Source organism: Dactylosporangium sp. NPDC006015, from assembly GCF_040614215.1.
Lineage (GTDB): Bacteria > Actinomycetota > Actinomycetes > Mycobacteriales > Micromonosporaceae > Dactylosporangium > Dactylosporangium maewongense.
Genome location: NZ_JBEXUD010000043.1, coordinates 54488 through 104719, shown reverse-complemented (window position 1 = coordinate 104719; position 50232 = coordinate 54488). Strand labels below are relative to the sequence as shown.

42 protein-coding genes and 3 pseudogenes (1 of these 45 running past the window's edge) are annotated in these 50232 nt (G+C 71.8%); 22 read left to right on the top strand and 23 right to left on the bottom strand.

The window, feature by feature from the left end:
* From ABZ321_RS45735 to ABZ321_RS45725, 3 genes are all read right to left on the bottom strand, one after another.
* Positions 1-752, bottom strand: a 752-nt coding sequence (locus ABZ321_RS45735) for an extracellular solute-binding protein (protein WP_354902387.1), incomplete at its 3' end; no start/stop codon positions are given.
* A gap of 153 nt (positions 753-905) precedes the next feature.
* Positions 906-1235, bottom strand: coding sequence for an L-rhamnose mutarotase (locus ABZ321_RS45730; protein WP_354902384.1), 330 nt, complete (start codon positions 1233-1235; stop codon positions 906-908).
* A gap of 520 nt (positions 1236-1755) precedes the next feature.
* The gene (locus ABZ321_RS45725) at positions 1756-2610 is read right to left on the bottom strand and encodes a fumarylacetoacetate hydrolase family protein (RefSeq protein ID WP_354902381.1); all 855 of its coding nucleotides are present in this window, start codon (positions 2608-2610) and stop codon (positions 1756-1758) included.
* Between the two features lie 417 nt (positions 2611-3027).
* Here ABZ321_RS45725 and ABZ321_RS45720 point away from each other — a divergent pair, with 417 nt between their 5' ends.
* From ABZ321_RS45720 to ABZ321_RS45710, 3 genes are all read left to right on the top strand, one after another.
* Complete coding sequence (locus ABZ321_RS45720) at positions 3028-8085, top strand: glycoside hydrolase N-terminal domain-containing protein (RefSeq protein WP_354902378.1); 5058 nt, start codon at positions 3028-3030, stop codon at positions 8083-8085.
* A 132-nt stretch (positions 8086-8217) separates the two neighbouring features.
* Positions 8218-10383 (top strand): family 20 glycosylhydrolase, encoded by a 2166-nt coding sequence (locus ABZ321_RS45715; RefSeq protein ID WP_354902375.1) that lies wholly within the window; start codon positions 8218-8220, stop codon positions 10381-10383.
* A gap of 74 nt (positions 10384-10457) precedes the next feature.
* The gene (locus ABZ321_RS45710) at positions 10458-13118 is read left to right on the top strand and encodes a discoidin domain-containing protein (protein WP_354902372.1); all 2661 of its coding nucleotides are present in this window, start codon (positions 10458-10460) and stop codon (positions 13116-13118) included.
* A gap of 51 nt (positions 13119-13169) precedes the next feature.
* Here ABZ321_RS45710 and ABZ321_RS45705 read toward each other — a convergent pair whose 3' ends face one another.
* From ABZ321_RS45705 to ABZ321_RS45685, 5 genes are all read right to left on the bottom strand, one after another.
* A complete protein-coding gene (locus ABZ321_RS45705) occupies positions 13170-13976 on the bottom strand; it encodes a polysaccharide deacetylase family protein (RefSeq protein ID WP_344505953.1) in 807 nt (268 codons plus the stop codon).
* Between the two features lie 99 nt (positions 13977-14075).
* Positions 14076-14864: an MBL fold metallo-hydrolase gene (locus ABZ321_RS45700; RefSeq protein ID WP_354902370.1), complete on the bottom strand. Its 789-nt coding sequence runs from the start codon at positions 14862-14864 to the stop codon at positions 14076-14078.
* 633 nt (positions 14865-15497) lie between these two features.
* Positions 15498-16103, bottom strand: coding sequence for a superoxide dismutase (locus tag ABZ321_RS45695; RefSeq protein ID WP_344505955.1), 606 nt, complete (start codon positions 16101-16103; stop codon positions 15498-15500).
* 332 nt (positions 16104-16435) lie between these two features.
* Positions 16436-17653: a Dyp-type peroxidase gene (locus tag ABZ321_RS45690; RefSeq protein WP_354902367.1), complete on the bottom strand. Its 1218-nt coding sequence runs from the start codon at positions 17651-17653 to the stop codon at positions 16436-16438.
* Between the two features lies 1 nt (position 17654).
* Positions 17655-18218 (bottom strand): copper chaperone PCu(A)C, encoded by a 564-nt coding sequence (locus ABZ321_RS45685; protein ID WP_354902365.1) that lies wholly within the window; start codon positions 18216-18218, stop codon positions 17655-17657.
* A gap of 131 nt (positions 18219-18349) precedes the next feature.
* Here ABZ321_RS45685 and ABZ321_RS45680 point away from each other — a divergent pair, with 131 nt between their 5' ends.
* Together ABZ321_RS45680 and ABZ321_RS45675 are read left to right on the top strand one after the other, a co-directional pair.
* Positions 18350-18928, top strand: a complete 579-nt coding sequence (locus tag ABZ321_RS45680; protein WP_344505958.1) for a copper resistance CopC family protein — start codon at positions 18350-18352, stop codon at positions 18926-18928.
* Between the two features lie 149 nt (positions 18929-19077).
* Positions 19078-19473 (top strand): cupredoxin domain-containing protein, encoded by a 396-nt coding sequence (locus ABZ321_RS45675; RefSeq protein WP_344505959.1) that lies wholly within the window; start codon positions 19078-19080, stop codon positions 19471-19473.
* Here the strand turns inward: ABZ321_RS45675 and ABZ321_RS45670 are convergent.
* Positions 19474-19605, bottom strand: a pseudogene (locus tag ABZ321_RS45670) (sigma factor-like helix-turn-helix DNA-binding protein); the annotation flags it as partial.
* 95 nt (positions 19606-19700) lie between these two features.
* Between ABZ321_RS45670 and ABZ321_RS45665 the strand changes: the two are divergent.
* Positions 19701-20459 (top strand): zf-HC2 domain-containing protein, encoded by a 759-nt coding sequence (locus ABZ321_RS45665; RefSeq protein ID WP_354902363.1) that lies wholly within the window; start codon positions 19701-19703, stop codon positions 20457-20459.
* A gap of 185 nt (positions 20460-20644) precedes the next feature.
* Here ABZ321_RS45665 and ABZ321_RS45660 read toward each other — a convergent pair whose 3' ends face one another.
* Together ABZ321_RS45660 and ABZ321_RS45655 are read right to left on the bottom strand one after the other, a co-directional pair.
* A complete protein-coding gene (locus ABZ321_RS45660) occupies positions 20645-20851 on the bottom strand; it encodes a hypothetical protein (RefSeq protein WP_354902393.1) in 207 nt (68 codons plus the stop codon).
* Between the two features lie 48 nt (positions 20852-20899).
* Positions 20900-21360 (bottom strand): annotated as a pseudogene (locus tag ABZ321_RS45655) (YcnI family protein); the annotation flags it as partial.
* Between the two features lie 136 nt (positions 21361-21496).
* Here ABZ321_RS45655 and ABZ321_RS45650 point away from each other — a divergent pair.
* The 5 genes and pseudogenes from ABZ321_RS45650 to ABZ321_RS45630 form a co-directional block, all read left to right on the top strand.
* A complete protein-coding gene (locus tag ABZ321_RS45650; RefSeq protein ID WP_354902361.1) occupies positions 21497-23506 on the top strand; it encodes a cytochrome c oxidase assembly protein in 2010 nt (669 codons plus the stop codon).
* Between the two features lie 136 nt (positions 23507-23642).
* Positions 23643-25121 carry a PepSY domain-containing protein gene (locus ABZ321_RS45645; protein ID WP_354902359.1) on the top strand — a complete coding sequence of 493 codons (1479 nt, stop codon included), beginning with the start codon at positions 23643-23645 and terminating at the stop codon, positions 25119-25121.
* Between the two features lie 105 nt (positions 25122-25226).
* The gene (locus tag ABZ321_RS45640; protein WP_354902357.1) at positions 25227-25352 is read left to right on the top strand and encodes a hypothetical protein; all 126 of its coding nucleotides are present in this window, start codon (positions 25227-25229) and stop codon (positions 25350-25352) included.
* Positions 25353-25715: 363 nt separating this feature from the next.
* Complete coding sequence (locus ABZ321_RS45635; protein ID WP_354902354.1) at positions 25716-26273, top strand: ankyrin repeat domain-containing protein; 558 nt, start codon at positions 25716-25718, stop codon at positions 26271-26273.
* Between the two features lie 48 nt (positions 26274-26321).
* A pseudogene (locus tag ABZ321_RS45630) lies at positions 26322-26788 on the top strand (transposase); the annotation flags it as partial.
* 3 nt (positions 26789-26791) lie between these two features.
* Here ABZ321_RS45630 and ABZ321_RS45625 read toward each other — a convergent pair.
* The gene (locus tag ABZ321_RS45625) at positions 26792-27310 is read right to left on the bottom strand and encodes a DinB family protein (RefSeq protein ID WP_354902352.1); all 519 of its coding nucleotides are present in this window, start codon (positions 27308-27310) and stop codon (positions 26792-26794) included.
* 611 nt (positions 27311-27921) lie between these two features.
* Here ABZ321_RS45625 and ABZ321_RS45620 point away from each other — a divergent pair.
* Both ABZ321_RS45620 and ABZ321_RS45615 read left to right on the top strand, forming a co-directional pair.
* Positions 27922-28173 carry a hypothetical protein gene (locus ABZ321_RS45620; protein WP_354902349.1) on the top strand — a complete coding sequence of 84 codons (252 nt, stop codon included), beginning with the start codon at positions 27922-27924 and terminating at the stop codon, positions 28171-28173.
* A gap of 163 nt (positions 28174-28336) precedes the next feature.
* Entirely contained in the window at positions 28337-28858 is a 522-nt protein-coding gene (locus ABZ321_RS45615; RefSeq protein WP_354902347.1) for a DUF5994 family protein, read from the top strand.
* A gap of 64 nt (positions 28859-28922) precedes the next feature.
* On the opposite strand, the gene ABZ321_RS45610 is transcribed toward ABZ321_RS45615, so the two are convergent.
* The 3 genes from ABZ321_RS45610 to ABZ321_RS45600 all read right to left on the bottom strand — a co-directional run bounded on the left by ABZ321_RS45610 (position 28923) and on the right by ABZ321_RS45600 (position 31266).
* A complete protein-coding gene (locus ABZ321_RS45610) occupies positions 28923-29864 on the bottom strand; it encodes a nitroreductase (protein ID WP_354902345.1) in 942 nt (313 codons plus the stop codon).
* A gap of 187 nt (positions 29865-30051) precedes the next feature.
* On the bottom strand, positions 30052-30180 hold the full coding sequence (locus ABZ321_RS45605; protein WP_354902343.1) for a hypothetical protein: 129 nt from the start codon (positions 30178-30180) through the stop codon (positions 30052-30054).
* Positions 30181-30192: 12 nt separating this feature from the next.
* Entirely contained in the window at positions 30193-31266 is a 1074-nt protein-coding gene (locus ABZ321_RS45600; protein WP_354902341.1) for a glycosyltransferase, read from the bottom strand.
* Positions 31267-32044: 778 nt separating this feature from the next.
* On the opposite strand from ABZ321_RS45600, the gene ABZ321_RS45595 reads away from it, so the two are divergent.
* Positions 32045-33154, top strand: a complete 1110-nt coding sequence (locus ABZ321_RS45595; RefSeq protein WP_354902338.1) for a glycosyltransferase — start codon at positions 32045-32047, stop codon at positions 33152-33154.
* Between the two features lie 367 nt (positions 33155-33521).
* On the opposite strand, the gene ABZ321_RS45590 is transcribed toward ABZ321_RS45595, so the two are convergent.
* From ABZ321_RS45590 to ABZ321_RS45570, 5 genes are all read right to left on the bottom strand, one after another.
* The gene (locus ABZ321_RS45590) at positions 33522-35132 is read right to left on the bottom strand and encodes a CotH kinase family protein (RefSeq protein ID WP_354902336.1); all 1611 of its coding nucleotides are present in this window, start codon (positions 35130-35132) and stop codon (positions 33522-33524) included.
* A complete protein-coding gene (locus ABZ321_RS45585; protein WP_354902335.1) occupies positions 35132-35809 on the bottom strand; it encodes a DUF4956 domain-containing protein in 678 nt (225 codons plus the stop codon). The genes ABZ321_RS45590 and ABZ321_RS45585 overlap by 1 nt, the downstream gene beginning before the upstream one ends.
* 5 nt (positions 35810-35814) lie before the next feature.
* Positions 35815-36675, bottom strand: coding sequence for a polyphosphate polymerase domain-containing protein (locus ABZ321_RS45580; protein WP_354902332.1), 861 nt, complete (start codon positions 36673-36675; stop codon positions 35815-35817).
* A gap of 257 nt (positions 36676-36932) precedes the next feature.
* Entirely contained in the window at positions 36933-39095 is a 2163-nt protein-coding gene (locus ABZ321_RS45575; protein ID WP_354902330.1) for a glycosyltransferase family 39 protein, read from the bottom strand.
* Between the two features lie 379 nt (positions 39096-39474).
* Positions 39475-40776, bottom strand: a complete 1302-nt coding sequence (locus tag ABZ321_RS45570) for a hypothetical protein (protein ID WP_354902328.1) — start codon at positions 40774-40776, stop codon at positions 39475-39477.
* Positions 40777-41372: 596 nt separating this feature from the next.
* On the opposite strand from ABZ321_RS45570, the gene ABZ321_RS45565 reads away from it, so the two are divergent.
* The 4 genes from ABZ321_RS45565 (at position 41373) to ABZ321_RS45550 (ending at position 43290) form a co-directional block, all read left to right on the top strand.
* On the top strand, positions 41373-41876 hold the full coding sequence (locus tag ABZ321_RS45565; protein ID WP_354902326.1) for a hypothetical protein: 504 nt from the start codon (positions 41373-41375) through the stop codon (positions 41874-41876).
* Positions 41877-42113: 237 nt separating this feature from the next.
* Positions 42114-42452, top strand: a complete 339-nt coding sequence (locus ABZ321_RS45560; protein WP_354902323.1) for a pilin — start codon at positions 42114-42116, stop codon at positions 42450-42452.
* Complete coding sequence (locus ABZ321_RS45555; RefSeq protein WP_354902320.1) at positions 42452-42730, top strand: hypothetical protein; 279 nt, start codon at positions 42452-42454, stop codon at positions 42728-42730. Before ABZ321_RS45560 ends, ABZ321_RS45555 begins: the two co-directional genes overlap by 1 nt.
* Entirely contained in the window at positions 42727-43290 is a 564-nt protein-coding gene (locus tag ABZ321_RS45550; protein ID WP_354902317.1) for a replication-relaxation family protein, read from the top strand. Before ABZ321_RS45555 ends, ABZ321_RS45550 begins: the two co-directional genes overlap by 4 nt.
* Positions 43291-43338: 48 nt before the next feature.
* Here the strand turns inward: ABZ321_RS45550 and ABZ321_RS45545 are convergent, their stop codons facing one another.
* A complete protein-coding gene (locus ABZ321_RS45545; RefSeq protein WP_344505979.1) occupies positions 43339-43857 on the bottom strand; it encodes a VOC family protein in 519 nt (172 codons plus the stop codon).
* 92 nt (positions 43858-43949) lie between these two features.
* On the opposite strand from ABZ321_RS45545, the gene ABZ321_RS45540 reads away from it, so the two are divergent.
* The 4 genes from ABZ321_RS45540 to ABZ321_RS45525 all read left to right on the top strand — a co-directional run bounded on the left by ABZ321_RS45540 (position 43950) and on the right by ABZ321_RS45525 (position 48555).
* Positions 43950-45158 carry a WYL domain-containing protein gene (locus ABZ321_RS45540; RefSeq protein WP_354902314.1) on the top strand — a complete coding sequence of 403 codons (1209 nt, stop codon included), beginning with the start codon at positions 43950-43952 and terminating at the stop codon, positions 45156-45158.
* 1064 nt (positions 45159-46222) lie between these two features.
* The gene (locus ABZ321_RS45535) at positions 46223-47272 is read left to right on the top strand and encodes an ABC transporter permease (RefSeq protein WP_354902312.1); all 1050 of its coding nucleotides are present in this window, start codon (positions 46223-46225) and stop codon (positions 47270-47272) included.
* Entirely contained in the window at positions 47269-47955 is a 687-nt protein-coding gene (locus tag ABZ321_RS45530; RefSeq protein ID WP_344505982.1) for an ABC transporter ATP-binding protein, read from the top strand. Before ABZ321_RS45535 ends, ABZ321_RS45530 begins: the two co-directional genes overlap by 4 nt.
* 18 nt (positions 47956-47973) lie before the next feature.
* Positions 47974-48555: a helix-turn-helix domain-containing protein gene (locus tag ABZ321_RS45525; protein WP_354902309.1), complete on the top strand. Its 582-nt coding sequence runs from the start codon at positions 47974-47976 to the stop codon at positions 48553-48555.
* A 167-nt stretch (positions 48556-48722) separates the two neighbouring features.
* Here the strand turns inward: ABZ321_RS45525 and ABZ321_RS45520 are convergent, their stop codons facing one another.
* Both ABZ321_RS45520 and ABZ321_RS45515 read right to left on the bottom strand, forming a co-directional pair.
* A complete protein-coding gene (locus tag ABZ321_RS45520) occupies positions 48723-49961 on the bottom strand; it encodes a sigma-70 family RNA polymerase sigma factor (protein ID WP_344505984.1) in 1239 nt (412 codons plus the stop codon).
* Between the two features lie 64 nt (positions 49962-50025).
* Positions 50026-50232, bottom strand: the 3' portion of a protein-coding gene (locus tag ABZ321_RS45515) for a YciI family protein (protein ID WP_354902306.1). It continues 165 nt past the right edge of the window; the window shows 207 of its 372 coding nt (coding positions 166-372); its start codon lies beyond the right edge, outside the window — the gene reads right to left on this strand; it ends in the stop codon at positions 50026-50028.

Here is a 50232-nt window from a genome sequence, read left to right as displayed (position 1 = left end):
ATGTTCTTGAGGACGTCCGCGCCACCGATCTTCGCGGCGCTGGTGAGGATGATGTTCCACTGGTAGTACGCGGCGTTGGCACCGGCGTAGGCGTACGGCGCGATGCCCGCCTTCTTGATCGTCTCGCACAGGGCCAGGAACTCCGGCCAGGTCCTGGCCGGCTGCCAGCCCTTCTCGGCGAACAGCTTGCCGGAGTACCAGATGCCGTACACCGTGGACACGTAGTACAGCACGTACGGCTTGCCGTTGAGGGTTCCGGTGTCCACCGTGCCGGGGATCAGCGTGTCGCGGACCTTCTTGGACGGGTCGTCGACCGACGGCGCGTCGAGCAGCTCGGTGAGGTCCTGCAGCTGGCCGTCGGCGACGAGCGCGCCCACGTCCATGGCCTGGGAGCCGGAGTTGTTGACGAACTCCGGCGCGTTGCCACCGGCGATGAGGGGCTGCACCAGGGTCGAGATGGCCTGGCTGGACTGGTGCTTGACCTCCGCCTTCGGGAATGCCTTCTTGTACAGCGGCTCGTGCACGTCGGTGGCGTACTTGTCGCCGTAGCCACCGTTGAAGATGACGACGTTGACCGGCGCGTCCTCCTTCACGCCGAGCGGGTTGGCGGCGCTCGTGGTGCCCTTGGTGTCGCCGCCCTCCTCGGATCCGCTGTCGGCGCAGGCGGCCAGCAGGCCGGCGGCCGGACCGGCCGCCAGGCCGGCGACGGCCGCCCGCCGCAGGACCGTGCGCCGGGACAGTGCACTGGACATGGTTCCTCCTGATTGCGTGGTGCCGGGGGTTGAACGAAGGTGCTGCAAGGCGCGCCGGCGCCGTTCCTCGACGCCGGCGACGTGCACGGTGGCCCGGGTGCGGTCCGGGCCGGGTCGTCCTGCTGCGCTCGCGCCGGCGAGCGCCGGCCTTGCTCACGGCAGCTTCCAGACCAGTCCCAGCCCGGTCGCGCCGTCGTCGTAGGTGTCCGGGACGTCCAGCAGCGCCGCCATCCGCTGCTGCCACACCTGGTTGGCCGGGTGGTCGCGCAGGTGCCGGCGCATCCGCACCGGGTCCACGACGCGGACCAGGTGAAACAGGTCGAGGCCGTCGCGCCAGATGCGCCAGCTCAGCACGCCGGCCTCCCGCAGCGCGGCGTCGAGGTCGGCCGGGATGACGGCATGGATGCGCTCGTACGCCTCCTCGGCGCCGGGCCTGAGCCGGGTGTGCAACGCGATCTCGACGGCGCCGGTGTCTCCGGTCATCCGACGTCGCCGCGGGCGATGGTGGCCGGGTCGGGGGCGGCCACCGCGGCGGCCGCACGACGTGCGGTCAACGACATGCGGGCCTCACTTCGGGTGACAGGCGGGAAGCCGGGCGGGCCGCGGCGGGCGCGATCATCCGGGCCCGCCGCCGGCGTCGAGCGGACGTGCCCGACCCGAACGACATGTCGGGTCGGGCACGCCGCCCCGGCGCCCGGTGCGGCGGACAGCGGGCCGGCAGCCGCCCGGCCCACTGCCCCGGGCGCCGCGGTGACCGGAGCCACCGGGCCTTCGAGCTCGCCGGCGCTCAGTACGCGGTCCCCTGTCATGACGTCGCGCCTGACCTGACGCATCGGTCACGACCCACCCCTGGTGATCCACGCGGGACCGTCAGGGAACGCGTATCCGGCGAGGCCCTCCGGGCCGGATGGTGGTGCCGGTCCCCGGCGCGACGGGCGCGACGCCGCACCCGTCACGTCTGCGGGCCGCCGGGCGTCAGCCGCGTGGGCGGCGCGCGTGCGGCTCACCACGCCGCCCCGAGCTTCTGCCGCTGGCAGCCGAGGCCGTCGATCTCGAGCCGCACCACGTCACCGGGGCGCAGGTACGGCTTCGGGTCCGGCTGCCCGAGGGCGACGCCGGCGGGGGTGCCGGTGTTGACGAGATCGCCCGGCCGCAACGTCATGAAGTGGCTGAGGTGCCGGATCAGCTCACCGACGCCGAAGATCATGTCCTTGGTGGTGGCGTCCTGGCGCAGCACGTCGTTGACCCACAACCGCATGCCCAGGTCCTGCGGGTCGGCGATCTCGTCGGCGGTGACCAGCCACGGGCCGAGCGGGTTGAACGTCTCGCAGGACGTGCCCTTGCCCCACTGGCCGCCGCGCTCGAGCTGGAACTCCCGCTCGCTGACGTCGTGGGAGATGGCGTACGCGGCGACGCAGGCGAGGGCCTCCTCGACCGTGTCGAGGTAGCGGGCGGTGCGGCCGATCACGACGCCGAGCTCGATCCCCCAGTCGGTCTTGACGCTGTTGCGAGGCACGAGCACCTCGTCGTCGGGCCCGACCACCGTGTCCGGCGCCTTGAGGAACACCACCGGCTCCGCCGGTGCGGGCTGCCCTGTCTCGGCCTGTGCGGGATAGTTCGGCCCGACGCACACGATCTTGCCCGGGCGGGCCATCGGCGCGCCGATCCGCAGCCCCGTCCGCGAGACGGTCGGGAACCCGTGCGCGCCCAGCAGGCCACGGATCCGCTCGATGCCGCCGCCTGCAAAGAAGGCCGGGTCGACGTCGGCCACCGCCTCGGACAGGTCGAGCAGCCGCCCGTCACCGAGCAGCACACAGACATGTTCGGCGCCGGCACGACCCGCACGGAGAAGCTTCATCACACCACCGTCAGACATCGGATCCATGTGGCTCTTGGCCATCGGACGTCCGATGTCTAACATCCAGGGTGAACGTTCGCAACACGCCCTCCGGACGGGATCCGCCGAGCCGCCGCTAGACCTCGCAGGCCAGGTACTTTTCTCGGTTTCTAAAAAATCCATTGCCTTGACATAATTCGAGACCAGAGCGTTACCGGGACCGCTCCCAGCCGGTCAGTAGACACCATCCGGCACATAGACATCGGGTGTATCCGCAGCCCCGCCCGCCGCCAACCCCATCCGGACTCTGCGTATCCGCAGCTCAACGGCCACTTCGGCGACCGCGTCCCACCCGCACAGCAGATCTCCGTTTGGCCGAAGCATTGACAAAATTGTGCCCCGCGGGTTCACTCGCCACACCCAGATCGAGGAGAAGCTATGCGTCATCGACAGCGGATCCGGGCGGCGGCTGCCGCGGCGGTCGCCGGTCTCCTGCTCAACGGGGTCGCCGTCGTCCTGCCCGGCGCCGAACGCGCCGCCGCGGCCCCCACCAACCCCGCCCTCACGCTCTGGTACGACGAGCCGGCCAGCACCTGGGAGAGCAACGCCCTGCCGATCGGCAACGGCGCCCTCGGCGCCATGGTCTTCGGCGGGCCGCAGGCCGAGCACCTCCAGCTCAACGAGAAGACGCTCTGGACCGGTGGCCCGGGCGCCGCCGGGTACAACCACGGCAACTGGGTGGCCCCGCGCCCGGGCGCCATCGACGAGGTCCAGGCCCAGATCGACCGTGACGGACGCATGACCGCGGGCGCCGTCGCCGCCAGGCTCGGACAGCCCATGACCGCCTTCGGCAGCTACCAGAACCTCGCCGACACCTACCTCGACATGACCGGCACGCCGGCCACGGTGACCGGCTACCAACGCGAGCTGGACCTGAGCGAGGCGACCGCACGGGTGAGCTACACCCACGGCGGCGTCACCTACCGCCGGGAGTACTTCGCCAGCCATCCCCGCAACGTGGTCGTCGCCCGGCTGACCGCCAGCCAGACGGGCAGGATCTCGTTCGTCCTGCGGACCACCGCGGCACAGGCGAGCACGACCACCGTGGCCGGCGGCCGCATGACCGTGCGCGGCACGCTGGGCAACGGCCTGATCCACGAGACGCAGTACCGCGTGGTCACCACCGGCGGCACCCGCACGGACGGCACCGACCGGATCACCGTGACCGGGGCCGACAGCGCGTTCGTCGTGCTCTCGGCCGGCACCTCATACGCCGACACGTACCCGGCCTACCGGGGCGCCGACCCGCACGCGAAGGTGACCCAGGCGGTCGACGGCGCCGTCACCGCCGGCTACGACGCCGTCCGCGCCGCGCACCTGACCGACTACCGGGGCCTGTTCGACCGCCTGCGGCTCGACGTGGGCGGCCAGATGCCCGACCTGCCCACCGACGACCTGCGGGCCGCCTACACCGGTGCCGGCGGCAGGCCGCAGGACCGCGCGCTCGAGTCGCTGTACTTCTCCTTCGGCCGCTACCTGCTCATCAGCTCGTCCCGGGACGGCTCCCCACTGCCGGCGAACCTCCAAGGCCTCTGGAACAACTCCAACAGCCCGCCGTGGCAGGCCGACTACCACACCAACATCAACGTCCAGATGAACTACTGGCCGGCCGAGACCACGAACCTGACCGAAACCGCCGAGCCGCTGTTCGACTTCATCGAGGCGCTGCGGGCACCCGGCCGGGTCACCGCCCAGAACATCTACGGCACGACCGGATGGGTCACGCACCTGAGCACCAACGCGTACGGCTTCACCGGCGTGCAGGACTGGGCGACCGCGTTCTGGTTCCCGGAGGCGGCGGCCTGGCTGTGCCAGCACCTCTACGAGCACTACCGGTACACCCGGGACACCGCCTTCCTGCGGGACCGGGCGTACCCGGCGATGAAGGAGGTCGCCGAGTTCTGGCGGGCCAACCTGCACACCGACCCGCGCGACGGCAAGCTCGTCGTGTCGCCGAGCTACTCCCCCGAGCAGGGCGACTTCTCCGCCGGCGCGTCGATGAGCGAGCAGATCGTGTGGGAGCTGCTCACGAACACGATCGAGGCGAGCACCGCACTCGGGCTGGACGCGACGCTGCGCACGCAGTGGCAGAGCACGCTGAACCGGCTCGACCCGGGCCTGCGCATCGGATCCTGGGGCCAGCTGCAGGAGTGGAAGGCGGACTGGGACAGCCAGACCAACGACCACCGGCACGTGTCGCACCTGTACGCGCTGTACCCCGGCCGGCAGATCTCGCCGCTGACGACGCCCGCGTACGCCCAGGCCGCCAAGGTGTCGCTCACCGCGCGCGGTGACGGCGGCACCGGATGGAGCAAGGCCTGGAAGATCAACTTCTGGGCCCGGCTGCTCGACGGCGACCACGCGCACAAGATGCTCGCCGAACAGCTCAAGGGCAGCACCTTGCCGAACCTCTTCGACACCCATCCGCCGTTCCAGATCGACGGCAACTTCGGCGCCACCGCGGGTGTGGCCGAGATGCTGCTGCAGAGCCAGCACGACATCATCGACGTGCTGCCGGCGGTGCCGGCCGCGTGGCCGGCGGGCTCGGTCAGCGGCCTGCGGGCCCGGGGCAACGCCACGGTCGACGTCGAGTGGCGTAACCGCACCGCCACCCGGATCACGGTCACCGCCGGCACCGCCGGCCCGCTCACCCTGCGCAACCCGATCCTGGCCGGCGCCGCGGTCGTCGACCTGGGCACGAACCAGGCGGTCCCGGTCGTCCGCAACGGCAGCCAGGTCACCTTCACCGCCCAGGCCGGACACAGGTACCAGGCCGTCGCACCGTCCACCGGCAGCACGATCCTCGGGGTGGCGAGCGGCCGCTGCGTCGACGTGCCCGGTGCGGCGACCACGCCCGGCACCGCACTGATCCTGTGGGACTGCCACGGCAACCCCAACCAGGTCTGGACCCGCGAGGCCGACAACACCATCCGCAACCGCGGCATGTGCCTCACCCCCGCCACCACCGCCCAGGGCGCCGACGCCGTCATCCAGGCCTGCACCACCGCCACCAACCAGCAATGGACCTACGACACCACCGCCAAGACCCTCCGCAACCACGCCACCAACACCTGCCTGGACGCCAACGGCGGCGGGACCGCCAACAACACCCGGGTCATCCTGTGGGTCTGCTCCAGCGCGGACAACCAGCGCTGGGACGCGTCCGCCGCGAACTTCAAGGCGCTGCTCAACGTCAGCTTCAGCGGCACCTTCACCTCGGCCAGCGGATACACGCCGTCGACCGGTGAGCTCGTCGACGGCACCCTGACCCGCCTGGCCGGCACCGAGACGATCAGCGGCACGACGGTCACCCTGACCGGCGGCGGCACCGGCATCGGCTTCACCCCGCGGCAGCCCGTGACCGGCGCCAAGTACGTCAACACCGGCCTGCTGGCCGAGGCGGTGGTCCGCCGCCAGGCCGGTGCCACGCTCGACTTCGACACCGTGCTCAGCCTCGCCGGCGGCGCGTACTACCGGTACCGCACCGGGTCGCAGGACGTCACGCAGTTCGGCATGTACGGACCCGACGCGCCGTACCACGACACCCAGCAGGACGGGCCGAACCTGTCCACGACCGCCGACACCCACGTGGCCCTGGCGTACCAGTACGTCAGCGACACGTCGGCCCGGCTCGTCGCGTACGTCAACGGCTGCCAGGTCGGCACCGTCGTCACCACACCGGTCGCGGCGGCCAACGCCTCGGCGGGACTGCTGACGTTCGGCAACGACGCCGGCACCCGCAACCGTGGCTGGCACGGCACCCTCGACGCGGTCGCACTCGCCTCGGTGAGCGGTGCGGCGAGCCCGGTGGACTTCCAGCTCGAGGCGCCCGCCTGCGGTGGCTCGGCACCGCCGCCGGGCTGCACCGGCAACCCGGGCAGCACCGGCCCGGTCACCCCGGCCAACGTCATCGCCGTGGACCGTTGCGACCCGCTCGACCGCGTCCGGCAGAAGGCCGGCCAGGTCGTCCCGACGCCGGCCCAGCTGTCGTGGCAGCAGCGGGAGCTGACCGCGTTCCTGCACTACGGCATGAACACCTTCACCGACGTCGAATGGGGCACCGGCAACGAGGACCCGGCCCTGTTCAACCCGGCGGCCGTGAACCCGACCCAGTGGATGGACGTGCTCAAGCGCAACGGGTTCAAGCAGGTCATCCTCACCGTCAAGCACCACGACGGCTTCCTGCTCTACCCGTCGCGGTACAGCACCCACTCGGTCGCCTCCAGCCCGTGGCGCGGCGACGTCTTCCGGGCGATGGTCGACGCCGCCCGCACCGCCGGCCTCGCCGTCGGCTTCTACCTCTCCCCCGCCGACGGCGCCGAGGTGCCCGGCCGGCGCGGCGGTGACCGGTTCGGCAACGGCAGCCCCCGCACCACGGTGACGATCCCGACGCCGGTGCCGGGCGACACCCGCAACCCGGCGCAGCGCTACACCTACAGCGCCGACGCCTACAACGCGTACTTCCTCAACCAGCTCTACGAACTGCTCACCGAGTACGGCCCGATCGAGGAGGTCTGGTTCGACGGCGCCAACCCGTACACGGCCTACCCGCAGCCGTACCAGGTCGGCGACTGGTACCAGCTGATCCGCAGCCTGCAGCCGAACGCCACCATCGCCATCAACGGCCCCGACGTGCGCTGGATCGGCTCCGAGTCCGGGGCGTTCCGCGCCGACGAGTGGAGCGCGCTGCCGTTCAAGGGCACCGACCCGGCCGCGCTCAACCGCGACGACGACCTGCTCGCCGGCGCCCAGTCCAGCGACCTCGGCTCGAGCTCGCTCATCTCGAGCCGGCTCGGCACGATCACCTACCTGTCGTGGTACCCGGCCGAAGCAGACGTGTCGATCCGGCCCGGCTGGTTCTGGCACTCGTCGCAGAACGGGTCGGTCAAGCAGGCCGGCACCATCCTGCAGCTCTACGAGAACGCCGTCGGCCGCAACGCCAACCTGCTGCTCAACGTGCCCCCGAACCGGGCCGGCGTGATCGACGCACCGGACGTGACCGCCCTGGACGGCTTCGGCACGCAGCTGCGTGCCCGCTACACCAGGGAACTGTTCGCCAAGGCCGGCGCGACCGGCACCCACGCCGCGCTGACGGACACGGCGCTCGGCACCTTCTGGTCCCCGGCGGCCGGCGCGACGACCGGCTCGGTGGAGCTGACCGCCTGCCGGGCCCGGACATTCGACCGGGTGCTGCTGCAGGAGTCGGTCGCCAACGGCCAGCGCGTCGAGTCGTTCGCCGTGGACGCCTGGGTCGGCGGCGCCTGGCAACAGGTCGCCACCGCCGGCACGGTCGGCTACAAGCGGATCGTGCCGCTGTCCAGCGCGGTGACCAGCGACCGGCTGCGGCTGCGGATCACCGCCGCCCGCGGCACGCCGCAGGTCGCGACGCTCACCGCGTACTCCACCAACGCCACAGCCAACCCGGAAACGTGCTGATTCCACGCAGATCGGAGACGCCCATGCAAGTTCGAAGGGTCAGACAGCTCGTCGCGGGGGCCGCGGTGCTCGCCGCGGCCGCCGGCGCCACCGCGTTCGTCCTGCGGACGACCCCGGCGCTCGCCGCGCCCGGTGACCTCCAGGTCATCCCGGCGCTGCAGCAGTGGACCGCGGGCAGCGGCCTTCACCACCACCTCCCGGATCGTCGTCGACCCGGCCTACACCGCCCAGCTCAACGACGACGCGGCCACCTTCGCCGCGGACCTGCGCGACCTGACCGGCCGTGCCGTCACCGTCGCCACGGGCACCGCGAGCGCCGGCGACATCCGGCTCACCCTCGGCGGCACCCAGCCGGCCGAGGGGTACGCGATGACGGTCGGCTCCTCCATCACCGTCCAGGGTTCCACCGACACCGGCGCGTTCTACGGCACCCGGACCGTGCTGCAACTGCTCAAGCAGCGCACCACGATCCCGGCCGGCACCACCACGGACGCGCCGTCGAAGTCCGAGCGCGGTCTGATGGTCGACCAGGGCCGCAAGTACTTCACCGTGGAGTGGCTGCGCCGGCACATCAAGGAGCTGGCCTACCTGAAGATGAACCGGCTCCACCTCCACCTCTCCGACACGTTCGGATTCCGGCTGGAGAGCAGCACCCACCCGGAGGTCGTGTCCGCGCAGCACTACACCAAGCAGGAGATCCGCGACCTCGTCGCGCTCGCCGCGCAGTACCACATCGAGGTCGTCCCGGAGATCGACATGCCTGGGCACATGAACGCGATCCTGGCCAACCACCCGGAGCTGCAGCTCGACGACACGGCCGGCAACCGCAACCCGTACTACCTCGACCTGTCGGAGCCGGGCGCCTACACGCTCGTCCGGGACTTGATCCAGGAGTACCTGCCGCTGTTCCCGGGCCGGTACTGGCACATCGGCGCCGACGAGTACGTCGGCAACTACAACGCCTACCCGCAGCTGCTCACCTACGCCCGGGCCAACTACGGCCCGAACGCCGTGGCCAAGGACACCTACTACGGCTTCATCAACTGGGCCAACGACATCGTCCGCGCCGGCGGCAAGACCACCCGGATGTGGAACGACGGCATCGGCGGCGACGGCACCGTCCGCCCGGCGTCGAACATCGTCGTGGAGTTCTGGTACAACTACGGCCTCTCGCCGCAGGGGCTGCTCGACCGCGGGCACACGATCACGAACCAGTCCTGGGACCCGACGTACTACGTGCTCGGCGGCGGCAAGCCGAATCTGACGTGGGGCTACGAGACCTGGACGCCCGACCGGTTCCAGGGCAACCAGACGGTCAACGCCCCCGGCCGCAACCTCGGCACCCTCGTCCACGTCTGGTGCGACAACCCCGACGCGGAGACCGAGGAGCAGGTCGAGGCCGGCATCCGGGGCATCCTGCGGGTGGTGGCGCAGCAGACGTGGGGCTCGCCGAAGCCCGTGCCGACCTACACCGAGTTCACCGCCGTGATGGACAAGGTCGGCCGCTCACCCGGCTGGCCGGGCTCGGCGGACAACCTGGCGTACAACCGGCCGGTCACCGCCTCGTCCACGGAGACGGCGGGCTTCCCGGCCGCCGACGCGGTCGACGGCAACGCGGCCACGCGCTGGTCCTCCGGCTACGCCGACCCGACCTGGATCCAGGTCGACCTCGGCTCGGCGAAGGAGCTGTCGCGGGTGGTGCTGCGGTGGGAGGCCGCGTACGGCCGGGCCTACCAGGTGCAGACCTCCAACGACGCGGCCACGTGGACCACGGTGGCGAGCACCACCACCGGTGACGGCGGCACCGACGAGCACGCCGTCACCGGCACCGCCCGGTACGTCCGCATGTACGGCACGCAGCGCGCCACCACGTTCGGGTACTCGCTGTGGGAGCTGGAGGTCTACGGCCCGAAGCGGGGCACGGTCACCGGCGCCGGCAGCGGCCGGTGCGTCGACGTGCCGAACAACAGCAGCGCCGACGGCAACCAGGTGGCGCTGTGGGACTGCCACGGCGGCGCCAACCAGACCTGGACACACCACACCGACGGCACGCTGCGCTCGCTCGGCAAGTGTCTCGAGCCCGCGAACGGCGCCACCGCCGACGGCACCGCCGCGGTGATCCGCACCTGCAACGGTGCGGCGTACCAGCGCTGGACCTACAGCGCGGCGGCACGCACGTACCAGAGCGGCGGGAAGTGCCTCGACGCCAGCGGCGGCGCGACCGCCAACGGCACCCGCCTCATCCTCTGGGCCTGCCACGGCGCCGTCAACCAGCAATGGACCGCGCCGACCCTCTGACCTGTCCCGCACGACGGCCGGGGTGGTGACGGTGCCCGCCGGCACCACCCCCTTCCAGCACGCAGGAGCATGACATGCAGGTCCGAACCAGGCGGTTCCTCGCGGCCGCCGCGACGCTCGCCGCCACCGCCGGCACGCTGGTGAGCGTGTCCGCCGCCGGCGGCCCGGCGGCGGCAGCACCGCCACCCGACCCTGTCTACGCCGACGCCGGCGGGATCGTCTTCCCCGGCCCCGTGCCCGGGATGGCCACCGGGTCGCTGTCCGCCGGCACGTTCACCCTCGCCAACGCCGCGCTGTCCAGCACATGGAGCCTCACCGGCAGCACCGTGTCGCTGACCCGGTTCCAGAACCGGGCGACGAACACCACGGTGCCGATGACGCTGCGCGGGCTGTTCACGCTCACGCTCGCCGACGGCAGCACGATCACGACCGCCAACAGCACCGTGTCCGCCCCACCCGCGCTGTCGGACCTGGCCGCGAACGCCGGCTCCGCGCGCCTGGCCGAACGGTCGGCCGGAAAGGCGGTCACCACGACGTTCCGTCACACGTCGGCCGGCCGGACCCTCGACGTGCAGTGGCAGGTGCGGCTGCGCGACGGCGCGAACACGGTGCAGCACGCCTTCACCGTCCGCTCCGTCGCCGGCACGTTCGACATCACGTCGCTGCGCCTGGTCGAGCTCAACCTCGGCAACGCCCGGGTGCTCGGCCAGGACGACGGCAGCCCCGTCGTGCACGGCACCGCCGGCGGCGAGACCGTCTTCGTCGGCGTCGAGAACCCGATGGCGAAGGCCACCGTCTCCGGCTCCACGGTGGACATCGCGGTCCGCCGGGCCGGCGACCTGACCGCGGGCGCGTCGTGGCAGTACACCGCCTCGACCGGCGTCGCCGCGGCCGGGCAGCTCCGCCGGTCCTTCCAGTACTACCTGGCGCGCGAGCGGGCGCACGATCGGCGCACGTTCCTGCACTACCAGAGCTGGCTGGACCTCAAGCCGCCGGGCGAGGTCATCGACGGCGCCGAGCTGACCCGCGCCGTCAACCTGTTCGGCACCCAGCTCACCACGCGGGGCGCGAAGATCGACAGCTTCTGGGTCGACGACGGATGGGACTACCTGCGCACGCCACCCGTGGACGAGACGAACCTGCACGTGTGGTCGTTCGACCCCACCCAGTTCCCGACCGGCTTCGCACCGCAGCGGGCCGCCGCCGCGCAGTACGGCGCATCGTTGTCGGTGTGGATGTCACCGTTCGGCGGCTACGGCAGCAGCGCGTCGACCCGCTCCGCGCTCAACGCCGGCAAACCCGCCGACCGGAGGCTGGAGACCCACGCCGGCGGGCAGTTCATGCTCGCCGGCCCCCGGTACTACGACCGGTTCCGGTCGGTGGCCTTCGACATGATGGACAACCAGGGCGTGCGCGGCTTCAAGTTCGACGGCATCGGCGGCGGGCTGTACCAGTCAGGCCCGAACACCGCCTACATCGCCGACTACGAGGCGCTGCTCGGCCTCACCTCGGACCTGCGCGCACACCAGAAGGACGTGTTCGTCAACTCGACCGTCGGCACCTGGGGCTCACCGTACTGGCTGTGGTACACCGACTCGATCTGGCGCGACGGGCACGACGCGTCACTCGCCGGGCAGGGCACACCGCAGCAGCGCTACGTCAGCTACCGCGACTCCGAGACGTTTCGCAACGTCGCGACGCAGAACCCGCTGTTCCCGATCCCGAGCCTGATGAACCACGGCATCATCTTCTCCGACCGCACGCCGCAGTTCACCGCCGACTACGACCTGAGCAAGCCGTCGGTGCGGGAGCAGGTCTCGCAGGACGTCCGTGCCTACTTCGCGCTCGGGCTGAGCCTGCAGGAGCTGTACGTGCGCAACACGCTCGTCAGCCCGGACCGGCCCGGTGCGGCCTGGTTCTGGGACACCGTGGCGGCCAACGCCCGATGGGCGCGGGCCAACGAGCGGTTGCTCGGCGACGTGCACTGGATCGGCGGGGACCCGGCCGCCGGCGCCGTCTACGGCACCGCGGCGTGGAACTCCACGGCGGGTGCCTCCACGGGCATGCTGATGCTGAGGAACCCGACCACGGCCGCGCAGGCGTTCACCGTCGACCCGCGGACCGTGTTCGAGCTGCCGGGCGGGGCGCACCGGCGGTACAGGTTCACCGAGCGCGACGGCCGCCGGAGCGGTTTCGTCGCCGACGCCGCCACGCCCGTCACCATCACGCTGCAGCCGTTCGAGGTCGCCGTCTTCCAGGCGGTGCCGACGGACGAGGCGGTCGGCGGCGGTGGCCTGCCCCTGCTGTCCCGGGCGGGCTGGACCGTGACGGCCGACAGCGCCGAGTCCGCCGGCGAGAACGGCGCCCCCGCCAACGCCGCCGACGGTAACCCGGCCACCATCTGGCACACCGCCTACACCGGCGGCGTGGCGCCGATGCCGCACCACCTCACCGTCAACCTCAACAACAGCGTCGTCGTCGACCGGCTCGACTACCTGCCCCGCCAGGACGGCGGGACCAACGGCACCATCGCCGACTACCAGATCCTGACCAGCACCGACGGCACCACCTGGACCCAGGTCGCCGCCGGCACCTTCCCGGCCGGCAGCACCCCGAGGACCGTCACCTTCACCCCCACCACCGCACGGCAGGTCCGCCTCCGCACCACCCGCGCCACCAACGGCGCGGCCTACGCCTCCGCCGCGGAGATCACCCTCTACGGCCGGCCCGCCTGACCCCGGTGCCGCCCGGGACGGTCCGCTGTCCCGGGCGGCACCGCCGGCTCGTCAAGGCCGGCGGGCAGGGTCGTTCTGGTCCATGGCGAGCAGCTCCGACACCGTCACGAGGCGGAACCCCCGGGCCCGCAGGCCGGCGAACATCTCGCCGAGGTGGCGCAGCGCCACCAACCTGCGCGGCTGGCCGACGTCGTGCGCCAGGACGATCGACCCGGGCTGCACGGCGTCGACGATGGCGCGGACCTGCTGCTGCGGGTCGCGGCGGTAGCGTCGCTCGTCCATCTGGTGCGACCACAGCACCAGCCGGTAGCCGAGCTTGTCGGCGGCGAGGACGGTGGAGCCGCCGAGGTGCCCGTACGGCGGCCGCAGCAGCGTGGGCGTCCGCCCGGTCACCGCACGGATCGCCTCGTCGCCGCGGCGCACCTCGTCGACGGCGTGGCGCAGGTCGAGCGTGGCGAGGTCGGGGTGCGACCACGTGTGGTTGCCGATCTCGTGGCGGTCCAGCCGCCCGTGTACGACGTCCGCGTGCCGCCTGAGATTGCGCCCCACCATGAAGAACGTCGCCGGCACCTGCCACTCGTCGAGGGCGTCGAGGACCATGGGCGTCCACTTCGGCGCCGGCCCGTCGTCGAAGGTGAACGCGACGACCGGCTCGTTGGTGCGCACGTGATACGTGATGGTGGTGCTCGGCGACTGCGCGTCGGCGAGCACGTCGGCGGCCGACGCGTAGCCACCGCTGAGCGGCGGGTGGTCCAGCCCGAACGCGTGCCGTGCGAGCGGTCCGCCCGCCGCGCCGGCCACCACCCCACCCGCGGCCAGCCCCGCCCCCGCCAGGAATCTTCGTCGCGACAGCACCATCCCTGCTCCCCCGTCAGTCCCTGGCGGCATCGTGTCACGCGGACCCCCGGCCGGACCTCCTCCCAGCGACCGGTTTTGATCGCCGGTGCCATCAGGGAGTTACCCTGAGCCCTCCGTCATGGACATCCCCGAGCCGGGGACCTCAGCCGTCCTGTGCAGGTACGCCCCGGCGAGCTGCTGCAGGCGCGTCCTGTCGAAGCTGCGCCCGTGGCCGGGGTGGACGACGGACACGTCGAGGTCGGCGAGGAGCTCCATGCTCCGCCGGTAGGCGGCGACGTCGGAGTTCGGCAGGTCGTCGATCAGGCCACCGTCGTAGATGACGTCGCCGGAGTACAGGGTGCCGGTGCGCTCCTCCAGCAGGGCGATGCTGCCCGGTGTGTGGCCGGGCAGGTGCAGCACGGTCAGGACCCGCCCGCCCAGGTCGATCCGGTCGCCGTCGTCGATCGTACGGCTCAGGGTGACGGGCCGGACGCGGTAGCCGGCCGGGTCGTAGCCGGGACCGGGCAGGACGTCGAGCATCAGCTCCGGGACGGGTTCCCCCGCCGCGTCGATCCCCAGCTTGTCGTAGAGCTCCGCGCCGTACAGGCTCGCCGGTACACCCGCCGCCAGCAGCTCCGCCTCGGCGGGGTGCGCGGCCCGGTCGGCGAACTCGGCCGCGCCACCGACATGGTCCAGGTGCGCATGGGTGAGCAGGACCATCGGGTCGCGATCGAACAGGCCCGCGACCGCGTCCCGGAGGCCGACGACACCGAGCCCGGCGTCGATCACGATGTCGCGGTCGGTGCCGCGCAGCCACCAGAAGTTCGCCGACAGCAGCTCGTTGACGTGCGGCTCCGAGATCCGGATGACGCCGCCACCCACGTCGGTCCGCGTGTACCAGTCGACCATGCCCGCCAGTGTGCCAGCGGGCGCCCGCACCAGCCGGGAGGACGACCGTGACGCCGCACGCCGGGACGTCCGCGACAGTATCAAGATCGTCATGGGGTGTCTCGATGCGTCTCGTCTCGATGCATACCAGCTGTAGTTACAAACCACCGGCAGTGGCCTTGTTGCAACTGATTGGCAAATACAGGAGACTGGCAGAAGGAGGGTCCTGGCTGGGTACGGTCCTTGGAGTGGTCACCGTTGCCTGGCGGGTTCTTCGTCGACGCCATGGCTGCGCAGGGTGCAGTCAGGCGCGGCGGCGCCCAGCGCGATGGTCCTCAACCTGAACTGGGCGCCGCCACCTCCCTCAGATCATGCCGACGGGCACCCCACCGGATGCGATGGGGTGCCCGTGTGCTGCGTCACGCTCGGTCCGGCAGGCTCGTCAGCGCCCGTTCGAGCAGCAGGTTGAGCTCGCGGACGAGGTCCTCCACGCTCTTCCCGGTCTGGGTCCGCACCAGGTCGGGCGCGAGTTCGGCGAGGAGGTAGAACGCGCCGAGCAGCGCCTCGGCGCCGGCGAGGTCACCGCGGTGCTTCGCGGCGATGACCCGGCGACGCGTTGGACGATCTCGGCGCTCGTGCCGCGAGCGGATTCGGTCACGCCGCCGCGGTGGCCGCGGCGAAGCGGGCCTGCACGTCGGCCCAGTTGACCAGGTTCCAGAGCTGGTCGACGTAGTCGGGACGGACGTTCTTGTACTGCAGGTAGTAGGCGTGTTCCCAGGCGTCGAAGACGAGCAGCGGCGTGGTGCCCTGCCCGACGTTGCCGTGGTGGTCGTACACCTGCTCCACGAGCAGGCGCCTGCCGAGCGGCTCCCACGCCAGCACGCCCCAGCCCGAGCCCTGCACACCCTTCGTGGCGGTGGAGAGCTGACCGGCGAAGCCTTCGAACGTGCCGAAGTGCTCCTCGATCGCGGCGGCAAGCTCGCCGTCGGGGCGGTCGCCACCGTTGGGTGACAGGTTGTTCCAGAAGATCGAGTGCAGGACGTGCCCGGACAGGTTGAAGGCCAGGGTCTTCTCCAGCCCGACCAGGGCACCGAAGTCACCCTTCTCGCGCAGCTCGGCGAGCTGGTCGAGGGCGTCGTTGGAACCCTTCACGTATGCGGCGTGGTGCTTGCTGTGGTGCAGCTCCAGGATCTGCCCGGACATCGCCGGCTCCAGGGCGCCGTAGTCGTAGGGCATATCCGGCAGCGTGTAGACAGCCATTCGCGATCCTCTCAGGATGACGCCAACAGATTGCTTCTGCCAGTATCTTGCAATAAGGAGCCGAGCGGGATCGGGCTGAGGGTGACCAAAGTTGCAAAAGATCGGATTTCGGTGGCCCTCGAAGGGCTCCGCAGGTGCTGTTTGACCGCGGTGGTGGTGACGCCGAGACGGGCGGCGAGCTCCGTCGAGGATGCGGGCGTCTCCGGCTGTACGAGCAACCCCGCGCGAACGGCGCCGACGAGGTTGACGAGCGCCCCGGGCGCCGGCAGGGCCTGCGGCTCCCACAGCGTCGCCAGCCTGCGGGTGGCGTACTGGATATGACGCTGATCCTTCTACTTGAGCAGGCCCTCGCCGATCCAGCCGCCGGGTTCGCAGCCGGGCGGGACGGCGAAGACGGCGGACCCGATCGGGGTGATCCATTCGTTCATCAGGTCGGCCTCCGCGAGCTTGCGCTGGATGGGGATGAACTGTTCGCCGATGTCGCGCTGGAACGAGGCGAACACGAGGCCGCTGTCGGCGGTGCCGTCGGCGCCGGGCGGCTCGTCGTAGTTGTACGGACGCCGGAAGATCCGCAACCGGTCCTCTCCCACCTGCGCGCGGGCCACGTGCGAGAACTCGGAGATGACCGAGAAGCCGAGCTCGTTCTTCGCGTTGAAGTCGGGCTTGTCCGACTCCCGCTGCCCGGTGATCGGCGCGCCGTCGGACAGGCGCCGCCCGACCGCGAACTCCTTGCCGACCGCGTCGGCGGCGTCCCACTGCTCCAGCTCGGCCCGGATCCGGCGGATCACCACGGTCGTCCCGCCGTGCAGCCAGGCGGGTCCGGTGTCGGTCCACACCGCGCCGCCGAACACCGGACTGCCCGGCGCCGGGTTGCCGGTGCCGTCGATCTGGCCGAGGACGTTGCGCTGGGTCACCCCGTCGTCCTGCATGCCGCGGCCGCGCCGGAATCCGCGCTGCACCCACCGTACGGTCGCGAACGACCGGCTGTCCTTGACCAGCATCCGCTGGGCGTGGGCGACGGTGAGCGGGTCGTCGGCGCAGAGCTGCAGCAGCACGTCCCCGCCGCTCCACCGCTCCTGCAGCCGGTCGATGCCGAACGCGGGCAGCTGCTGCAGCGACGCCGGCCGCCGGCCGCCGAGCCCGGCGGCGTCGAACAGCCGCGGCCCGAACCCGAACGTCACGGTGAGCCGGGCCGGCACGTGCGCCAGCTCCGGCTGCCCGTCGGCGAGGGGCGCGAGGCCCTGGGTCAGCCGGGCCGCATCGTCGGTCAGCACCAGCATCATCCGGCGCAGCGCCGCACGGTCCACACCGGCGGCGAGGTCGAGCGCGACGAACGCGGCATGTGCCTGTGCCGGCGTCTCCACTCCCGCCTGATGTGCACCGTAGAACGGCACCATCTGCCCGCCGAAGTTCGCGGCTGACACCTCAGGAACGCGTTGCTCAGGACGCGATGCCGAAGCCGCGGCGACGCCGATCGCCCCGCCCACGGACAGCGCACCGCCGGTCAGCAGGGCACGCCTGCTGACCGGCCCGCGTGCACGACGGGTCATGTCAGCCCATCGTCATCGCGCTGGCGCTCGGGCTGCCACCCATGCCAGGCATGTAGGACTCGTTGCCCGCGGCGAAGTCCTTGCCGAGGGCCGTGAACTGCACCGTCCCGCCGTCCTTCAGCGTCAGCGTGAACGTGACCTGGTCACCGGCCTTCACCTCGGTCTTGACGTCCATCAGCATGAAGTGGTCGCCGCCGGGCTTGAACTCGTGGCTGCCGTTGGCCGGGATGACGAAACCGCCGTCCTTCGGCCGCATCGCCATCTTCCCGTCGACCGTGGTCGTCTCGTGCAGCTCCATCATCGGCGACACCGACGACGTCACCGACACCACGACGATCTCCTTGCCGGTCCTGTTCATGACTGTGCCGTACGCCGCGGACATCCCCGACTTCGCGCTCTTCACCCACGGGTCCTTGACCACCAGCGCCGCCTGCGCGCTCGCGCTCATGGCGGCCGGCGCGGCCTGCCCGGACGGTGTGCTGCTCGAGGACTCCTCGGACCCGCAAGCGGTGAGGGCGAGCACCAGCACAGCGCCGGCCAGCGCACCAAGGTTGCGCAACGACATCGGACATCCTTCACGTTCGGCGGAGAGCACTGTCATGGGAGTAGTCGGGGCGCACGCCGGGAAAGTTCCCGTGAGATTCGTGTCGCTGCCCGCAGTGCCGACCGGAGTGCCGGAGGGTCCAGGATGGACGCATGCGAACGTTCCGCGCGGTCCTGGCCGCCGCCGCCGTGGCCCTGCTCGTCCTGCTGGCCCCGCCGACGCCGGCGTGGGCACACGCCAAGCTCGTCAAGAGCGACCCGGCCGACGGCGCCACCGTGTCCGCCCCACTGACCGCAGTCACGTTCACCTTCAACGAGCCGGTGAAGCAGCAGTTCAGCACCGTGGTCGTCACCGGGCCCGACGGCATCTCCTACAGCGACGGCACCCCGAAGTCCGTCGACAAGACCCTCACCCAGTCCGTCAAGCCGCTGCCCGCCGGCGCGATCAAGGTCGCGTGGCGGACCGTCTCCGTCGACGGCCACCCGATCGAGGGCCAGCTCACCTTCACCAACGCCGCACCGGCACCGACCACCACCGCCCCGTCCAGCCCGCCACCGGCGACGAGCGCCGCCCCGGCGACGGCCTCGGCGGCGACACCGACCGTCGGGACCGGCCCGGCCTCGAGCGACAGCGGGGCCAGCGGACTGCTCTGGGTCGTGCTCGGTGTCGTCGCCGTCGCGCTGGTACTGGGCGGCGGCGCCGTCTGGTGGCGCAGGAGCCGGACGGGCTGACGAACGAGGCACTGCCGCTGCCGACGCGGCACCGGTACGCTGGACGCGTCCACAACCCCGGAGCGGCAGCCGGAGCGGACAAGCGGCCAACCGGTGTATGGCGCACCGGGGACCGCAGCCCTTTACCGTGCTCGCGTTAGGACTCTGCCGTGCCCGTCACCTCCGCACCCGCCCGTTCCCGGGACACCGTCACCCGGCTCGCCGCCGTCGCCGTCCTCATCGTCGCCGGCGTCGTCGTGGCGCTGCTGTACCGCGGCAGCACCGGCGACGCAGCCGCCGTGCAGGACCGGCAGATCACCGTGACGATCACGGCCGGGCGGGCCGACCCGCCCGTGCAACGCGTCGAAGTCGGCAAGGGCAGCACCATCAAGCTCACTGTCACCTCCGACGTGCCCGACGAACTGCACGTCCACGGCTATGACCGCAAGGCCACGCTCACCGCCGGGCAGCCCGCAACACTGGAATTCCCCGCCGACACCGCCGGCATGTTCGAGATCGAGACCCACGGCGCGCATCTGCTGCTGGTGCAGCTCGTGGTGCGCTGATCAGCTGGCCTGCGCGGCGCGGTGCGCGGCCACCAGCTCCGCGCTCGCCCTGGCGACCCGTGGCCGGATCGTGCCGATCGGTACACCCTCAACCTCGGCGGCCTCCGCGTAGGACAGGCCGAGCACCGGTGAGCGAGTCATCCGGGCCTGCGGCGTTCATGGCGCACCACCGTGCCTTCCGCTGTTCCTGGTGGAACCTTTTCCGGGTTGGGGACGACTACCGGTGTGTGGGATGTGACCTGTACCAGGAAGCGCTGTCCGCCCGGCTCGACGGCGAGGCCGAGCCGGTCCCGGCCGCCGAGACCGACGCACACCTGCGCCGCTGCCGCACCTGCCGGACGTGGCAGCGCGACGCCCTCATGCTGACCCGCGCCGTGCGCATCCAGCCGGTCGGCGTGCCCGCGAGACTGGACATCGCGGCGCTGCTGCGCAAGGTCCGGCCCGACATGCCGAGGCTGCGCAACGGTCTGCGGGTGGCGCTCGGCACGCTCGGCGCGGCGCAGTTCCTGCTCGGCATGGCGCAGGTCGCCCGCAACGCCGCGGCCGAGCACGTCCACGCGGCTGCGGCGGCGGGCGCCACGGCGGGGCACCTGTGGCACGAGTCGGCCGCCTGGAACGTCGCCGTCGGTGCCGGGTTCGCGTTCGCCGCCTGGAGCCGTAGCCGGCCCACGGGTGCAGTGCCGATCCTGTCCGCGTTCGTCGCGCTCCTTGCGCTGCTCAGCGCCAACGACGTGTTCGCCGGTCAGGTGCAGCAGATCCGGCTGGCCAGTCACGGGTTCGTGCTCGCCGGGTACCTCCTCGTGCTGGCGCTGTGCCACCCCCGTCTGGACCCCGGCACTCCACCGAGCCGCGGGCTGCGGCCACGCTGGCGCCTGACCGAGCGGCAGCCGCTGCCGGAACCCACCGCCACGCGGCCGCCGCTGCGACTCATCCAGGGCCAGGCGCGGATCAGCACGGGCGCCGCGGACCTGGACCGGGCCGCTTGAGCGGGCCGTCACGTGCGCAGGGTTGTCGTCATCACCGGCGCCGCGGTGCCGCGGGTCCGCAACCGGAAGGTCACCGTCCACACGCAGGGACTCACATACGGCACACCAGGTAGTCGCCGCCGCGTGTCCTGAAGTTCCCGCCGGGTCCGCCGCCGTGATGACGGCGGACCCTGCTCGCTGGACGGTCAGCCGGTGCGGCCGGCGCGGCGGTAGGCCAGGACGCCGAGGAACAGCCCCGCGAGGCCGGCGATGAGCGCGAAGACGCCGAGGGTGATCGCGGTGCCGTCGGTGTCGCCGTCGTTGGCGGTGGCGGCCGCGTCCTGCGCCGCGACGTTCGCCGCGGTGCCGGCGGCCGGGCTCGCGGCGGCACCGGCCTTGGTCAGCTTCAGCACCGGGGCGGGGTGCTCGGCCTCGGCACCGGCGGCGGGCTCGTCGATCCACCGGACGATCTCACCGTTGGAGTACGTCTGCAGGGCCTTGAACACGATCTGGTCGGCAGCGGGCCGAGGGAGACGTCGAACTCCTGGAACGTGTGCGGCTTGATCTCCGCGCCCGCCGACGCCGTCCAGGTGATCTTCGAGATCGCCTCGGTGATCTCGCCGTCGTCGGTCTTGATCGGGGTGGCGAGCTTGCTGTTCTCGGTGACCGCGGTCCAGCCCTGCAGCGGCTTGAGCGACACCGACGCGATCGGCGTGTCGGTCGGGATCGCGATCTCCAGCTTGGTGGTGCTGGCGTCGTCCTTCTCGTTCGGGACCCGGAAGGTGACCTTGGTGTAGCCGCCCTGGGTGGCGGTGTTCGGGTTGACGGTGACGTGCGCGGATGCCACGCCGGGGAACGTGAAGGCCGCCACGGCCACCGCGGCCAGGGCGGCACCGGCACGAGCAAGGCGAACGAGACGCATGACTGCTGGGTCCTCTCGAAAACGACGAGCGGAATGGCGGCCCCTCGAGTTCCACAGATCACAGCCTCGTGACGGGAACCAACCCGGGTCTGGGAGCGACTACCTGGGCGATGCTCACGGTAGTGCACGGAAAACTATGACTTATCTGGACCTGACCCGAAAGGCCCGGAAGCCGCTCATCTTCGCCGCCGGCACGATGACACTGGTGGCAGTGCTGGTGTCGGCGTTGCGGTGGGGCGGCGCGATCACGGGACGCACGGTCGTCGGCCTGCCGGACGCCGGGGCGCTCACCACCTGGGGGCTGCCGCTGGTTCGCGCGGCCGTCAACGTCGGGTGCGTGGCGACCGTCGGCTGGTGCGTGACCGCGGCGTTCCTGCTGCCCGGCCTGGACAACCCGGGCGGCGGCCGGCACGGCGCCGGTCAGCTGCTCGGCCCGGCCGGATACCGGATGCTGCGCCGCGCCTCGTGGTGGGCGACCGGCTGGTCCCTGACCGCCCTGGCGATGCTGCCGCTGACCCTGTCGGACCTGCTCGGTCAGCCCGTGTCCCAGGTGTCGTTCGCCGGGCTCCGCAGCCTTGCGTGGTCGGTGGCGCAGGGCCGGTCCGCCCTCGCGCAGGCCGTCTTCGCCGCGGTCATCGCCGTCGCGTGCCGGATCGTGCTCACCCGCACCGGCGCCGGCATGATCGCCGCGCTCGCCTGCGTCGCCGCCCTGCCGCCCGCGCTGACCGGCCATTCGGCCGGCGCAGGCAACCACCAGCTGGCGGTGACGAGCCTCGCCGTGCACATCCTCGCCGCCGCGCTGTGGGTCGGCGGCCTCGGCGCCCTGCTCACGCTCCGCTCCGACCGGGTCCTCGACGTCGCCGTCCGCGGCTACAGCCGCCTCGCCCTGGGCTGCTGGGTGGCCGTCGCGGTCAGCGGGCTCGCGAACGCGGCGGTCCGCCTCGGTGCCGTCGACGAGCTGTGGCGCTCCCGGTACGGGCTGCTCCTGCTCGGCAAGATCGTCGCGCTGATCGTGGTCGGGGTGTTCGGTGCCGTGCAGCGGCGACGCGCGTTCGGATCGTTCCGGCGGCTCGCGACCGGCGAACTCCTCGTCTTCGCCGCGACGTTCGGCCTCGCGGTGGCGCTGTCCCGCACGCCGACCCCGGTGCCGACCGACCCGGTGGACACGGACCCGGTCACCGACCTGCTCGGATTCACCGCCCCACCGCCGATCAGCGCCGCTCGGGTCATCTGGCCGCCGCTGCTGGACGGGTTCTTCATCGCCGTCGTGGCGCTGGCAGCCGCCGGCTATCTGATCGGCGTGTGGCGGCTGCACCGCGCCGGGCACCGCTGGCCGGTGGCGCGGACCGCGAGCTGGCTCGGCGGGGTGCTGCTCCTGGGCCTGTTCACCGTCGGTGGATTCGCCCGCTACGCGTACGTGCTGTTCAGCGCGCACATGGCCCAGCACATGGTCCTGGCGATGGTGGTGCCGATCCTGCTCGTCGGCGGCGCCCCGGCCACCCTGGCCCTGCGGACGTTGCGCAAGCCCGCCGACCCGGCGGTCCGCGGCGCGCGGGACTGGCTGCTGCTCTGCCTGCACAGCCGCGTCCTGCGGGTCCTGTCACATCCCGTCGTCGCGCTCGGCCTGTACGTGGTGAGCCTGTACGGCCTGTACTTCAGCGACCTGCTCAGCACCCTCATGCGGTACCACCTCGGTCATCTGGCGATGCTCACCCACTTCGTGCTGACCGGGTTCCTGTTCTTCTGGGTCCTCATCGGCGTCGACCCGGGCAGGCGTGCGGTGCCCCCGCCGGTCCTGGTCCTGGTCCACTTCGCCGGCATGGCGTTCCACGCGTTCCTCGGCGTCGCGCTGATGCAGTCCCGCACGGTCATCGCCGCCGACTGGTACACCGCCGTCCACCCCGCCTGGGCCGGCAGCCTCCTCGCCGACCAACGCGTCGGCGCCGGGCTCGCCTGGGGGTTCGGCGAACTCCCGGCGGTGGCGATCCTGATCCTGCTGGTCGTGCGGTGGATCCGCGCCGACGAGCGCGAGCAGCGTCGCCTGGACCGGGCCGCCGACCGGGCCGAAGCCGCGGGTGAGGACGACGAGCTCGCCCGGTACAACGCCTTCCTGCGCCGCGCCGCGGAGGCCGCCGAGCGTCGCTGAGAACTCTTCGAAACTCACCGGGAACTTGCTGGGCACTTCGGACGACTACATGCTCGTGGACGCGTCAGCCAAGGACGTCTGCGGGTGCCACCTGTCCGTTCCGTCTCGAACCGTCGCCCCGCCCGGAGGTTCCCTGATGTCCGTCGCCACCGATGTCTCGCCCCCGACCGAGGAACCCGCGGCAGCACCCATCGCCCGCACCGGCGGCCAGCCGGCCCGGACGTGGTCGGTGGTGCCGCTGCTGACCCGGCTGCACTTCTACGCCGGCATCCTCGTCGCGCCGCTCCTGGTGATCGCCGCGCTGACCGGCCTGCTGTTCGTCTTCACCCCGCAGCTCGACAGCATCGTGTACGACAAGGAACTGCACGCCGCCCGTGTGGGACCGGGTCTGCCGAAGCCGCTGTCGGAGCAGGTCGCCGCCGCGATCGCCGCGCACCCGACCGGCACGTTCTCCACCGTGATCCCGGCCTCCGCCCCGGACGCGACGACGAAGGTCGTGTTCATGGTCCCGGAGCTCGGTGAGAAGCAGGAAACCGTCTACGTCGACCCGTACACCGGCGAGATCCGCGGCCAGCTGGTCACCTGGTGGGGGTCCACCCCGCTGACGACGTGGCTCGACGACTTCCACCGGCACCTGCACCTCGACGACATCGGTGTGCTCTACTCCGAGACCGCCGCCAGCTGGCTGTGGGTCGTCGCGCTCGGCGGCCTCATCCTGTGGTGCAACCGGCAGTGGCGCATCCGCGGCGAGAGGCGCCGCAGCCGCGTCGAGGCCACCCTGCTCTACGACACCGCCGCCGCCAAGGGCGTGCGCCGCACCCGCGGCATGCACGGCGCCACCGGCGTCTGGCTCGTCGTCGGCCTGCTGTTCCTGTCCGCGACCGGGCTCACCTGGTCCGACTACGCCGGCGCCAACTTCAAGCTCGCCCTGGACTCCCTCGACGCCAACCGGCCCGAGCTGGTCACCACCGGCGCGACCGCCGCCACCGGCGGGGGCCACCACAGCGGCGGTGGCACGGCGGCCGCCGGCGACCCCGCACAGGTCGACACCGTCCTGCACATCGCCCGCACCAACGGCATCACCGGCCCGATCGAGATCGGCGCCCCCGCCGAAGACGGCGCCGCCTGGACCGTCGTGCAGAACGACAACGTCTGGCCCGTCCACTTCGACAAGATCGCCGTCGATCCCGTCGCCGGCACGGTGCTGCACCGCACCGACTACGCCGACTGGCCGTTCCTCGCCAAGCTCTCCGCCCTCGGCATCCAGGCCCACATGGGCTACCTCTTCGGCCTGGCCAACCAGCTGCTGCTCGCCGCGCTCGCCATCGGCCTGCTCTGCGTCATCTTCTGGGGCTACCGGATGTGGTGGCAGCGCCGCCCCACCCGCGGCGAACGCCGGGCCCCCGTCGGCGCGCCGCCCGCTCGTGGTGCCTGGCGGAAGCTGCGAGTGCCGCTGCTCATCGTCGGTATCCTCGTGACCGCCGCGATCGGCTGGGCGCTGCCCGCGTTCGGCGTCACCCTCGTCGCGTTCCTGCTCTTCGACGCCGTCGCCGGACTGATCCGGCGCCGCCGCGACACCCCGGCACCGACCTCACCGGCTCCGGCCGGCGCCTGACACGACACCTCCAAGGCGCGCCCGCGTCGTGACTTCCGTGGACTGACGGGAATTGCAGCGGGCGCGCTGACGACCGAAGCGGACGGCTCCGACGAGCACGTCGAGGTGGTCACGCTGGAAGTGCCCCTCCCCCGGGACTGGCACCTGGCCGAGCCCGTCGCAGGCCGGGCGTTCGTCGTGCGCTCGGAGGCAGCCGCCGAGCTGGTACAGGCGGTCGCTCAGCTGGTCTGAGCCACTTCCATCCGGACCTGCCGTTGCCTGCTCGACGCTCATCTTCGCCGATGAACTTGACGGCGGCAGGCAGCGATCGAGGCCGACATGAGCGGGCAACGCACTGCAAGGACCCGCCGCGCTGGTGGTCGCCGCCAGCCGGAGCAGACCGTCGGCGTGCCGCTGTTTGAGCTGCTGTTCGACCGGTTGCACGCCGACCGCTACGAATCTGGCATTCACGGTCTTCTTGATGGGTCGTCGCACTTGAGCGACAGCGGACGCCTGCACACTTGGCCGAGCTGGACGCCCGCATCGCCGACTCCAGTCACGCCGTCGACCTCCCGCGGTGGATCTGGCGAGTGTCGATCAAGTTAGTGTGCGGAGATGACCGAGCTGCGAGAGGGCCCGCTGCACATCGCTGCCCGAGCGGGCGATGCGCAGAAGGTAGGTCGGTTGATCGCCGAGGGCGCCGCGGTAGACCCAGGCGACTCCCGTTCCTACACGCCGTTGCATGTCGCCGCCGGTGTGGGGGCGTCCGAGGTCGTCGCGATGCTGCTGGACGCCGGCGCGGACGCCGGGGCGCTGACGGTGTTCCAGGACACGCCGCTGCACCGGGTGGCGCATGGTCTTGTCGGCGCCGCCGCCGACGCTCGCGTGGAGATCATCGACAGGCTCCTCGACGGCGGCTGTCCGCTCGACGCTATCGACACCGCTGGACGCACCGCGCTGTGGTTCGCGGCGGCCACCGGCACCACGCCGTGGACGCCCGAGCAGCAGAGCATGCGCTTCCGCGTCCTGCAGCACCTGCTGGAGCGAGGCGCCGATCCCAGCATCGCGGCGGCCGGCAAGCAGGGCCGGCCGACCGACGCCGCTCGGGGGCAGCACCAGATGAAGAAGTACCGGATCGAGTGGGCCGACGGCGCCGCACTGCTGGAGCGATGAGGTTCAGGCAGCAGGACCCTCGCTGTCACAGTGAGGACAGACGCTGACGGCATCCGCTACTTCCACGGCTGCTACAGCCTCGGCGATGACCAGCTCTGGGGTGTGATGTGCCGCCGCAAGGCGGCGATCACACCCTGACCGCGCTCAAGTCGATCCGTAAGGAGCGACCGAACGGTGCGCCGATCTACGTCATCCTGGACAACCTGTCGGCGAACAAGACCCCGGCCATCCGCACCTGGGCGGCCCGCAACAGGGTCGAGCTGTATCTCACCCCGACCAGCGCGTCCTGGGCGAACCCGATCGAGGCCCAGTTCGGGCCGCTACGCAGCTTCGCCATGGCCAACTCGAACTACCCCAACCACACCGTCCTGGCCCGTGACCGATGGCAATGCCTACGCTGGCGCAACGCCAACGCCCGCCACCCGGACGTCCTGGCAGCCCAACGCCGCGAACGCGCCCGTATCCGCGGCGAACGCCAACAACGCTGGGGACGCCCACGAACGATCGCCGCGTGAGCCCTACACCCCGGTCCGGCCGTCGATACGCTGCCGTAGCAGGTCGGCGTGGCCGTTGTGCCGGGCATACTCCTCGATCATGTGAATGTAGACCCAGCGCAGCGACACCTCACCGAAACGAACCACGAAGGTCCGATCAAGCGGTACGCCCCTGACGACCTGCCGGGCCGCTTCCCACTCCGCTCGCAACTGCGCGAAATCCCGCTCCGCATGGATCGGGTCGGCCTCCTCGAAACAGGCGTCCCGGTTACCGTCCTCGGGGAAGTACAGCGGTGTCAGCTGCTGCCCGCCGACCCTGCATCGAAACCAGGACCGTTCCACCTCGGCCATGTGCCGCAGCAGACCGAGCAGAGACAGGTTCGCCGGTGGCACGGCCTGCTGGGCCAGTTGCGCGCCACTCAGGCCTGCGCACTTGAACCACAGAGTCGTGCGGTGACAGTCCAGCCAACCCTCCAACATGGTGCGCTCGTCGGCGACATAGGGCTCATCGATACGTACGGCCTCGGGCACGGTCCACGTCACGGTCGTATCTTGCCGTCCGAGGAACGGCGGCGCGATCCAGAGATGGCCGGACCGGATCCCGGAGCCGGTCCCAACCGGCCTGGTTCCACGTAGAGATCAAACTCTGGCCACCCGGTGAACGTTCTTGGTCAACGCACCAGCGCCGGCCGGTCCGCCCCCGGCAGTGTCCGTGCCCGCCCGGCTGGAGCGGCGTAGGATGGCGGATAGCGCTCGAGACCCCGGTGGCAGGCCCGCGATGGCTGCGCGCTCCCGGGTGGGTGGCGTGTAAGTAGCCGCCGTCCTCCTCGCCCTGGTGCTGCTCCTACTGCTGGTCTTCCTCCAGCAGAACAGCCGGCGTGCCGAGGTGTCGTTCTCCGGTGCGCACGGACAGCTGCCGATGGGGTGGCGCTGCTGCTGGCGGCGGTCTTCGGTGTCCTGCTCGTCGCGCTGCCGGGCACGGCGCGCATCGTGCAGCTGTGGAGGCTCAGCGGGCGCTGGGCATCGGATCACGCCGCTCGCCGGGCACGACGAACCTGCCAACCGGGAATAGCCGTCACATCGGGCCCGGATGCCGACGCCGCGTCCGCGAAGGACGATCGGCGGCGCCGCGGCCCGCCGAAGGGATGTGCGCAATGACGATCGAGCCTCCGACATGCCTGCTGTACCTGCTCACCGCTGGCCGCGACAAGGAGCTCCTGCTACGGGTGCACGGCACCGAGATCACCATCGAGCAGCTCACCGCCTGGATGACGCAGGAGACCGTGCATCCGCTGACCGTCTCGCGGTTCGGGGACGAGCTCGTTTCCACACTGCTGGTGAACTTCAAGCACGTGATCGGCGCACGGATCGCCCCCTACAGCGAGACGCGCACCGGATCGTTCTGACGGACAACGCCGTGTACAGCTCGCCGGCGGCCCGGTGCCGGCCGCGACGGGACGCGACCGGACCTGGAACGGGCGTAGGCTGGACGTTCGGGCCTGGTCCGCGCGCCCTGCCATCAGCGCATCGACCTCGAAATATTCGTGTGTTTCGACAGAGGGACTGGCCATGCTCAACAACGATCGAGGCGGCACGTTCACCGCGTTCGGCTCCTCAACCCAGCCCCGGCTGGCCCTCGTCCCCGGACGCTCGCCCCGCGCGGTGCTCAACGGGGGTTGGTGGCCGCACTCCTGGAATCCGGCGGCCGAGCTGCCCGGGCTGGTCGCCGAGGTCGTGGAGCGCTACGGACCGATCCGCCGGTTGATGCTCAGCAGCCGCACCTGGGATCCCTGCTTCGATCGGTTCCTGGTGGCGACCGGGACCGTGCAGATCCGGTGGTTCAGCAGTGCCGACCCGGGACTGCTGTCCATCATCACGGAGGCCGGCGACCAGATCAACCTCCTGATCGTCCCGCCCGACGCCCCCGCCGCCGCCGCGCGGCTCGCCCTGGACAAGGCCGCCGATCCGGCCAACTCGCTGCACGCCGCGGCGATCCTGGCGACGGCGCTGCCCCCGCGACAGCCAACCGACCGTGACGGAGTCGGTGGGGCAGACGACACGCCGCCCGCAGGTCCGTCCCGGTCATCCTGAGCGGCGGTCCGTACTGAGGCCGGTGATGCACGGGCCGCGATCGGGGCACGTCAGCGCCGGTCGATCACCTGGGCGAGCGGGGCACGGCGCGGGCCGGCGGCGCCGGCGCGCGGCCGAGGCGGAGCAGCAGGTACGGGTAGCCGACGCAGCCGATCATGATCTGGACCGCCTGGCGGGTGGCGGTCCCCTCGACCGCCGCGCTCAGGGGCAGGACCGAGACGCCTTCGGCGGTTGCGGTCAGCCAGCCTGCGGACAGCGCTTCGCCCGCGCGCAACCAGTCCTCGGGCTCGTCGGTGTGGCCGTACAGCAGCGCGAACGTGGCGCCGCGGTCGTCGGCGAGCCGCGCCGGCCCGGCGCCGGTCGAACGGTCCCCGGATCCGGACACGGCGGGCCGGGCGCCGGAGGCGACCCTGGCGAGGTCGACGACCTCATCCGGGTACAGCACGTGCAGTGACGTCTCCTCGGCCCGGACCGCGGCGGTGACGGCCTTGAGCTGCGCGGCTGTGATCGGCGCGCCGGTGACCGGCGACCGGTCGGTGCGCCGCAGGGGGATGCTGCCGATGAGCGGTGCATCCGCCGGATCGGCCGGCGAGCGCTCCTCGAGCCGCAGCGACGCGAGTTGATCAGGGTCGGCGGGGTCCGTCTTACGGTTCATCGTGAGCCGCCAGCCCTCCGCCTCGAGCGCGATCCGGGCGTGGTGGAGGGCCGCACCGCAGCTGAGGATCGCCAGGCGGCCGTCGGCGTCGACGTCGTCGTCGATGCGGCCACGGTCGAGGTACAGGGTCAGGGTGTTGCCGGTGAGCTGCCAGCGCCACGGCTGCGTGTCGAGGATCGAGGGCGCGAATTCTGCCGTGCCGGCCGCGGCCAGCAGCGAGTGGACCACGGCCTGGGCCCCGATCGGGTGGATCGTCGCGTTGGCCGGCACCGCATCGACCGGCTGCGCATCAGCCGGACCCGTCGCGTCGGGCCGGCGAGTGGACCTGGGCTTGAGCTGCACGACCTGCATCTGGGCGGACCTCCGGACCTGCGCCGCACAGCGGCGGGTGAAGGCGAGAAGGAGTAGTCGCCCGGGCCACGCGCGGCCGCATCAGAACGGGCCGCAGCCCAACCCTACGCCGGTCCGGCCCCGCACCGTCATGACCGCGATCACCTTTGTTGCCCGGCCGGCCCGTGCGGCCGGCCGGGCAACAGCGTCACCGGCCGGCTGGCGGGATCAGCGAGTTGGTATCGGAGGTGCGCTTGGCCTTCTTCGCGGCCCGTTTCTCCTTCAGCGTCCTGCCTTCCTTCTTGCGGTCTTCCTTGTGCGCGGATCTGCTCGCCATCGTGACCTTCTCTCATTCGTCGAAGGTGGGGCACGAGCCCAGCCGGCGGCTGGGCCCCGATCGGTGGCCGGCGAGCGCGGGAGCAGCGGCGGGGTCCAACCGCTGCGCGTGCTGCAACACCGACAGCAGCGCGAGCGTCGACTCGGCGCCCTGGTTCTCGTTACGACCGGAGGCGGTCAGCCCGTCGCATCCGCCGCCGGTCGACAGGTCGTGCAGCGGCAGGCCACGATCGTTGGCGCCGAGGAACCAGTCGATCGCCGACGCCAGGCCCCGCTCCCAGCGGGGGTCGGTGCTGACGGTCATCGCGCGGGCGCACGCGTCGGCCATCGCGGCTGCCTCGATCGGCTGCTGGTCGAAGGCCGGGGCCACGTCGAGCGGGCCCGCACCACCGACCGGCGTGCACGACAGGTGCCCGTCGTACGTCTCCCGCTCCAGCAGCCAGCCGAGCATGCGCAGCCCGTCGGAGGACGCGTCGCCACCGGCCGCGATCAGGGTCTCCGCCAGGGCGGCGTTGGCGTAGGTGAGGCGACGCTCCGGCCATGGCCAGGCCGGGTCTTGCGGCACGGGTCCGATCGTGACCACCGCGTCGTGCAGCAGCCACCGTGAGGCGCGGTGGTCCGGCCAGGCGTCGAGGATCTCTACGGCGCCGAGCGCCGCGAACGCCATCGCCCGCGGCCAGCGGGTGCGCCGGTGCGCGCCGGTCTCGAAGCACCGCAGCGCGGTCGCGCGCATCGACGGCAGCGGGCTGCGGGCGGCCGCCGTGCCGAGGCCCCACATCGCCCGGCCCCACCAGTCGCCGACCGCCGGCTCGTCCTGCCACCGCCGGTCTGGTCCCAGCCGGTTGCGGAACGCACCGTCGGGGGCCTGGGCCGCGACGAGGAACGCCAGATACCGCTGGGCGAGGCGGAGCAGGTCCGGCGGCGCGGCCGGCTCGCGGCAGATGACCAGCAGGCCGCGGGCGACGTCGTCGACACAGTACCCGTGCGACGTCCTCGGCGTGGTGTGCTCGGCGTGTTCGAACAGGCCCACGTCGTCACTGAGCCGGCGCAGGTGCGCGAACGACGGCCCCGGGCGGCGGATGCTCACGGCAGCACCGGCGCGGTGCCCGGACACCCGTCCGGCCCGCTCATCGCGGACGACCGGAACCGGCGACGAAATCAGACATGACCCACCTTCCAATGGCGGGTGCGGCGCCGGCGGCGAGCGCAGAAGGCGAACACGGCGCTGGTCATGCGGTGCGAGCACCATGCGACGGCGATGCTGCTGCCGTCGCCCGGGCGTCGATCGGGATGAGCAGATCAACGTTTCCCACCGTACACGCCGCCGCGGTGAACGCTATCCGGCGCGACCGCCGCTCGTCGCCGCGCGATGGAGCTCCGGGCGGCGCTACCTCGCCACCTATGAGCCCCACGTGCGAAGAAGGTCAGCGGCACGTCGCGGCGTCCCGCCGCAATGTCGGCGCCACCGGGGGCCTGGATGCATTGAAGAACCCAACGCAGTCAGCCGATCCGGTAGAGGGCGTAGCCTCGCGGAGGCGCCCGAGACCCCGGTCGCCGGTCCAGACGCGAGTCGGCGGACGCCCGACGGCCCACACCCGGCGTCGTGTCCATTGTGGACAGTGTCACCCGATCGTGCTGGCGGAAGCCTGCCGCGTGCTACGGTCGACACGTCTTGACCCGTCTCGATCGAAGCTCCGGGTCGTCGGCGACCGCTCGTCGCCACCATGGTGCTCGCACCGAATTGACCAGCGCCGGGTTAGCCTTCTGCGCTCGCCGGTCGGCGCCGCACCCGCCATTGGAAGGTGGGTCATGTCTGATCGCTCTGCCGGTGCCGGTCGTCGGCCATGACGATCTCCTACGGATTCTTGAGCACGTACCCGCCGACCCAATGCGGCCTGGCGACGTTCACGGCCTCGCTGCTGCGCGCGCTCACGACGCCCGGCTCCGGGGACCGCGCGGGCGTGGTGCGCGTGGTGGAGTCGCCCACCTACGCGGACCGCCCCGAGGTGGTCGCGCGCCTGCTGCTGCACTCGCCTGCCGGCGAACAGCCGGCCGTCGCTGCGCTCGAGCGCCACGACGTCGTGATCGTGCAGCACGAGTACGGCATCTACGGCGGCGCCGACGGCGAGGACCTGCTGCCCGTGCTCCGCCAGCTCCGGGTGCCCGTGATCGTGGTCCTGCACACCGTGCTGAGCCAGCCCACCGAGCACCAGAAGGCGGTGCTCGAACAGGTCGTCGCGCTCGCCGGCGTCGCGGTCGCCATGACCGAGGCGGCCCGGACGCGGCTCATCGCACAGTACGCCGTGGAACCGGACAAGGTCGTCGTCATCCCGCACGGCGCACCGGAGACCCGGCCGCTGCGGCGGCTCAAGTCGTCGGACAGGCCTGTGATCCTGACCTGGGGCCTGCTCGGCCCCGGCAAGGGGATCGAGTGGGCGATCGCCGGACTGCGGCTGGTGCGCCACCTCGTGCCCCGGCCGCAGTACGTGATCGCCGGCCAGACGCACCCCAAGGTGCTCGCCGAGCAGGGCGAGGCCTACCGCCTCAAGCTGTACTCCAAGGTCCGCGCGCTCGGCCTGGCAGGGCTGGTCTCGTTCGAGCGTGCCTACCTCGAACAGGACCGCCTCGACCGGCTGATCGAGCGCGCGGACGTCGTGCTGCTGCCGTACGACTCGCCCGACCAGGCGACCTCGGGAGTGCTCGTCGAGGCGCTGGCGGCGCACAAGCCCGTCATCGCCACCTCCTTCCCCCATGCCGTCGAGACGCTCGGCGGCGGCGCGGGCCTGCTCGTGCCGCACCGCGACGGTCCGGCCATCGGCGCGGCCCTCAAGCGGGTGCTCACCGAGCCCGGCCTCGTCACCGGCATGCACGAGGAGGCCGAGCGCATCTCCCAGCGCAGCGGCTGGTCCATCGTCGCCGAGCGCTACCGCACCCTGGCGACGTCACTGCTCAGCCGCGCACCGGTACCCCTGTAGCCACCGGCCGGGCGTCAGGCCTTGTCGGCGACGAGCAACTCCGTGGTGAGGAAGAGCGCCGCGACGGTACCGGTTGTTCTCCGCAGGCTACGCCGCCGGCCGGCAGACTCGGGTGATGGTCCTGCCTCGAGCCGCCCGCCGGTTGCTCCTCTGGGACGTCGACCACACGCTCATCGAAACCCGCGGGCTGGGCGGCGAGCTCCACGCCAACGCGTTCCACACCGCCACCGGCGTCCGCATGCTGCACAAGGCCGAAGTGACCGGGCAGACCGAACCGTCGATCCTCACCGCCACATTACGGCCGCGCTGCATGCCGCGCAGCACCCGCACCCGGGGTCGCCGGGTGCGGGTTCGCGGGGTTGACCGGTCAGCCGCCGGCGATGACGCTGTCGCCGGCGAGGTGTTCGGTTCGCTGCACGATGAGGGTGCGCAGCGTTTCGGCGTCGGACTTGGTCTTCTCGGCGTTGTTGCCCTGGACGGTGCCGAGGACCGTGGTGATGCCGTCGAGGATGTTCAGGGCGTCCGCGCCGGCGTAGATCTTCTTGTACAGCGCGCGGTAGGCGTCGTCATAGGTGGCAGTGAACGCCTTGCTGGCCAGGAACCGTTCCTTGAGTTTGTTGCCGCCGAACCCGCCGCGCCCGCCCATGCCGCCGCCCATGCCCGCGGGTGGTTGCATGCCGGCCGGCGGCTGGAAGTCCCCGCCGTTGCCGCCGCCGGGGAAGCGGCCGCCGCCCATGGAGGTGGTGTCGTGCGGGCCGGTGGTGGCGCTGCCGGAGAAGGACAGGTTGTAGTCCCAGCCGACGACGGAGAACTTCTTGGTCTTCAGGTCGTACCACAGGTAGTAGTTGCGGCCGGGTCCGGCCATGTCGTCGGAGTTGAGCAGCAGGTTCTGCGCCGAGACGTAGCGGGCGAACGACGCGACGTCGACGTGGTCAGCGAGGTGCTTGTCGAAGTCGGCGTCGCTGGCGCTGTGCACCCATTTGATCAGGTCGATGACGGGTTGGAGGTCCTGGCTGCCCTTCTTCGTGATCTGCTTGAAGTCGTCGGCGTAGTCGATGGGGTCGTCGCCCTGGTCGGTGAACGATCCGGTGGCGAGGCTCTTGTAGAGCACGCCGGACTCGCCGAGGGTGCCGGCGAAGTCCTCGTCGGGGTGTTCGACGATGAGCCGGGCGGTGGTCGGCCGGTTGTTGACGGTGAAGCTGGTGTACGCGTACCGCTGCGCGGTCTGCCCGGCCTTGGCGAGGACGTTGAGGGAGACGGCCTCGTTGAGCACCGTGGACCCGCCGCCCATCCCGGCGACGCGGACGGCGATCTCGCGATGGCCCTGGTACCGGCGGCCGTCCGCGAACTCGTCGAAGCGGATCAGCCACGGCAGCGTCTCCGGCTCCTCCGCCTTCAGCGACGCCATGCCGAACCCGCCACCGGGCCTTGCCCCACCACCGCCGGGAAAGCCGCCACCGCCGCCGGGGAAGCCGCCGGCCGGAGGGCCGCCGTTGCCGTTGGCGCCGCCGTTGCGCTGTGGCATCTGTCCGCCCTGACCGCCGGGCTGGGCACCGCCCCGGGCGCCGCCGAACCCGTTCGGCCGTGACTGGCCGTTGCGGGTCAGCCCGGCGAGGGTCGAGTTGCCCTTGAGCCGGATGCCGACACTGTCGATCCGCGTGCCGTCGATGGTGATGTCGGCCTCCAGGAACTCCTTCTCCCCCTCGTCCCAGAACTCGTCGAGGAGCCGCTGGTAGTCGGCGTCCTTGAAGCTGAGCGTGATCGTGTGGGCCTTGGTCTCGTCGAAGAGGTCGGTGGTCCCCGCGATGTCCTCGACGATCTGGTCGCCGTCGTTGTCGCTGGTACTGGTGACCAGCGGCGCCACGCGCACGGTGTCGAACACCACCGCGCACGCGACGAGGAACGCGGCGCAGACCGCGAGCAGCTTCCAGTAGTGCCGGACCCGGACCGGGATGCGGTGCAGCAGCCGGCGGCGCATCACAGGTCCGTCTGGTCGTAACCGGTCAGGACGGTGACGCGCTGCCCGCCCGTGCGCTCGCCGAGCGCCGCGATGAGCTGGCCGGGCTCGTGGCCCTTCTTCAGCCGGACGGTGTACATCAGCTCGCTGAGCGCGCCGCCGCGGATCGACTCGATGCTGACCAGCTCGAACTCGCTGGTGTGCGCGATGAGCACGTCCTGGATGCCGTCGGTGTAGCCGCCGTCCGGCGGGACCTGCACCTTGACCACCTGCCGCTGGACGCTGGCGGCGAACCAGTTGAAGCGGTACATGACGACGATGATGAGACTGATCGCCACCGCCGCGACGATGGCGAGGGTGTAGAACCGGGTGCCGGCGGCCATGCCGACGCCCATCACCAGGAAGATGAACCCGACGTCGCGGGTCTCCTTGATGGCGTTGCGGAACCGGACCACCGACAGCGCCCCGACGAGCGCGAACGCCCGCGCGATGTTCGACCCGACCACCAGCATGATGAGCGCGATCAGCATGCCGAGGATGACGAGCGTCTGCACGTACGACTGGCTGTAGGACACGTTGCGGTGGGTGAACCGGTACACCCAGCCGATCATCGCGCTGAGCACGAACGACAGCGACAGGGCGATCGCGATGTCACCGACGCTGAACGTGCCGGACAGGTCCTGAACTTCGAACGGCATGACGGTCAGACCTCACTACGAGAATCGGGGTGGGCGGAGGCCGTTGCGAGGGCATCGGCGGGGTCGGTGTCTGGGACGTGGAAGATCGAGCGCGGGGCACGGCCGTACGCCTCCACGCTCTGGCAGTACTTCGAGATCCGGGCGACGGACAGGTTGAGCTCGGCGGCGAGGTCGGTCAGCCAGTACGGGACCCGCTCGTTGGCCTTGAACTCCACCACGGCGAGGCGGGCCGGGATGGCGAGCCGGTTCTCCGCGTCGGCGGCCAGGTGGAAGTCCCGGTCCCGGCCACGGACCCGCTGGTCGACGGTGACCCGCAGGCCGGCCTCGGCACCTCGGCCGACGAACGCCTCCCGCTGGTACCCCGTCATCGCCACCGGCCGCAGGTCGAGACGGCTGACCAGTTCCAGGACCTCCTGCACGAACGCGCCGTCCTCGACGAGCTCCCGCTGGTCGCACAGCCGCAGGGCCTGCCGGTACGGCAGCGCGACCCGCCGCTTCTGGGTGACCCGGTTGACCCGCTGCTTGATCTCCACGAACACGTTCGTGTCGTCGTCGACGGCGAACCGGTCGCCGTAGTGGCGGATGCGCAGCTTGCGCCGGAACCGCAGGCCCTCGATCTTCTCCCAGTAGAAGCGCAGGTCCCGGGTGTCGTAGTAGGTGCTCCACACCCCGTACCCGCCGTCGGTGCCGTGGCTGTCCCGGTCCAGGCGCCGGTCCAGCTCGTCGCGCAGCGCCGGCAGGGCGGTGACCGGCATCAGGTACTTGATCTCGTACCGGTTGAACGCGTGCAGCCTGCTCGGCGCCCGCAGTGCGTGCCCGGCGTGGTCGTCGTTGCCGGCGTCCGGCGAACCGGTGGAGTCCGGCACCGGGGAATCGGGGCCGGCGTCCGGCGGCACCTCGCGTCGTCGTCGGAACGGCCATCGCATAGTTCGTCGCCAATCTGAGGTCGGCCAGGACAAAAGAGACACAACCAGCCGAACCTCAGAGCAGCCTTTGAACAGCATGCAAACTACACATGAACGCGAGGTGTACGCCGAGCCGTGGCCGCGCCGGTCGAGGCTACGACCCTCGCCGTCCTCCGGAGGCGGAAACGTGGATCTTCACAGGGGTTGCGGAGGCTCGTTCAGGGGCCGCAGCGGTAGAGCACCTCGGTAACAGTGCCGGCAATACCGTCCGGGGCCTCGGTGCAGGCGGACCGCACCCAGTCGGCGATCCCGGTCGTGGCGCCACCCATGCGACCAGGGCCGGCACCTTCGGACAGCAGCACGTAGCGCAGCTCGCCGCGGTCGACCATGCCCCGCAGCGCGGTGAGGGTCGGCTGCGGCACGGTGCCACTGAACCCGCCCATCGGCAGGTAGGGCCGGCCCGTGGCCATGATGTACGGCCCGGCGGTGTTCCACGAGCTCATCGCGGCCACGAACCGGGCACCGCCGCGGTGGGCGATCAGGTACTCGTCGAGCTGCCGCTGTTCGGCGGTGAGCGCGTCGCTCGCGCCGCCGAACCGGACCCCGCCGGGCGCCTGGCCACCCGGGAACCCGCCACCCGGGAACCCCCCGCCTGGGGACCCGCCGCCTGGGGACCCGCCACCCGGGAAAGCACCGCCCGGGAAGCCGCCGCCGGGGAGCCCGCCGCCGGTGGGACCGCCCGGGAACTGGCCGTTGCCCGGACCCTGCCCGCCGGGCATCCGGGCGCCGCCGCCGAGGCCCTCCCGCGCCGCCGGGCCGGCCGAGGCGTCGAAGGCGCTGCCACCGTACCGCGCGTCGAGCACCGAGGCCGCCCAGGCGCTCGGTACCGCCACCATCGCCGCGACCGCGAAGGCCATCGCGGCGACCAGGACCCGCTGCCCGGACGCGCGCGGACGGCCGACCGCCGCCACGACGAGGACCGGCAGCGCGAGCATGGCGGTGCCCAGCACCACCCACGGCAGCCAGGGCAGGAAGTCGGGGAACCGCCGGCTCAGGTACACCGTCCAGGCCAGCTCCGCCACGAGGAGCACCGGCAGCTGCCACGGCGCGGTCCGGTCCCGAAGGCCGCGCCACGCCTGCACCACCGCGGCCGCCGACAGCGCCGCGAGCGGCGGCGCGAGGGACGCCATGTACGCCGTGTGCGGGATCATCATCGAGCTGAACACCGCCGCGACCGTCACCAGCCACAGCCCCCAGAACAGATGGTTGGCCCGGACGGGATCCGTGCGCGGCGACCGCCTCCGGGCGATCAGGCCGAATGCCAGGCCCAGCAGGGCGAGGGGGTACAGCCAACCGATCTGCGAGCCGTACCGGGAGCCGACGAGCTTCGCCGCGCCTTCACCGCCCGGCCCGCCGCCGCGCGGGCCGCCCTCGGTGGCCGATCCGGGGCCGCGCTGGTCGAACTGCGTCCCGGCGGGCGGCTCGAAGCCACCCGGTCCGCCGCTGCCGGGTCCGCCGCTGCCGGTGAACATGGACTGGACCGCGCCCGGCACGTGCAGCCCGAACCGGTCGATGCCGTTGTAGCCGAACACCATCGCGATCGCGCTGTTGTTGGTGCTGCCGTCGACGTACGGGCGGTGCGCGTCCGGCGTCAGCTCGTACAGCGCGACCCACGACACCGACACGGCCAGCATCACCGCGCCCGCCGCGCCCAGCTGACCCAGCCGGCGCCGCCACGAACCGGGCGCGGCCACCAGGTAGGTGACGGCCATCGCCGGCAGGACCATCCACGCCTGCATCATCTTGGCCTGGAAGCCGACCCCGATCCACACGCCGGCCAGTACCAGCGACCGCAGCCGCCCCTCGATCAGCGCCCGCTGGAACGCGTCCGCCGCGAGGACCAGGCACATGGTGAGCAGGCCGTCCTCCATCGGATGCCCGAACATCGACGCGACGACCGGGGTGAGCCCGAACAGCCCGGCCGCCAGCAGCCCAGCCGCGGGCCCGGCGAAGCGCCGGCCGATGCGATACATCACCAGGACCGCGACGACACCCTCGACGACCTGCGGCAGGGTCAGCGACCAGGCGTGGTACCCGAAGATCCGCGCCGACAGCGCCTGCGGCGCGAACGACCCCGCGAGCTTGTCGATGGTGATCGTCGCGCCCGGGTCCAGGGCACCGTAGAAGAACGCCTTCCAACTCACCGACATGCTCTTCGCCGCGACCGAGTAGAACATCGCGAAGCCGCTGTCCCGGATGCGCCAGGCGTACAACACGGCGGCCGCGGCCGCGACCGCGAGCAGCGCCGGCCGCGCCCAGCCCGGCTGCCCCTCCGGCGACCGCCAGAACCCCAGCCGACCCGGAACCCGAATCGTCCGCACAACCACCACTCCTGGGCATGTATCCGCTTGATCCCGCGAAGCAGTCTGCCGGTCGAACGTTGCACAAGCCGCCGATCCATCTCAAAGAAGCCTCAGAGAATTGAAAACACTGGGTGCTCGCCGCCGGCGGGGCACGGAGCAGCGGACCGCCACCACCGACGAGATGAGCCGCGACCGACGGCCCGGACGACTCCGTCGGACTCTTCCAGCAACGCCCCGCCCGAGGCTGGTGCACCCGCGAACAGCTCCTGGACCCGGCGTAGCTTCTCCGCGGCCCTGCTCGCCCTCGACGGCTGGCAACAGATGCCGCTGACCGTCGCCGGCCAAGTTGTACACCCGCGAGAGGGAGCGCCGCGCAGCGTCCCGGCCGGCTGGTCGGTCAGGTCGTCGAGTGCAGCGTCAATGCTTCGTGGTAGTCGCTGAGGGCGTCGGGATAGCGGTGTCCGGCAGTGAGGATCATCGCCCGGTCGGTCAGTGCGTGGATGAGCGCCCGCCGGCCGGTCGCAGTGGTTCGGGCGTGTAGGCGGCGGGCGACGTCGACGCTGTCGTCGAAGGCGGGTAAGGCTGGTTCGAGGAAGCGGTGGCCGTGGCGCCACAGCCCGTACACGCCGGTGCGGATGGCCAGCCGGCGTCGCAGCGCGGCGAGTTCGGGCAGGCGGTGTTCGCGGCGGGCCGTGTCGCGGAGGGTGCCGGGCCGGTCGGAGGCGGGGGCCTCGCGCCGGGCGATCCCGGATTCGTCGAAGTAGCGCTCCCGCAGGTCGGGCGACCATTGGTCGGGGTCGACGCCGAACGCGGGTCGGGGCCGGCCGGCTGTGTGCGGCTCGGCGTTGCTGGCCTGGACGGCCAGTAGCACGCCGGCGTAGGAGAACTGGTACCCGCTCCAGTGCTTGGGTTCTCCGGTGGCGGCCAGTCGGCGGAGCAGGTCGAGTGCCTCGCGGCGGGCTGCGTCGGCGTCGTCGGCGCGGCCCGCGCGGTCGAGGAGCAGTGCGTGCCAGATCAGGGTGTGGAATACGACGCTGAGGGAGGTCCTGTCTGCGGCCAGTTTGGCCCGGTCCTCGTCGAGGATCGCACTCAGTGTCTTGACCGCGGCGTCTGTGTTGCCGGCAGCGTCCAGTTCGGCGGTCAGGCTCAGCCGGTCCCAGGTGCAGGTGCCCCAGGCGTCCTCCCGCAGGATGACGTCGAGGAGTTCGGTGAGGGCGGCCGCCGCGTCGGCGTGCCGGCCTTCCTCGGCGAGCCCATGAGCCCAGGAACGGAGTCCCCGTTCGACCCAGCCGCGTTCCCCGGCCGTGAACGCCAGGCGGTTCGCCGTGGCCATCTCCTCGCGGACCGCGAGGCCTTCAGCGCGGCGGCCCAGCTGATACAGGGTGCGCTGGTACGAGTCGAGAGTCTGCACGACAAGTTCGCCGCGTCGCGGCTCGTCGCGTCGCACGCTCCGGGCGGCGGCGGCTGCCTCCTCCAGCAACGCCAGCCGGGTCTGCGGCGAGGCATGGTGGCCGGACGGGTAGCTGAGGCTCAGCAACGCCTTGGCCAGGTGAGCCTGGTAGGCGCGGTGGTTGACCCGGGTCAAGATCCGGTACGCCATGACCTTCTCGTAGGGACTCGGCCCGCGCGATCCGATCAGGATCGTGCGGGCCCACATCTCGAGTTCGTAGCCCACGGTGTCTTGGCCGCCAACAGTCATCCGTTCTCCTTCCGCCCTGGCCCGGCGAGCTTAGGCGGAAGAAACCGCAGGTCAACAGGCCTGAATGACCGAATGACCGGTGACGATGCCCGCGGTATGCTGGTGGCAGCATCGACCTCGGCCCTGGCCCCGGCCCCGGCGGCACCGACGATGTGTGGCAGCGGCACGACGGTCACCGGGTGCCGCCGAGGCGTTCGCTGCGACATGAGGCGCAGCGGTCGGCCGGTTGGTGGCGATGATCGCGGCAGCGGGGCACCTCGGGTGTCGGGGGCAGCGCGGCGCCGCGCGGGGTGTTCGGCTCGCGCGCGTGAGGATCGTTCCCTGACGTACTGGACGTTCGGCGGGCGGTATTGCGTCCGGGGTTCCCGGTACGCAGCTGGTCCGGGGTCCCCGGGGCACCGTCCCCCGGGGAGGACCGCCCCCGGGCGTTTTGCCCGGGGGTGCCGGCTTCCTCGTTCACGGTGCCGTCGGCGGGTGCGGGCGGCCGCATGATGACGGTGTACCGGTTCGCGCCGCGGGGGCCGGCGGCGATGGCGACGTGCAGGTGCCCGCCCGCTTCGAGGCGGCGTGGCGATGTCGGTGACCGTGACGCGGAGGTGCTGGCGGGGTTCCTGGACCGGTTGCGGACCGTCGACGTGGACCGGCCGCGGATCGCGGGCCGGCTGCTGGACGGTGCGGAGCGGGCGGTGAAGGCGGCGATGCGGCGGGCCACGGACCTGGTGGTCGAGCCGTTGACCCGCCGCGATGAGGAGCGGGCCCCGGTGTGGACGCCGCCGCTGGGTTCGATGCCGCCGCAGCGGCCGTGGGACCACCCGGACTGGTTGCTGGCACGGGCGGTGGCGGCGGGGGTGATCGGTGCCGAGGAGTGGACGCTGATCGCCCGGACCCGGTTGGAGGGGTGCTCGGTGCGGTCGGTGGCGGCCGTGCTCGGTGTCGATGCCGGGCTGGCGGCGGCGTGGCGGCGGCGGGCGGAGCGGGATCTGGTCGCGGCGATCCGCAGCGGTGAGCTCGATCATGTGCTGCTGCCGGTGGTGCCGTCGGCGGCGGATCGGGCGCGGCGGGACCGCCGGCCACCGGTCGCGGTGGCTGTCGCGGCGTGAGGCCGCGGACCTGTCCGGCGATGCCGGTTGGCCGCGGTTGGCCGCCGTTGGCCGCTGTTGGTCGCTGTTGGTCGGGGGCGCCCGGCGGGCGCGACGGTTGGCCACCCAACCGGGGCCTTGTACGGGCGGGAGGACGGGTCGGTCACGGCACCGCCTTCCGCGTCACCCGCGGCGAGCGCCGGTGGCGCCGTCCGTCCGTTGCGACTCCCCCGCTGTGCCGGGGGTGGAGGTGGGCTCATGTTCCGCACTGTTGTCCGGGTGGTGGTGGCCGTCGCGGTCGCCGCCGGTCTGCTCCTGCTGCCGGGTGCTCCGGCGTACGCCGCCGATCCGGTCCCGCTCGCCGTCAACGACCTGCCGACGGTCATCGCGAACCTCACCAGCACGGTGACGACGCTGCTGGCGGCGGTCGCGACGTTGTTCCTCACCATCGGCGGGTTCCGGCGGGTGACGTCCGGCGGTGACCCGGCGGAGGTGGAGAAGTCCAACCAGGCGCTGCGTTCGGCGGCGATCGGCTACGCCCTGGCGGTGCTGGCGCCGGTGCTGCTGACGCTGCTCAAGGGGATCGTGGGCAGCTGATGGGCGACTTCTTCGTCAACGAGGTGATCGGCGGGCTGGCGAAGGTGGTCGCCGCGTCGCTGGACCTGCTGTGGGGATTCCTGGCCGGTACGGCGTTCTCGACGCCGGACGTGACGTCGCTGCCGCAGGTGGTGGCCATCTCCGGGCGTTCGCTGGTGATCGTGAACGCGTCGTTCGTGCTGGCGGTCCTCGCCGCCGGGGTCGTGGTGATGGGCCGGGAGACGGTCCAGTCCCGGTACGGGCTGGCCGAGCTCGCGAGTACCAGGACCGGATCGTGATCAGCCCGCAACTGCGGCACACCGTCGGCACCAACGACGTCTTCATCGGGCTGCTCGCCCACGCCCGGACGGTCCCCGAGCACCGGCTGGCCCGCTGGTGGTCCGGCGCGACGATCGCCGCCGTGCTCGACAGCCGAGTCGTCCCCGACGGGCACGGCGTGTGGCGGGAGGGCGATCATACGGTCGCGTTCTACCTCGAGTACGACACCGGCACCGAGACCCTGTCGACCGTCGCCGCGAAGCTGCCCGCGTACCGCCGGGTCCAGGACCTCGGCGGGCCTCGCTGGCCGGTGCTGTTCGTCCTGCCCAGCCGGCTGCGGGAAGGCAACCTCCGGCAGCGGCTCGCCGCCACCGGCACGTCCGGGGTCACCGTCGCGACCACGTCACAGGACCGGGTCGACACCGACCCGGCCGGACCGATCTGGGCGCTCGCCGGCGACACCGGCCCCCGGCGGCGCCTGATCGACGTGCCGTGCGAGCTGGGTTCCGCAAGTCCTCTGAACCCTGGTCCGGCGACACCTGACCAGGATCCGCTACGGCTGCTGCGCGAACCGGACTGAACGCCTCCGCGGTCGGACGGGACCTTGCTGGGCTTGACGGTGACGGGCTCAGCCCATCGGCAGGCGGCTGACGACGCTGTCGGTGCGGCCACTCAGTTCCCGGTCCAGGGTCTCCTGGGCGTCGCGCATGGCTTCGGCGTACGCCGGTTCGGCGAGCCGTCGCATTCCTTCCTCCGCAGCCACGTCCTCGACCACCGCGCTGATCCACCAGATGTTGCCGAACGGGTCACGTACCCGGCCACCCCGCTGACCGAAGGCCTGGGTGGCCGGTGCGGTGACCACGCGAGCCCCAGCGGCGACCCCGCGCTCGATCGTCCGATCGGCGTCGGCGACGAAGACCCGCAGGAGCGACGGCATGGCGGGCCAGTCAGGTAGCCGGTCGAAGGCGAGCAGGACGGTGTCGCCGACGCGGATCTCGGCGTGGCCGATCGTTCCGTCTTCCAGCTGTACGCGCCCCAGCTCGACGCCGTCGAACACCGCGGTGATGAAGTCCAGCAACTGCCCGGTGTCGGGCGTGACGATCCACGGCGCGACGGTCGTGTACCCGGCCGGTGGGGCGCTGCTCATGAGAATCTCCCTCGTGTCGGAGCGGACCTGCGCGCCCACGGTAGGCGTCGTATAGGTCACTTCCAGTCCTAGTCCGGCGGCACCATGTCGGCATGTCCGACGCGCTTGCCCGGCTGCTGTCCCTGCTGTCGCTGTTGCAGACCCCTCGGCTCTGGCCGGGAAGCAAGCTGGCGCAGCGACTCGGCGTGTCCGGCCGGACCGTGCGGCGCGACATCGACCGGTTGCGCGAGCTGGGCTACCCGGTGCACGCCGTGCAGGGCGGGCTGGGCGGATACCGGCTGACGGCCGGCACGGCGATGCCGCCGCTGCTGCTGGAGGACGACGAGGCGGTCGCCGTCGCCATCGGGCTGTGCACGGCGGCGACGCAGGCGGTGGCCGGGGCGGACGAAGCTGCGGTGCGGGCCCTCCGCAAGCTGCTCCAGGTGCTGCCGCCCCGGCTGCGCCGCCGGGTCGAGACACTGACCTCCTCCACCGTGACCCACCCGTTCGCGCTGGCCGTGGATCCGGTGAACCCCGACGCGCTGATCGTCACCGCCGCGGCGATCGCCAACCACGAGCGGCTGCGGTTCCGGTACCGCGACGAGGACCGGCACGTCGAGCCGCGCGCTCTGGTGACGGCCGGGAGGCGCTGGTACCTGCTCGCGTTCGATCTCGATCGCGACGATTGGAGGACCTTCCGGCTGGACCGCGTCACCCGGCTCGCCGCGACCGGCGCCCGGGCGGTCACGAGGGAGATGCCCGGCGGGGACGTCGCCGCCTTCGTCGCGAGCCGGACGATGCAGATGGCCCCCACCTTCCCCGGCCGACGTCGTGATCCACGCTCCGGCCGCCCACGTGGTGGACCGATTCGGCGGGCCGCCGCCCGGTACCCTGACCGACCGGCCGGACGGGACCTGCCGGTGGCTCGCGCCGCCGGACACCGGCGAATGGCATGCGCGCCGGCTGGCGTCGATCGGGCTGCCGTTCGAGGTCAGCGGCCCGGCGCAGCTGGCCGCCCACCTCAGCTCGATAGCCGTGCTGTTCCAGGCGGCCACAGCCGAATCAGGCGCCGGGCAGGGACGCGATCGCAGAAACGGACGGTTGAGTGCATCCACCGTTCAGTCGCACCGGTGGCTCACCGACCGTGTGTCGCGCGGTCGATCCGCTGCGACGCGCCGTCGAGCGGGGCCCGACACTCATGCACCAACCGATTGCCCGCCAGAGGGCCGGGTCCGGTGGCACCTACTCAGGACGCCGTTCGTGCGCCACGCATGAGACCGCCCGAGTCCTGGGCTGCCATCAGGGCTCCAGCGATTAGGTGACGATCGCTCGGATGGCGCCGGAGATTGCGCCTACGGCGGCCGGGGAGCTCGCGCCGTTCAGGTCGAGTCAGCCGACCGCCAACATCAACGGACGTCACATCGGCCCTTCGTCGGTGGCGCCTATGCGGTACGGGACAACTCGATGGACACCTTGAACGCGGGCGGCGACCCAGGAGCGGGCGCCGGTGGATCGCGATCCGCACTGATCCGCGCCACCAGGACGATGAGCACGAGCATCACCGCGAGAGCGCCTACCGCGAGAGCGGCATCACGGCGGCCGTTGGCCGGTGGCGCATCGCCCATGTTCCCCTGGCTCAGTGCTCACGACAACCCGTCGACATCGAGGGTACGGGCGGCCGTTCACCCGGAATGTCGGGCACGAGGGCAGAGTGCCCGCCCGTCCGTCGGACACGGCGCGACGGTCCTGTCCGCGGCACCGCGCACCACCAACCCCGTCCCAGCTGATCGGCTGGGTGCTCGGCGCACGCGTCCACCATCGCTGAACCAGCGGGTTCAGTTCGGGGTGCGGAGGCAGGAGTCTCTCGCGGCGGCGCAGCGGCCGGGCGCGACGGTCGGTGAGCAGCTCGACGCAGGCGGCAGTCAGGGAGCCGAGCAGCGCCGCGTCACCGGTTGCGACCCTCGGTTGTCCGCCGAGAGCTCACCGGCGGGTCGGCGGACCAGGTGTGGATAGGCCGGTGCGCGTGCCGCGCTCGCGTTGACGTGCGCGATCGTGGCGGCGGCAGTTGCCGGGAACAGCATGTGGACGCTGGTCCCGCAGCGCCCTGGCCGCGACGTCGCGGCCGAGCGCGCCCGCGGTGCGTGTCAGACCTACGCCCCTGAGCCGGCCGCGACGCGCTCATCTGGCCGATGAGCGCGTCCGACTCCTAAAGGCGCTGGCCTGCGCGCCGCCGACTACAACCCGCTGCAGTCGTCCGTCCACCTCTCCCGCGCGTCTAGCCGACATCGTGTCGGTATAGTTGCCGACGCGATGTCGGCAAGTGATGGGAGAGGTCATGTTCCTGGCGTTGCGCGAACTGCGGTTCGCGCGTTCGAGATTCGCTTTGATGGGTGCGGTAGTGGCGCTGATCGCGGTGCTCATGGTGCTGCTGTCCGGCATGTCGTCTGGACTGGTGAACGATGGTGTCTCCGGGCTGCGGCGGATGCCGGTCACCGCGTTCGGGTTCGCCGAGGGAACCCGGGTGGACGGTGCGTTCTCGCGCAGCGTTGTCGATACCAGGCAGGTGGAGGCCTGGCGCGGGCAGCCCGGTGTGGAGGCGGCCGAGCCGTTCGGCAACATGCTGGTGAACGCACACAGTGGTGCCGGGGCGCCGATCGACCTGGCGCTGTTCGGCGTGCGGCCGGGCTCGTTCCTGGACCCGACGCCCGCCAGCGGATCGCGGCTGGGCAGCGCGGACGGGCTGGTCGTCTCCAGCACGCTGCTCGACGCCGGGCTACGCCTCGGCGACACGGTGACCGTCGACCGGCTCGGCGTCAAACTGACGGTGATCGGGGCTACCGCCGATCAGCGGACATTCGGGCACGTCGACGTGGCCTACCTGCCGCTCGACACCTGGCGCCGGATCCACACCGGCGCCGACGGCGAGGCGACCGCCGTGGCGATCCTGGCGCGCAATGGTGCCACACTCGACCTCGCGGCCGGGGACGCCGCCGCGCGCACCACCAGCCTGACGCTCGCCGACGCGTACGCGACCTCGCCCGGCTACACCGCCGAAACCTCGACCCTCACCCTCATCCAGGTCTTCCTGTACGCCATCTCGGCCCTGGTCGTGGGCGCGTTCTTCACGGTGTGGACCATCCACCGCCAGCACGAGCTGGCCGTCCTGCGGGCGATCGGCGCGTCCCGGGTGTACCTGCTGCGCGACGGCCTCGCCCAGGCACTACTCATTCTGCTGGCCGCCTGCGCCGCTGGGGTGCTGGCCGGACTGGGCCTGGGCGCCCTCGTGGCCGGCGGAGACGTGCCGTTCACCCTGGAACCGCCTGCCGTCCTGACCGCGGCCGGGCTGCTCATCGCGCTCGGCCTGCTCGGCGCGGCCACCGCCATCGTCCGTATCGCCACGGTGAACCCGCTGGCCGCCCTGGGAGCACAGCGATGAAGCTCGACACCGCCACCCGCACCGGATTGCGCCTGGCCGAGGTCACCCTGCGCCTGGGCGACGGCGACGACACCATCAAGGCACTGGACGCGGTGAGCCTCACCGTCGCGCCCGGCGAGCTGGTGGCGGTGGTCGGGCCGTCCGGCGCCGGCAAGTCCAGCCTGCTCGCCGTGGCCGGCGGGCTGACCGTCCCGGACGAGGGCACCGTCACCGTCGACGGCGACGACCTGGCCGCCATGCGCCCGGCGGCACGGACCGCCTACCGGCGCGAGCACATCGGGTTCGTCTTCCAGAGCGGCAACCTCATCCCGGCGTTGACCGCGATCGACCAGCTGCGGCTCATCCACCACCTCGACCGGCGGCGGACCGGGGCGCCGGACGCCGCGGCGCTGCTCGAAGCGGTCGGGATGGCCGACAAGGCGCATCGGCGCCCGCACCAGCTCTCCGGCGGGGAACGGCAGCGCATCGGCATCGCCCGGGCGCTGATCGGCGGCCCGTCGCTGCTGCTGGCCGACGAGCCGACGGCGGCCCTCGACCGGGCCCGCAGCCGCGAGGTGGTCGAGCTGCTGGCCCGCGAGACCCGGCGCGCCGGCGTGGCCACCGTGATGGTCACGCACGACACAGATGTGCTCGCGGACTGCGACCGGGTGGTAGAAATGGTCGACGGAACGCTGTCCGGCTAGGCGACGGAGGGAGGCACGGTGCCGCGCATCTCGGCGCCCACCGTCGCTGAGCACCGCGCCGCCAAGCATCGCGCGCTGCTCGACGCGGCCCGTGCCATCCTGGCCGAGGAGCCGGGCGCCGCGCCGTCGCTCGCGGCGGTCGCCGGCCGCGCCGGCCTGGCCCGCTCCTCGGCCTACGAGTACTTCCGCTCGCGCCAGGACCTGCTCGACGCGCTGATCCAGGACGTGTTCCCGCGCTGGTCGACCCGGGTGACGGACGCGATGGCCGCGGCGGGCGGTCCGGGCGCGCGGGTGCTGGCATACGTCGACACCAACCTCGCGCTGGTCGCCGAGGGCGAGCACGCGGTGGCCCGGGCCCTCGCCGCGATCGCGCCCGGGCAGCAGCTGCACGACAGCAGCCGCGCCATGCACGAGCAGCTGTCCCACCCGCTGATCGACGCGCTGCGGGCGATGGACCTGCCGGACCCGGCCACCACCGCCGAGCTGATCAACGCGATCGTCTACAGCGCGTCCAGTCTCATCGAGGCGGGTGGCGACCCTGCCCGCGTCCGCGCCCGAGCCGGTGAACTGCTCGGGCCGTTCCTACGCAACGCACGGTAACCGTTGCGACGCGCGCCAGCACGGGCCTCCACATCGGCCGACTTGGCATCAGCTTCTGCCGCCGTTGGTGCGCGGCGTTCCGTCGCTACTCGTAACGGTGGGTGATTGAATCCTGCGGCGCCGAGGCTTTCTGAACTGCCGATGTGCGGACGCTGGCCGGCGATCGGTCAGCCGAGGCGGCGGGCTCGGCGTTGGAGGTACCGCTGTTCGACCTGGTTCTGGGTCAGGGCGGATGCTTCGCGGTACCGCGCCGCCGCGCCGGCGGTGTCACCGGTCATCTCGAGCAGATGTGCGCGAACGGCGCGTTCGCGTTGCCGGGTCAGCGGTTCCTCGTCCAGGTGGTAGCCCCGGTTGAGGTCGTCGAGCAGGGCCAGCCCGCGGGCCGGCCCGTACGCGTGCGCGACCGCGACCACCCGGCTCAGCCGCACCGGCGCGGTCGGACTGAGTCGTTCGAGACCCAGGTACAGTGCCGCGATCTGTGGCCAGTCCGTGCGGTCCGGCGACGCGGCCGCGGCGTGCACGGCCGCGATCGCCGCCTGCAACTGGTATGGGCCGACCTCGCGCCTGCGCCAGACGCTGTCGATCAGCTCGGTGCCCTCACGGATCAGCTCGGGATCCCACCGGGTTCTGTCCTGCTCCTCCAACGGCACCAGCTCGTCGCCGTCGGTACGGGCGGCGCGTCGCGACTCGGTCAGCAGCATCAGGGCGAGCAGCCCGGTCACCTCGGCGTCGTCCGGCAGGCAGTCGCGGAGCATACGGGTCAGCCGGATCGCCTCGCGGGTCAGGTCGACGCGGGCGAGCTCGTCGCCGGTGGAGGCGGTGTAGCCCTCGTTGAAGATCAGGTAGAGCACCTGCATGACGGCGTTCATGCGGCTGTCGCGGTCGGCGTCGGTCGGCGGGGTGAACCGGGCGCCGGCGCGGGCCAGTTGCTGCTTGGCGCGACTGATCCGGGCGCCCATGGTGTTCTCGGCCGTCCCGTAGGCGTGTGCGATCTCCGTGGTCGTCAGGCCGCCGACCGCACGCAGCGTGAGCGCCACCTGAGAGGTGGGGCTCAGCGCGGGGTGGCAGCACAGCAGCAGGATCGTGAGACTGTCGTCGGTTTCCAGCGCGGGGCGCGCCCGTCGGGCCGGGTCCTGCATCGCCAGTTCGCTGATGCCGGCGTGCCGTTCGCGGCGGCGTCGGGCCTGGTCGGTGCGGAGCAGGTCGACCATCCGCCGGTACCCGATCCGGATCAGCCAGCTGCGCGGGTTCTCCGGCACGCCGTCCGTCGGCCACGCCCGGCTCGCGACGAGCAGCGCCTCCTGTACCGCGTCCTCGGCGGCGTCGAAGTGGCCGAAGCGCCGCACCAGCGCGCCGAGCACCTGCGGCGCCTCGGTGCGCAGCAGGTGCTCGACATCCGGCGTCACGCCGGTACCGCCGTTCGTATGCCCGCCCGGTCTGCCGCCGTCCGGCGACGCTGGGTACGGCGGGTCATGCCGCGAAGTCCGCGCCCATGATCGGCCGGATCTCCATCGGCTCGCCCAGAACCTCGACCATCCGCGAGACGATCTCGACGGCACGCTCCTGGCTGCTCACGTCGATCACCGCGAAGCTGGCCAGGACCTCCTTGAGCTCGACGAACGGGCCGTCTGTGGCCACCACGCCGGTCGGGGTCCTGCGGACCGTGGTGCTGACCGC

Coding starts and splice junctions, on each gene's coding strand:
- ABZ321_RS45730 (WP_354902384.1), bottom strand. CDS start 1,235: ATGACCGGAGACACCGGCGCCGTCGAGATCGCGTTGCACACCCGGCTC.
- ABZ321_RS45725 (WP_354902381.1), bottom strand. CDS start 2,610: ATGAAGCTTCTCCGTGCGGGTCGTGCCGGCGCCGAACATGTCTGTGTG.
- ABZ321_RS45720 (WP_354902378.1), top strand. CDS start 3,028: ATGCGTCATCGACAGCGGATCCGGGCGGCGGCTGCCGCGGCGGTCGCC.
- ABZ321_RS45710 (WP_354902372.1), top strand. CDS start 10,458: ATGCAGGTCCGAACCAGGCGGTTCCTCGCGGCCGCCGCGACGCTCGCC.
- ABZ321_RS45705 (WP_344505953.1), bottom strand. CDS start 13,976: ATGGTGCTGTCGCGACGAAGATTCCTGGCGGGGGCGGGGCTGGCCGCG.
- ABZ321_RS45700 (WP_354902370.1), bottom strand. CDS start 14,864: ATGGTCGACTGGTACACGCGGACCGACGTGGGTGGCGGCGTCATCCGG.
- ABZ321_RS45695 (WP_344505955.1), bottom strand. CDS start 16,103: ATGGCTGTCTACACGCTGCCGGATATGCCCTACGACTACGGCGCCCTG.
- ABZ321_RS45690 (WP_354902367.1), bottom strand. CDS start 17,653: ATGACCCGTCGTGCACGCGGGCCGGTCAGCAGGCGTGCCCTGCTGACC.
- ABZ321_RS45685 (WP_354902365.1), bottom strand. CDS start 18,218: ATGTCGTTGCGCAACCTTGGTGCGCTGGCCGGCGCTGTGCTGGTGCTC.
- ABZ321_RS45680 (WP_344505958.1), top strand. CDS start 18,350: ATGCGAACGTTCCGCGCGGTCCTGGCCGCCGCCGCCGTGGCCCTGCTC.
- ABZ321_RS45650 (WP_354902361.1), top strand. CDS start 21,497: ATGACTTATCTGGACCTGACCCGAAAGGCCCGGAAGCCGCTCATCTTC.
- ABZ321_RS45645 (WP_354902359.1), top strand. CDS start 23,643: ATGTCCGTCGCCACCGATGTCTCGCCCCCGACCGAGGAACCCGCGGCA.
- ABZ321_RS45635 (WP_354902354.1), top strand. CDS start 25,716: ATGACCGAGCTGCGAGAGGGCCCGCTGCACATCGCTGCCCGAGCGGGC.
- ABZ321_RS45620 (WP_354902349.1), top strand. CDS start 27,922: ATGACGATCGAGCCTCCGACATGCCTGCTGTACCTGCTCACCGCTGGC.
- ABZ321_RS45615 (WP_354902347.1), top strand. CDS start 28,337: ATGCTCAACAACGATCGAGGCGGCACGTTCACCGCGTTCGGCTCCTCA.
- ABZ321_RS45610 (WP_354902345.1), bottom strand. CDS start 29,864: ATGCAGGTCGTGCAGCTCAAGCCCAGGTCCACTCGCCGGCCCGACGCG.
- ABZ321_RS45605 (WP_354902343.1), bottom strand. CDS start 30,180: ATGGCGAGCAGATCCGCGCACAAGGAAGACCGCAAGAAGGAAGGCAGG.
- ABZ321_RS45590 (WP_354902336.1), bottom strand. CDS start 35,132: ATGCGCCGCCGGCTGCTGCACCGCATCCCGGTCCGGGTCCGGCACTAC.
- ABZ321_RS45585 (WP_354902335.1), bottom strand. CDS start 35,809: ATGCCGTTCGAAGTTCAGGACCTGTCCGGCACGTTCAGCGTCGGTGAC.
- ABZ321_RS45570 (WP_354902328.1), bottom strand. CDS start 40,776: ATGACTGTTGGCGGCCAAGACACCGTGGGCTACGAACTCGAGATGTGG.
- ABZ321_RS45560 (WP_354902323.1), top strand. CDS start 42,114: ATGTTCCGCACTGTTGTCCGGGTGGTGGTGGCCGTCGCGGTCGCCGCC.
- ABZ321_RS45555 (WP_354902320.1), top strand. CDS start 42,452: ATGGGCGACTTCTTCGTCAACGAGGTGATCGGCGGGCTGGCGAAGGTG.
- ABZ321_RS45545 (WP_344505979.1), bottom strand. CDS start 43,857: ATGAGCAGCGCCCCACCGGCCGGGTACACGACCGTCGCGCCGTGGATC.
- ABZ321_RS45540 (WP_354902314.1), top strand. CDS start 43,950: ATGTCCGACGCGCTTGCCCGGCTGCTGTCCCTGCTGTCGCTGTTGCAG.
- ABZ321_RS45535 (WP_354902312.1), top strand. CDS start 46,223: ATGGGTGCGGTAGTGGCGCTGATCGCGGTGCTCATGGTGCTGCTGTCC.
- ABZ321_RS45530 (WP_344505982.1), top strand. CDS start 47,269: ATGAAGCTCGACACCGCCACCCGCACCGGATTGCGCCTGGCCGAGGTC.